Source organism: Streptomyces sp. NBC_00414 (assembly GCF_036038375.1).
Classification (GTDB): domain Bacteria; phylum Actinomycetota; class Actinomycetes; order Streptomycetales; family Streptomycetaceae; genus Streptomyces.
On the sequence record NZ_CP107935.1, the window covers coordinates 10,262,286 to 10,319,956 of the forward strand.

The window sequence follows — 57,671 nt, forward strand, 5'->3', positions numbered from 1 at the left end:
GCGAATCCGTTGTCGACCATGTACTTGCCGTTCGCCTCGCACGTCTCGCGGTTGAAGAAGGCAGTCCACCGAATCCACTCCGCCGCAGACACGGTGGACGTCAGTTCGGTGTCACGCACGGAATGCTCGGGCATCGAGGATCGATGGGCTGCGGCGGATGCATCCGTGGCGGGAAATACTGCGGCGACTGCGAGCAGAATGGTGGCCGCCGCCTGGCGCTTTCGCGTGCTGTTGAGCATAGGGGCCTCATCCCTTGCGGTGATTCCTGTTGATGTGGCGTGGGCTCATGAGATCCACACGGCCAGATGCCACGGAGCGGTACCACCAACCCAGTGGCAGTACGCATATCCTGACGGAAATGCGGCGCTGGCATTGATGCAGTCCTGGTAGTAGTAGTACGCCGCAACGTCTACCCAACCTGCCGCCGTCACGTTGCTACTGGTTGCGGAGACCTCCTTTTGTGCACCAAAGGAGTCGTTGGGAGAGAATTCGACGGCAGACGCAGGAGAAGCCGCCAAGATTCCGACTGTGGCAGTCGTAGCGAGCACCATCATCGCGCTGGCACGCACGATCCCTTTTCTGATGTCCAGTTCCCTCATTGTTGCCTCCCTGAGATTCAATCGGTCGAATGGAAGGCTGCCGCAGAAAATGATGATCTGGTATAGGAAGCTTTTCCTATACCAGACGTACAAGTTGAGGAAGTGACGACGTAGAGAGTCGCGCAGGTGCTGATGTTGAGATGTGCGGGTCACGGCCGGCTGGAAAGGAGACGCCTGCTTCGGCAGCCGATGGCGGCTTGGCCTCAAGCGGTGACAGGGTTAGGTGGCGGTGTCCCCCTGTGGAGTGGCGGGGGTGTGGTCGCGGGGGTCCGCAGGCGTGCCGTCGAAGCACTCCAAGCATGAGCCGAGACGCCGGAGCGGAAGGCACCGGTGGTAGCGGCGACGGCACTTCGGGCACTTCGGGCACGTCTGGCGTCGAGCCATAGCCTTGTCGAGGGCGGCTTCCTGCGCCAGCGTCGGCACCCGCTCGGGAACGGCGAGGTCGATCCGATACAGGAGGGGTGACCCGCTTGCCGCCGCGGCATTCAATCTGGGCGACGGGATCGTTGCCACGGCCGCGGCTCAGACCCATCGCACGCAACTGGCGACGGGTGGCCAGCTGTTCGGGGGCACGGCGCCACGTGCAGGTGGGGGTCGAACCGGAGCGGGTGGTGTGCACGTCGGCGTCCCGGACGACCGGCTCTTTCGCCCACCTGTGGTGCAACAGGACCCAGCCCGGACACGATTCGCAAAAGGCGTGACACGGAGTCGCTGGTAGGCGATTCGGTGGCGTCTGCGGTCGGGTACCAGCCGGTGACCCAGAAACCGGTCTCCTGGCCGGCTGCAAGCAGAGCCAGATCACGATCACAGGGTGGCTACCGATCGGCCATACACCTGGCTCCACCCCGCATCGGACAAAGGGCCGCGCCGTCGATCAACCTTGTCGGGGGAGGAGGAACCAGCCGGCCCGGTGCTCCCAAACCTACGACGACACCACGCCCACCCACACGACGACGAGCCCATCCACGTGGAGCCGAAACAAGCTGGAATGCCGACTACCCCCGGCGGGACCGTCCGGGTGGCCAGCTCGGGCATGAGCAGGTGGGCCGGCATTCCGGTGGCGTGAAGCGGTTGTACAAACGCGAATTCCTCGGCCCCGCCGATGTCTCCGGCGGTCCCGAAAACGCCGCCGACCGGCCGACCGTGGTCCTCGGTTGACCGCTAGCGCAGTTCCTGTCCTGCTGCCCAGCCCGGAGCGTCGAGGTTGATGGGCGAGTTGCCGACGAACTGGGCGAGCTGCGTTTCCAGCTCGGCGAGTTCGGCGGCGCCCAGACGCACTTCCCAGCGGGCCCGCACCTCGTCGAAGATCGCCGTGCCCGTGGTGATCAGCCCGATCCCGTGATCGGTGATCCGGATGTTCTTGCGGCGGCTGTCGGCGGGGTCGGTCTCGGTGGTGACGTACCCGCGTTCTACGAGCGCGGCGATTGTCTTCGCCGCGGCCTGTTTGGTGATGGCGAGTCTGCGGGCCAAGTCCGAGGCGCTGTCGGCGCCGGCTCGGATGGCCCGGATCGCGTACTCGTGCGACGGCCGGGCGTCGGGGTACCCCCGGGTCGCCAGCTCCCGGACCACCTCGTCCACCAAATTGCGATAGCTGCCCAGGAGCAGCAGGGCGAGATCGGCGCCGGATCGTGAGGACATGACCACAGTCTAGATCGTCCTTGACCTGGACAACCAGGTTGACCACCACTACAGTCAACCTGATTGTCTATCTTGGGAGTCACCGCATGACCAGCTCTTTCGTGACCGCCTCGCCCGCCGTGGCGGGCGTCACGCACCACACCGCCGAGGTCGACGGCACCACGTTGCACTACGTCTCGGCGGGCGACACCGGCTCCCCGATCCTGCTGGTGCACGGCTGGCCGGAGACCTGGTGGGCCTTCCGCGACGTCATCCCGCTGCTCGCCGCCACCCACCGGGTGTTCGCCGTCGACCTGCGAGGCTTCGGCGACTCCGGCATCGCCGACGGCGACCACGACTTGGCCACCATGGCGGAGGACCTGCACCGGCTGGTCGCCCACCTCGGCGTCGGGCCCGTGCACGTGACCTGCCAGGACGTCAGCGGCGGGCCGGTCTTCGCGTTCGCGGCCACGCACCCCGGCGACGTCCTCAGCTTCACCGGCGTCGAGACCACCCTTCCGGGGTACGGCTGGGAGATGCTGGCCGACGTGAGGAACGGCGGCTCCTGGCACGTGGGATTCCTGGCCGCCCCGGGAATTCCGGAGCTGTTGCTGGCCGGCCGTGAGCGAGTGATGCTCGACTGGGCCGTCTCGGTGATGACGATGGTGCCGGGCGGGGTCACCGAGGCCGACCTCGACGAGTTCGCCCGCACCTACGCGCGGCCGGGCGGCTGGCGCGGCACCGAGGGGCTCTACCGTTCCTCCCTGACCGGCGGCGACCGGATGCGGGTACTGGCCGAGTCGCGGCCGCTGACCGTTCCCGTGCTCGCCGTCGACGGCATCAACGCCCCCTTCACCGGGCGGACGATGCGCCAGGTCGCCGGCGACGTCACCGCGGTCACGATCCCGGACGTCGGGCATTTCGTCGCGCAGGAGGCGCCCGCCGCCTTCGCCACCGCGGTCGGCGACTTCGTCGACCGCGTCGACCGGAGCCGCTGAACGGCCGAACCCTGCACGGCCACCCTCCATGCCCTCTCCAGCCTGCCGCTGACGCGGCCTCGAAGCCGGGGCAGCACCGTTGCCTCCCGGATTCGTGCTGCCGAGGTGGGCAACTCCCGTGCAGGCAACGCGTGTTTCACCGGCACTGCGTGTTTCACCCGCGGACACGCCGTCCGCTCGATCGACGCCACGAAACCACCATCCGACCAACCAGTCGGACAAAGGCCCCCGCTATTGGGGGTGGCGTCCGCTGACAGCGCCGCCCGGGTCGTCCAGCAGGGCGATGCGGACGGTGACGCGTTTGCCGACCGGTTCCTGCTGCACCTCGAAGCCCTGCGCGACGGCCATCACGATCTACAGGCCGTGCTGGCCGACTCTGCCCGCATCCGCGGCGCGGGCCACCGGCAGGACGGGGTCGCTGTCCCACACCGCTACTTCCACCGCGTCCCCGGCGATGCGCAGTTCCATCAGGGCCGGGCCGGGGGCGTACTTGCGGGCATTGGTGACCAGCTCGCTGACCACCAGCCGCGTCAGATCCACCGCACGGGCGGACACCGGCAGCCCGTACTCGGACTGCACCCGGGTGAGGAAGTCGGCCGCACGCCGGCGCGCTTCGGCGATGACGGAGCCGTCCCCGTCCAGGGCAACCGTTTCCTCGATCACCAGGGCGTTCTGCACCACGCCGCCCTCCGAACAACCATGGGCAGAGGGCAGAGGGCAGAGGGCAGAGGGCAGAGGGCAGAGGGCAGAGGGCGGGGAGAAGGAAGCCGGCCCGCCCGTTCCGCCGAGCGGCAGAATTCAGTCGCAGGTGGCTGCTCTGGGCCCCTGAGCAGCCTGCGTGGGCGCTTCCGGGACGGCCGCCCGGCGCGCTGATGCAAGAGACGTCGTGTCCCTGCCGGCCAGCTCATCCTTCAGGCCGATGTTGGGATCGCCCTCGTCCAGGACCTGGCGGGCCTGCGCCGCGTTGTGCGCCCGGCCTTCCAGTTCGCCAGCGCCGATCTTGCCGTTGTCGTAGGGGACGGTGGATCCTTCGCCCAGCCCGCGCCATTGACCTCCCTGGGCCCCGAGCAGGAGTCCTCTTCCCAGATGACGGCGATGACGTAACCGTGGCCCGCCTGGATGCGAGGGCTGTGAGCCTTGATCACCTTGGTGCGGGTGGCAGTTTCACCGCCGGTGAACTGCCGCCCCATGGAGGGGCGTTCCCAGACGGATGCACGACCAAAGCACCGTTGAGATCATGTGGCAGTGGGTCGCATCGTCGGCAATAGTGGTCGTTTCGGTTGCCCGGCAGCGTCCTGTCCGACCACAACGGCCAGGCGAGTGCCGGCATCGATGACGACCTGGTGATTGGTGGAGTACCGATCGTTCTACGACTGCTCGGCCACCGTGCGATCGTGGACGGCACGTTGGTGCCCTCCCGCAATCATACGGTGGATGTGAATGGGTGCGGTGGTGGCACTGGGTGAGTCTCAGCCGGGAGGGGCGTTTGCAGCTCGGTCCGGGCGGCCGTAGTGATCATGGCTGTCGTGGAGTGACCAAGCTGCTGCCGTCAGCTGCCAATCGGGAGGATGATCGGCTGCCAGGGGCGTACCTCTTCACGCAAAGGCCTCAAGCAGGCGCTCGTACGCCAGCTTCGGCCGCAGGGCCGCGTCCCACGGCAGGGAATCGGCCGTGCGCGGAGGATAGATCTTGGTGTCGGCGGTGGAACCGTACCGGTCGGTGAATCCCCATGTGGAGAAAGATGTGCAGTTCGGCTCCTCCAGGCAGACCCGCAGCTTGCCCGCCATCTCATCAGCCTGGGTCTGCCGCCCGTCCTCCTCGTCCTCACCTATGGGGACGTCCATCTCCGACACCCGCGCCTGAACCCCGAGCTCCGCCAGATCCCGCACATGGCTGCGGAATGTCTCCGGGTCGATGCGGTCGCCGGGTGCGTACTCATGGTTCTGGAAACCCACGCCGTCGATCGGTACGCCGCGTTCCTTGAGCCGCGTGACCAGATCGTAAAGGGCGTCCCACCGCTCGCCTTCCTCCTCGACCCCGTACTCGTTGAGGAACAGCCGTGCCTTCGGATCGGCCCGGTGGGCGGCCCTGAACGCCTCGTCTATGTACTCCTCGCCCATGGCCTCGAACCACGGGCTCTGCTCGGAGCGCAGACCGAGATCCCCGTTGGTGTAGCTCTCCTCGTCGTCGGACATGGGCTCGTTGACCACATCCCATTCCGCGACCTTTCCCTTGAAGTGCCCGGCGACCATGGCGATGTGCCGGAGCATGGTCCGGCGCACCTCCTCGGGGTCGTCGTTCTCCCGCATCCAGTTGGGCAGAGCCTCGTGCCAGACGAGGGTGTGCGCGTGCACCTTCATGTCGTTCGCGCGGGCGAAGCGTACGAGCAGGTCCGCGTCGCGGAAGTCGTAGGCGCCCCGGCGTGGGTGGAGGAACTGTGGCTTGAACGCGTTCTCGGGAGTGAGCATGGAGAACTGGCTCCCCGCGAGCGCCCGGTAGCGTGAGTCGGTGAGCAGAGGGTTCTCGGCCAGGGCGGTGCCGACGTCGAACGGCCGCCCCACGTCTGCGGCCCGCGCACGCAGCGAGTCGTCGGACTGCTCCTGGCGTAGCTGCGGCGCCTTGATCACGCGGAGCGAGTCACCGCTCTCTGCCCGCGCGATCAGCTGCGTCAGACGCCATCCCTCGCGGTGCTCGTCGTCGCCCGCGTCCGCCTCCAGACCGAACCAGACAGTGCCCTCGGCGAACACCCCCGGGTCCTGCACGGTTCCCAGCTGCCGCCCGTCGGCCTTCACGCGGAAGGTGTCACCGATGCTCGACACGGCGAGCGTCACCGTCCCGGAGCAGCCGCAGTCGAAATCCTTGGAGGTGGCCGGCTCATCGCCCTCGCCGTCCCATATCTGTACGCTCACTTGTCCGTCGGCGGTCACGCCGACGCGAAGTGAGGGCCGCTCCTGCCGCCACTCGTCGTAGATGACCGGCACCCGCCCGTACAGCCGCAGCCATGAGTCGCCGCCATCGTCACCCACACCGGACATGCGCGCGGTGACGGTGAAGTCGCCACCGGACCTGAGATGCGGGCCGGCCAGGTTCAGCGGGGGATTGGGCTGCCCGCCGGAGGAGTCCTGCTCCACGATGCGCCGATCCGATGCGCTGACCCGCAGGATGTCGTTCCGCGCGGTGGTGCCCGGCATCTGCGTCCAGTCGTGGTTCCGCAGCAGGTCTTCGTCGTTTCCGCCGCCCGCGCCTTCGCCCTGCCCCGTACACCCGGCCGCCACCGCCATGACGAGCACCACGGCGGTCAGTCGCCGCCACGTCCCCCCACCAAGGTCCATGGTCCCTCCCACTCTCTTGTTCGAGACGAGATCAACGTCTCGAAACCGGGCCACAGTTCATCACACATGAGGTACGGCGGCCTTGTGTGGCACGTCCCGGCTCGTGTGGTGGAGCGGGCCCGGATCGTTGTGTTGCGGCCTGCGCGGAAGGCGCGTCAAACACGCGTGTGCCAGCGGACTTCAGAGTATCCACGGACACGGTACGCAAGTAGCGCTCACGGTTCGCTGGCCGGCGGACGGTGGGACTGGCGGACGAGCCGCGGCCGGGCCGACACAAGTCAGAACCGGTACTCAGCGAGGCTGAGCATACGGAGGTGACGCGCTGGGCGTAACAGGCGATGACGACCGGGCCGGGATCGGCGCTGGGGCTGTTGGTGTCGACATAGGTGGTCGCGTCTGTCGACGGTGCCAGTGCGAGCTGCATGGTGGCGCGTTGTCCTCCTGGTTGCGGCCCGCACGGCACTGTCAGTGGCGGATGGCAGCATCGGACGCATGACCATCCCCATAACGTTCAACTGGCGTCCCTTTCTGCTCAGATGGAGCGGAGAGTGGGCGGATTCCGTGCCGATCGGCAAGACGCTGAGCGCGGGCGACGAAGCCGCTCGGCAGGGACGGTGGCTGGGATTCCCGCCCGCGTCCGAGGAGCTCATCGCGGCCATGGAGGAGCGTCTCGGACGGCGGATGCCCCCTTCGTACCGGGAGTTCCTCAAGGTGAGTGACGGGTGGCGGCATGCCGGCGGCTTCGTGTCCCTACTGGCGGGGACGACGGCGGCGCACTGGCACGACAACGAGTCGGGCCTCGCCGACATGTTCGAGGAATACCAGGACGAGGATGCCGGCCCCGAGGAACGGCAGGAGGCCGACATCTGGCGGCGCGGGCTGCAACTCGACGTTGCATCCGACATCACGTACGTCCTTCTGGACCCCGGGGACGTGGGGGAGGACGGTGAGTGGGCCGTGTATACGTGGGCGAGCTGGCGAGCGGAGGCGCCCGAGCGGTACACGAGCTTCTACGAGTTCATGCGGGACATGTTCCGGGAGTTCCACAGCCTGCACGCGCGGCCCGCCGACGGGGCCCCGCTGTTCGCCAATGAAACCACGCGAGAGATGGACGCCGTCGTGGAGCAGGCCCGTCTCGATGCGCTGCGCGGCGACTGGGAACGGGCCGTGAAAGCACTGGATGAGGCCAGGGCGTACGGCAGACCCCGGGCCACCGGTCTGGGGGATCAGATACGCCGACTCCTCGGGCAGACCTACACGGTGTACTTCCAGGATTTGGTGACGGATCCGCAGTACGCGCCCGAGTTGCTTCCGGTGCTGGTCGCCGAACATGCGGAGCACCGGTATCGGGACGACTCCACGCTGATGTTCCATCTGCAGGGGGCCGCCGAGGATCTGGTGTCACTTGCGTACGCGACGCTGGAACAGGTGCGGGACGGTACGTACCGGTACACGGCGGCCGGGCCGTTCGGGCAGGCGGTCGAGCGGGCACGGGAACAGGCGCGACGGGCGGACACCGACGCGGCATGGAACACGCTGCGGGACGCGCTGCCCCTGTGGGAGCCGCTGGGGCCGGATCATCTCGCGCCGCTGGGCTGGGTGGCCGATCCCCTCCTCCGTCCGCTGCTGACACCTGAGCGGGGCCGCGAACTGCTGTCGATTCCACGCGGCCGGGAAAACGGGTGAAGCCCCGAACCTGTGCGGCAAGGCCCGGCTGGGCGTAGGCGTGCGCCTGGACGACGCAGTCGACCGCCCACCGCTGCGCGGGAGTGTGCCCGGCGCTGAGCAGGCCCAGGAGCCAGGCGCGGGCACGTCAGTCACCAGCAGGGGGTCGGCCGGGTCGCCGGCTTCGATGAACTCGCCGACGACGGCCGCCGCGTGCTCCACCGGCAAGGGGGCGCCTCGACGCGATCCCCCAGCCGGGCGGTGACACAGGGGAGAGATCTCGCGGCGGCGTGACTTCGGCACCCGTCCCCACGGCGCGCGCCTGTACGTCCTGGACTTCGCCGGGCCCGCTCCTCGCGTGAAGATCGGCCGAGCCCGCAGCACCGCCCACCTGAGCAAGCGCGTGCAAGGACGCCTGGGGGAGAGCTCATGGTGTAGCCACATCGGCTGCGCCCACCGCCTCTCGACGCACCAGGAGCAAAGGGCTCCAAGGGTGGGTAAGAGGAAGCATCACCGGTGTGAGTGAGCACGGACGGCCTGGGTGCTGGGACGCTCGGGAGAATACCCAGCAGGGGCCACGGCAGCCACACCCGCATGGTCAGTTCACCGTGTGCATCCTGCTGTTCCTTCTGTCACGCAGCCTGACGATCGAGTCCAGCCGTCCGCCGGGTTCGCGCTTTACAGGCTCACGCACTGTCCATGGCGTCCTGGAGACGCTCTGCACCCGGTTGCCTGGCCCTGCGTCGGGTGTTGTCGAATCGGGTCCCGGGTTTCACTGCCCCAGCGCTGCACGTACCGGACAGACGAGCACGGGAGTGCTCTCTGCCGCCTTCTTGCAGCTTGTTCTGGGTTCCACACGGTGTGTCGGCTGCGGGACGGTGAGCGGGTGACGGGGCGTCGAAAGGGATCGCATCGTTTTCTGGATGCGCCGCACGCAGCGCGATGCTCCGTTCGCGCATCTTTCTGTCGGCGGTTCGGGATGCGCGGCGGATGAGTGGAGCGGCTGGTGTCAGCAGTTTCGAGGTCGACTTCCGGCTTGAAGGCGGAGACCCTCAAGGGTCAGGTCCAGAGCGGCGATGAACTGGTCTCGGTCGTCGTGCTCCGCGAACTCGTCGGCGATCTGGTGCACGAACGGGAAGTTCGTGGCGTCGAGTGAGCGCCATGTCTCGGCGAAGCGGCCGAGGAACGCGTCGCGGTCCACGGAACCGTCGAGCAGCTCCTGCGGCACTTCCACGCCCAGGTCCGCAGCCGTGCCGACCACGACGCCCGTGATCGCCGAGACGGCGTGGAACCGCTGCCGGGGTGTGAGGTCCAGGCGCAGGGTCTGCTCACCGAGCTTCTCGTACAACCGCAACGAGTTGCCCTGGATGTCGGTGTTACGCATGAAGTAGGCCGACAGCCACGGCCGATCCACGATCGCGTCGAACAGGGTGATGGCCATAGCGCGCAGGTCAGCGATCGGATCCTCGCTGTCGGGCTGCTCCTCGACGACAGTCAGGACCCCGCCGATCGCGTGGTCGGTGGCGCGGTCGAGGAGCTCGTCCTTGTTCGAGACGTACCAGTAGATGGTGCCGACGCCCGTGCCGAGCCGGGTGGCGAGGGCGCGGAACGTCAGAGCCGATCCGCCTGCCTCGTCGAGCAGGGCCACGGCCGCGGTGAGGACGGCCTCCATCGAGTGCGAAGCGCGCCTGCGTCCTCGGGGAGGTCCTTCGGCGGAGCGTGTTCGCGGGGGTGTCATAGCTCTCATCCAATCACAGCTTGCATGACATCGAACGGCGTTCTACCGTAGAACCACGTTCTATCATCGAACAACGTTCGTTCATCGAATCGCGTTCCACATCGGGCGTCGCCCGATGTGCGGCGACGCTCTGGAAGGAGGCCGGCCATGACCGCGACCACCGAGCCCGTTGTCTCCCGTACCTATCCGTCGCTCCGCGCGGCATGGATCCCGCTGGCCGCACTCTGCCTGGCCTTCTTCGTCGAAATGGTCGACAACACGCTGCTGTCGATCGCGTTGCCCACGATCGGCCGTGATCTGGGCAGTGGCACCACCGCCCTGCAATGGGTCACCGGCGCCTATTCGCTGACGTTCGGCGGCCTCCTGCTGACGGCGGGATCCATAGCCGATCGCTTCGGACGCCGACGCGTGCTGCTGATCGGCCTCGCCGTGTTCGGCCTGCTGAGCCTGTGCGTCGTCGCCGTCGACTCCGCCGGGCAGCTCATCGCCCTGAGGGCCGGACTCGGCATGGCCGCCGCGGCCATGGCGCCCATCACCAACTCGCTCGTCTTCAGGTTGTTCGAGGACCAGGCGCTGCGCATGCGTGCGATGACCTTGATGATCATCGTCGGCATGTCCGGGTTCGTCCTCGGGCCTCTGCTGGGGGGTACCGCACTCGCCCACGCCGGCTGGCAGTGGCTCCTGCTCGTCAACGCGCCGATCGCGCTGATCGCGGCCATCGGCGTGCGACTCGGCGTCGCCGCCGACCGGCCCGACGACCTGACCAAGGACCGGCTCGACCTGCCCGCCGCCGTCCTGAGCGTGCTCACCATCGGCCTGGCCTGTTACACGCTGACCAGCGGCGTCGAGCACGGATGGCTCTCCACCACCACGACCGTGTCAATCCTCGGCGCCGTGGCCGCGGGTATCGCGTTCGTCCGGCACGAGCGCCGCAGCAAAGCACCCATGCTGGACCTCACGATCTTTTCCAGTGGAACTGTCCGCGGCGCGGCCATCGCTCAGATCGGCACGTCCATCGCGATGGCCGGCGTGATGTTCGGGCTCATCCTCCATTTCCAGTACGCCTACGGGTGGAGCCCCGTGCGGGCAGGGCTGGCGAACCTGCCGATCATCGTGACCATGATCGCCGCGACACCTCTGTCGGAATGGCTCGCGAAGAGGTTCGGTCACCGCATCGCCTGCATGGTCGGCGCCGCCTGCCTGGCCGGCGCGCTGGCCGGCCTCGCCTGGGGCGTCGACCACGGGTACGCAGCCATCGCTGTGTGCATGGTCGTGATGACCATCGGGCTGCGCACCGTCATGACGATCTGCGCCATCGCCCTGGTCGAGTCGATGCCGGAAAACCGCACCTCGATCGGCACGGCGCTCAACGACACCGCCCAGGAAGTCGGAACCAGTGTCGGCACGGCCATGGTCGGCACCCTGATCGCCGCCCTGGTCACCACCCGGCTCCCCGCAGGCGTGTGGAGCAGCAGCCTCGTGCACTCGTTCTTCCACGGCGAGCGGATCACCTACGCCGTACTGGCAGTGATCGTCGGCCTGGTCGCGGCGGGAGGCGCCGCCACCCTCACCGACTCGCACTCCGTCGAAGAGCCCGCCTGAGCAACCCTCGGCGAAACCTCTCAGCGCGGCAGAATTGGACAGCCCCGACCAGCGGACGCGGCGCGCGGACGGCGCGCGCCGCCTGACGGTGATTCCACGCACCTTGCCGGAGCGGTGGGCCTGGTCACTGGAGCCTCAGCCGGCATCTGCGCCGCGACAGCCCGGGCGACGGCGCGCGGGTGTCCGAGTCGTCCGGCCGCTCACCGTGGAGTGAGGATCAAGGAGGCGGCCGCGGAACTCTCGGGCGCGATCGCGGTGCATTGCGCCGTCACAGGCCGCGATCAGGTTGCTCGAGCCGTCCGGCTCTGCCTCGGAGTACACGATCGGATCGACGTACTGGTCAACCACGCCGGCCGCCGCGTCCTCGCGCTGGACGGCCCCCGCACCGTCCGCCAGGAGCGCCGCCACCAACGCCTGGCCCGGACAGCTTTCCGCAGTTGCGGATGGGGTTCCCCTGCGCCGTCACGGTCACTGTCGCCGTGGCCTGCTGGAGCTCTCGGCCGTGTCCTTCATGGACTCGTCCGGCATGAACATCATCTGTGGCCGTGGGACGGGTCGACAACACCGCCGACATGTCATCCGTCAGATGACAAATATGTTGTCATCTACACGATGGCAGCCCGGGGGAGGAGCCTGTGACCGCGGCCGGCCGACCATCCGTGTCCAGCGAGAACGGGTACCAGTCCGGCGTCTTTCCTCTCCGCCGCAGCGGCCCTGCATGCCATGGACGACGCTCTACTCGGCGCCCAGCGGGAGTCTCGGGACACCGAGAATGCCCTCGGCCCGAGCCCGAGCCCGAGCCCGAGCAGGCGCTGGCCTTCCTGATGCTGCAGCGGCAGGTGCGCGAGCAACTCGCCGGGCGGGACACCGGCTTGAGTAAAACCGCCCGTGATGCGGACGCCGGCTGGCCCGACCTCGCGCGCCCCTTTGGCGTCGTCGGCCGTCAGGCTGTCGAACACCGTTGTGTACGGGGCCGTCCTGGCCTGGACAGCCCTGTCCTCGAACAGCCCGTGATGGTCACCCCCCGGACCCGAGCCGCCGAACGCTCCACCACCTGGGCCCGCTTCAACGTCGCCGACCTGCGCCGCCTCGCCGGACATCTCGCCGGGCGCACCCGACTGCGCCCGAAGCCCTCCCGGCCAGGACCGCCCTGCACGCCGCCCTGTACGCCACCGACGCTGCCGAGCTCATCGGCACCTCGCGGGCCTCCGCCCCTACCTCGATGACCGCCACACCGTCCCGATCCCGTCCCGGTCCCGCCCTGGTCACCCTCGACGACCTGCTCACGGCGCCAGTGACGGACGATGCCTGACCCCCATCACCGAGAGCCAGGGGCACGGACGCAGCAGGGCCGGTCTGTGAGCCACGCCACCGACGCGCTGTGATCCGTCCCGGCCCAGTCCCGTATTTTCATGAGGTTCCCGTTGATTCCCAAGGAGAGGTTCCCGCATGGACAGCAGTGTCGAGACACTGGAATTCCAGGCCGAGACACGCCAGTTGCTCCGACTGGTCATTCATTCGATCTACTCGAACAAGGACATCTTCCTGCGCGAGCTGATCTCGAACGCCTCGGACGCACTGGACAAGCTGAGGCTGGAATCGCTGACCGACTCCAGCCTCACCGAGGCCGGCCCCGCCGACCTGCACATCTCGCTGGAGGCCGACAAGGACGCCCGCACACTTACCGTCCGTGACAACGGGATCGGCATGAGCCGGGACGATCTCGTGGAGCTGATCGGCACGATCGCCAAGTCCGGCACCGCCGGCCTGATGGAGAAGATCAAGCAGTCCAAGGACGCAGCCACCGCCGAGAGCCTGATCGGGCAGTTCGGTGTCGGCTTCTACTCCGCCTTCATGGTCGCCGACAAGGTCACCCTGCTCACCCGGCGGGCAGGCGACGATACCGGCACCCGGTGGGAGTCCGACGGCGAGGGCGCCTACACGATCCAGAGCGTCGACGGCCTTCCCGTGGGCACCGCCGTCACTGTGCACCTCAAGCCCGCCGACAGCGAGGACGACCTGGCCGACTATCTGTCCGAGTCGAAGATCCGCCAGATCGTCAAGCGGTATTCGGACTTCATCCGCTGGCCGATCCGGATGGCCGGCGAGCGCACTGACACCGACGGATCCGCCGACCCCGGTGTCGACACCCTCAATTCGATGAAGGCCCTGTGGGCGCGACCGCGCGCCGAGGTCACCCAGGAGGAGTACAACGAGTTCTACAAGCAGATCAGCCAGGACTGGCTCGACCCTGCCGAAACCATCCACATGCGCGCCGAAGGAACATTCGAGTACGAGGCGCTCCTGTTCCTCCCCTCCCAAGCACCGTTCGACCTGTTCTCCCAGGAGACCAAGCGCGGGGTGCAGCTGTACGTCAAACGTGTCTTCATCATGGACGACTGTGAAGCGCTGATGCCGAACTACCTGCGCTTCGTCAAGGGCGTCGTGGACGCCCACGACCTGTCGTTGAACATCTCCCGCGAGATCCTGCAGCAGGACCGCCAGATCCGCGGCGTACGTCGACGCCTGGTCAAGAAAGTCCTCGGCGCGATCAAAACCATGCAGGCGAACGACGGCGAGCGCTACACGAAACTCTGGGCGCAGTTCGGACGGGTGCTGAAGGAAGGACTGATCGAGGACACGGACAACACCGAGGCGCTGCTGGAACTGGTGTCGGCCGCCTCCACGGACGATCCGCAGAAGACCACCACCCTGCGCGAATACGTCGAGCGCATGAAGGACGGCCAGGAGGCGATCTACTACCTGACGGGCGAAACCCGCGCGACGGTGGAGAACTCCCCCCACATGGAAGCTCTCGCCGCCAAGGGCTACGAGGTCCTGATCCTCACCGACCCCGTCGACGAGGTCTGGGCCGACCGGGTCCCGGCCTTCGACGGACACCCTCTCCAGTCCATCGCCAAGGGCCAGGTCGACCTCGACGAGCCGGCCGAAGGCGATCGGTCCGCCGAACAGGCTCAGCGCGAGCAGGACTACGCCGCCCTGCTGCGCTGGCTGACCACCACGCTGTCCGAGCACGTCAAGCAGGTGCGCCTGTCGTTGCGTCTGACCACCTCGGCGGCATGCATCGTCGGGGACGCCCACGACATGACCCCGACGCTGGAGAAGATGTACCGCGCGATGGGACAGCAGATGCCTACCGTCAAGCGGACCCTGGAACTCAACGCCGTACATCCGCTGATCACCGCTCTGCGCACGGCGCACGAGGCCAACGCCGACGATCCCGCTTTGGCGGAGATCGCTGAGGTCATCTACGGCAGCGCACTGCTCGCCGAAGGCGGCGACCTGCCCGACCCGGCCCGCTTCACCCGCCTGTTGAACGATCGACTGACCCACGCTCTGTAGCCCGAGGACACGGCCGGGCGCAGCTCGCCGCCCGCTGCCTGCCTGTCGGCCCAGCACCCCGGCGCGGGGTGCTGGGCCGCGCAACGCTGTTACGACCCTGCTTGGAAGTGTCCGCTGGTCGGGGCGCAGTCCTCAGCGCATCACACCCGATATTCCTTTTGGCAAAGGAGTGTTCTGGGCGGACGAGTGGGGGACGCTGTGCTGAACCGGCTGTCGCGACATCATGCAGACCGGCAGGGCCGGATCGTCCCCGCGTACGGGGCCGTCAGCGCAGTCGACGTGCCCGGAGCACCACGTCGTCGGTGTGGTGAGCGCCGGCGCCACCGTCAGGTGCCGTCCGTGGCCGCTGTTCGTCCACCTCCACCTTCCAGTCGTCGTCGAGCAGGGCGGCGACCATCGAGGGCCAGACGTAGTCGGCCGGGTCGAACTCGCTGTTGTCCGCCTGCGGGGTATCCATTCCCGCGTGATGCACGAGCAGCAGCACGCCGCCTGGGGCGACAGCCGCGAGCAGGGCTCGCTCGGCTGCGGCGTCGGGGGTGCGCAACAAGGCCGGGTACTGCGCGGAGACCAGGTCGAAGGAGGCCGACGGGAGTGCCGCTTCCGCCAGTGCGCCATGGACCCAGCGAACGGTGAGGCCCGCGTCCCGTGCATGCCCCGCTGCCCGCTCCAGCGCCACTCCCGAGACTTCGAGCGCGGTGACGTCCCAGCCGTGGCGTGCCAGCCAGACGGCGTCCGCGCCCTCGCCGCAACCTACGTCGAGCACACGTCCGGGCGCGAGTGAGGCCACCTCAGCCACGAGTGCGCCGTTGGGCCGGCCGCTCCACAGCTGCCGGCGGTCGGCGTACCGCTTGTCCCACTCCGCCCGTACCGCAGGATCTCCGGCGTATCCGTCGGAGGAGAAGGGAGTGTCGGACGCGGGCGATCGAGGGGTGTTGTCAGCCATGGCCCCACCGTTGTCCATCGCGTTCCGCTCACGCCACTGTTGTTGCCGTTCCGGCAAAGTGCTGTCCACGAGGCCGGCCTCAGGTCGGCCTTGTCTCTCCCTGGCCTGTCGGCCCGAGGCGGGGCGAAGAGGTGCTCGATCCCCTCCGGGGGGGGCTGCTGTTGGGGTACCTCCACCGCAGCCGTCGAGAATGCCGCGGCCGACGCGGACCGGGCGAAAGCGAGTTCCCGGCCGCTAGCCCTGCGACCGCATTCGTTCGCCGGGTTGACGAACTGTGACGTCAGGGGCCGGGCTCCTAGAGTGATGTGTCGCAGCTCAGCAATGGGAGGGGGAGGGCGTATGGCGGGGGTTGAGGGTTCCTGGGCCTGAGTTGGACTGGGACGCGCCGGAGTACCGGGGCGGCAAGCGAAACCCGGCCTTCCAGGCCAGCATGTGGGAGTGCACGGCGAGGTCCTTCTGCCTGGTTGACGGGCCATCACCGTCCTTGGACGTTCTGGCCGCGCGGCTGCGGTTCAGCATCGAACGCGGTGGGGAGGACCCGGGCCCGGTGGATGCGGCGATCTTCCGCATCCAGAAGATCGACTTCGCGCTCAGTCGACTGGAGGGTGGCTCCCGTCGGGATGTCTTCGTCTGGGTCAGTCGCGCGCAGGCTGATGTCGACGCGGCGCTCGGTGTCCTGCTCGATGCTCTCGGCATTGGCGAGGAGGCCCTCACATTCCGAGGCGACATCGAAACGGAGAATCTGTGACCACCACCGAACACGCCGGCCGGTTCCACGGCAGGACCGTCATCGTCACCGGGGCAGGATCCGGCATCGGACGAGCCACAGCCGCACGCATCGTCCGGGAGGGCGGCAAGGTCGTCGCCACCGACATCGATCCCACAGCCCTTGAGACCCTGACCTCAGATCTCAGCGGCACCGAACTCGTCACCGTCGCCGGAGACATCACCCACGACACGGTGATCGACCAAACGCTCGAAGCAGCCGACCGCCGGGTCGACGGTCTGGCAAACGTCGCCGGCATCATGGACGGCTTCCTGCCCCCGGCAGAGGTGGACGACGCGACCTGGGACCGCGTGATGAACGTCAACCTCACCGCCCCCATGCGCCTCACCCGCGCGGTACTCCCCGCCATGATCGCCGCCGGCCGCGGCGCGATCGTCAACGTCGCTTCCGAAGCGGCCTTCCGCGCCTCCGCCTCGGGCGCCGCCTACACCGCTTCGAAGCACGCCCTGGTCGGGTACACCAAGAGCGTTGCTTTCTACTACGGCCCTCAGGGCATCCGAGCGAACGCTGTGGCACCAGGCCCCGTCATCACCAACATCCAAGCCACAATGCAATCGGAGTTCGCCGCCGGCCGAGTAGGTCCAATCATGAAATCGACCCTTCCGACGCCCGTCCAGCCTGAGCAACTGGCCTCTGCCATCACGTGGCTCCTGAGCACCGAGTCCGCGAACATCAACGGCGCGATTCTGCCCAGCGACGGAGGATGGTCCACCGCCTGAGCAGCGCGACCGCCCAACCGATGACCAGCCGAGAGGGCTACTTCGCTCCCGACGCTCCAGAGAGTGGCCACAGCTGCACGAGGCACTCGCACGGCGGCCGGTCATCGACCTGGCCCGCGGCGTCGTTGTGACCGTCTAAGGTCCTGCACCGCGGACGACGCGTGGGAGCTCCTGGTGTACGTGTCACAGCACACCAACACCAAGCTGTACGACGTCGCCGAAGCCGACCTCGCATCCGTCCACGGCGATCCTCTGTCCACACCCCTACAGAACCATCGCCTTGGGCGAGGAGCCTCGCGATGGCGACCTGGGCGGGCGTGGCGCCGACGTGGGTGGCGATGGCCTGGACTTCGTCGGCGAGGGTGAGGTTGCGCTGGAAGTTCTCGCCGGTGAAGCGGGGGTTGCCGCGGCGGAAGTCGCCTTCTTCGAAGTCGTTCTCGTTGCGTACGGTGCCGGTGAGGAAACCGTGCCCGAGCGGGGAGAACGGCACCAGGCCGATGCCCAGTTCGCGCAGGACCGGCAGGACGCGGTCCTCGATGCCGCGGGTCCACAGCGAGTACTCGGACTGCACGGCGGTGACGGGGTGGACGGCGTGTGCGCGGCGGATGGTGTCGGGGCCGGCTTCGGAGAGTCCGAAGTGGCGGACCTTGCCCTCGGCGAACAGCTCGGCGACAGCGCCGGCGGTCTCCTCGATGGGGGTGTGCGGGTCGACGCGGTGCTGGTAGTACAGGTCGATGTCGTCGGTGCCCAGCCGCTTCAGGAATCCCTCGACCGAGGTGCGGATGTTGGCGGGGCTGGAATTCAGGTTCCAGATGCCGGCGCCGCCGTGGTCGGTCATGCCGAACTTGGTGGCCAGCACGACCTGGTCGCGGCGGCCCTTCAGGGCTTGTCCGACGAGGTCTTCGTTGATGTAGGGGCCGTAGATCTCGGCGCCGTCCTGATCTGCCGGAGCAACGCGCATGTGTTGGAGATGTGCTGGTAAATGATCTCGTGCGGCTGCATGCCCCGTACCCGTCAGGTGGAGGGTACGGGGCATCCCCGCGCGAAGCCGGCTGAGGCAGTAGCCGACCAGGGTGCGCAGCGTTCCTCCCCCGGCTCCTGACCTTCCGGAGGGGGGTAGGGAGGGTCAGGAGCCGGGGTCCGGGGCCCTGAACCGGCCCCCATTTCTGCGAGGGGCCGTCCCTGTCCGTGTCTTCCGGTACCGGCTGCGGGCCGGATGCGGCCGTAGGCGCCATCTACGCCTGCCGCAGGGCCACCTGATACGTCGACGAGCAGAACCGGCCCGGAGCGTTCTGCCGGGCAGCACTGCTGCTCGGCCGCGGCCAGTTCCGCGATCCGCGAGGTCCGCTCGACGGGCAACGTCAGCCGCAGCCCGTCCGGCACCGCGGCCCGCACGGCACCGTCGACCGCCTCGCGCCACTGCGCGGTCCGTTCGGCCAGGCCCTCGCCGGTCAGGGAACAGGCCACCGGCGCCGTGCGCCAAGCCTCGGACTCGGCAGCCTGACGACTGGGAGAGAGCGCTACATCCACCCGTGGACGGCTGCTGCCGGACGCCACGGGCGAGAGGAAGCCGCATTGCGGATCACAGGGGCTCGCGCGGTCGGGCAGTGCGTCCAAGCGTTTCAGGGCCGTGTGCAGTGAGGCGGTGAACGCGGCCAGCTCGGCGGCACGGGCCTCGGCGTCGGTCAGACGTGCACGGAGACGCGGTCGCAGATCGGCCTTCACCTCACTGCAGGTACCGGCCTCCCATACCGCGAGCAGCTCGACGATCTCCTCCAGCCGCAGCCCCAGGTGCTTGGCCGCACCGATGAACCCCAGCCGCTCGACCGCCGCCTCGCCGTACACCCGGTAGCCGGCCGGAGTCCGATCTGCAGACAGCGGACCGGCGCCCTCGTAGTAGCGAAGCGTCGTCGCTGGTACACCGGAGCGCTCGGCCAGCTGCGAGATGCGGTAGGTCGCCATACGGCCGACGGTAAACCTTCGACCCGACTGGAAGGGCCAGTCGCCCAGCGCCTGCTGTCGAGCTTGTGCACAGTCGCGACGGATGACGCGCCGGATCGTCGGCGAAAGGGTCTGCGAGGCGCGGCACCCGTCGCCGAGGCTGCAGGTACTGCCGGGGTGGCGGGTGAGGAGAGTCAGGCCACCTGGGCGGACGCAGGCGTCGGCGTCAGCAGATGCCCCATGGCGGCCAGCACCGACGGCTCGACCCGGTAGTAGACCCACGTTCCGCGCCGCTCGGAGGTCAGCAGGCCTGCCTCCTTGAGCTTCTTCAGGTGGTGGGAGACGGTCGGCTGTGAAACGCCGACGTCGGCGATGTCGCAGACGCAGGCCTCACTGTCCGGGTGCGAAGCCACCTTCGAGAACAGGCGCAGCCGCACCGGGTCGCCCAGGGCTTTGAACATGGCGGCGGTGAGTTCGGCCTCTTCCGCCGTGAGTTCCCTCTCGGTCAGGGCTGGGCAGCACCGCTCGGCCGGGAGCGCGGCCACCTTCTCCTGAAGCTTCGACATGCGTCTATGTTGACACTCGTTCAACAGGATGCCAAGATCACCTGTTTAGATAACCGTCAAATCAAGGGCGTGGGGGACCGTTTGATGGCAGAGCCCACTCAGTCGCGTACGGCTGTGATCACCGGAGCAAGCAGCGGCATCGGCGCGGCCACCGCGCGGGAACTGGCCCGCCAGGGCTACACCGTGGTGCTCACGGCACGCAGAGCGGACCGGCTGGAAGCCGTTGCCAAGCAGGTGCACTCCGACGGCGGGACGGCGAAGGTCCATCCGCTCGACGTGACCGACCGCGAGGCCGTGACCGCGTTCGCCGGACAGCTCGAATCCTGTGACGTGCTGGTCAACATCGCGGGCGGCGCGTACGGGACCGAGGAGATCGCCCAGGCCGATCCGGCCGACTGGCAGCGCATGTACGACGTGAACGTCGTGGGCGCGCTCCACATGACCCAGTCGCTGCTGCCCCTGCTGGTCGCCAGCGGCGACGGCGTGGTCGTCGTACTGACCTCCACCGCCTCCTTCACCAATTACGAGGGCGGCGGCGGTTACAGCGCCGCCAAGCACGGAGCCCACGTGCTGGCGGAGACACTGCGCCTGGAGGCGTGCGGTCAGCCGTTGCGGGTCATCGAGATCGCACCCGGCATGGTGCACACCGAGGAGTTCTCCCTCAACCGCTACCGCGGCAGCAGCGAGAAGGCCGATGCAGTCTATGCGGGGGTGCCCTTCCCGCTGGTCGCCGGGGACGTCGCCGATGTGGTGGCCTTTGCGGTGACCCGGCCCTCGCACGTCAACATCGACCTGCTGGTGGTGCGCCCGCGGGCGCAGGCGGCCCAGCACAAGGTGCACCGCGTCTCCTGACGGGTCGCGTCTCCTGGCGAACGGCCACGGGGCCGTCTGTTCCTTCGCGCTTCTTCGCGTGAGGGAGCAGACGGCCCCGTGGCGTGCTGTCAGCAGCCGGTGGCGCCGGGCGCGTCGAACTGGTCGGCGGCGTAGGCCGCCAGCTGGAGTGCCGCGGTGTGGTCGATGCCGAGTTCGGTGGCCGCGGACAGGACCGCGTCCGCCGCGGTGGCCGAGGTGCCCAGGTACTTGGCGGTGACGTGCAGGAGCTGCTCGTGCTCTTCCTTACTCAGGCCCAGCCGCAGGGCGATCGCCTCGCCGCCGGCCGTCACCGAGCACACCCCGGTCTCCGGCAGCTGCAGTTCCACCGACTGGGCGGACTCCAGGTCTCCCGCCAGCGCCGCGGCGATGGAACGCACCTGCTCGTAGCCGGTGAGCATGAGGAAGGTGGGGGCGCGGCCGTAGCTCTTCATGCCGACGATGTAGTAGCCCGGCTCGGGGTGGGCCAGTTCGCGGTAGCCGTGCGGGGTGACGGTGCCGCAGGAGTGCTGGTTGGGGTCGATCAGCGGGGCCAGCGCACGGGGCGCGGACATGATCGGGTCCAGTTCCAGGCGCAGTTCGTCGCTGATGCCGTAGTCCGGGCGGAAACCGGTGGCCGCCACGATCCGGTCGGCCGTGATGCTCTGTTCGCCGCCCTGGGTGGAGACCAGCTCGACCTGGTTGTCGCCCGCGCGGCGGATGCTGTGGGTTCGGAAGTTCGCCGCCAGGGTGACGCGGCCGGTGTCCACCAGCATCTTCAGTCCCGAACCGAGCGCGCCGCGCGCGGGCAGCTCGTCGTCGCTGCCGCCGCCGAACGAGGCGGACGGATCGGCGCTGCGGATGGCCCAGGTGATGGAGGTACCCGGCGCCGCGTCCGCCAACTCGGCCAGAGCCAGCAGGGTGTTGGCCGCCGAGTGCCCGGCGCCGACGACGACGGTGTGGTGCCCGGCGTGCTGATCGCGGTCCGCGCCGAACACGTCGGGCAGTCCGTGGGTGATCCAGGCAGCCGCGTCCTGCTCGCCGTGGGCGGGCAGTCCGTTGGCGCCGACGGCGTTGGGCTGGCGCCAGGTGCCGGAGGCGTCGATGACCGTACGGGCCAGCAGTTCCTCGCCGTCGGCGAGGCGGACGACGAAGGGAGCCTGCTCGCGGCCGGCGGTGCGCAGCCGGTCGGTGCCCAGCCGGCTCAGAGCCGTGACGGTCGAGCCGTAGTGGATGTGCGGGGCCAGGGCGGGCAGTTCGGCCAGTGGCTGCAGGTACTGCTTGACCAGGTCTCCGCCGGTAGGCAGCTCCGAGGCGTCCGGCTCCTGCCAGCCGGCCTCGGCCAGCAGGCGCCGGGCGGCCGGGTCGGTGTTGTATTCCCAGGGGCTGAACAGCTGGACGTGGGACCAGGACCGTACTGCTGCCGCCGCGGTGTCTCCGGCTTCCAGCACTACGAAGGGGACGTTGCGTTCGGCCAGGTGCGCGGCGGCGGCCAGGCCGATCGGGCCCGCTCCGATCACGGCGACGGGGAACTGGTCGAGGCTGTGGTCAACCACGGTGTCGTGTCCTTTCAGACGCGGGGACTAAGGCGGTCGGCGGCATCACGCGGCGCCGGAGGGTGCGGGAGACGGTGTGGTGCCGTCCGCGCCGGAAGCGGTCTGCTCGGCGCGGAGTGCTGCGGCCTGTTCGGCTCGCCGACGCAGATCGGCGATGCCCGCACAGCAGGCGCCGCCGGTCTCGGCCCCGGCGTTCTGACCGGTCTGGCCCGGGCCCGAGCTGGTGGTCTGTTCGCTCAACGAGATCGACTCCTGTCGAGGGTCTGTGCGTGGCGTTGGCGGCGGCCCGTTCGCCGCTGTCGCGGCCGGTTGATCACCGATGCCTATATAGACAAATGACGAATCAAGACTCCAGGATCTTTCCTGATTCGACGGATGTCAACCTGAACCCAGAGATCTACGGCGTGTGACGAGCGTCACCGAGTCGCGCGTTGCGAAGTATGCTTTCACAAGCCAATCTCGATACATGTCGAAACAACGGGGGCGTTCGGCAACGGGCAACTGCCCTGTGCCGCAACAACGTTGGAAGACCGGCGGCTTCGCCGACAAGCCGCCACGGCTCATCGACCGCACGACGCACTCGCCATGCGCCGTGCCACCGTCCTCGTAGACGGAGCCGACTCTCCCACCACCTTCGAACACCATTCGCGTGCACGCCCGCCACCGAGCCGGCACTGCCGTCCGCTCGCCGCGTGCACGCAATGGGTCCCACACGTGCTGCGTTCCAGTGAACGGCTTCGCCATGCCCGGAAGGACACCCATGCCGCACGACCCCACACCTGCCGCAGACCCTGTCTGCGAACCGATCGCCATCATCGGCATGGCCGGCCGGTTCGCCGACGCCACCAGCCCTCAGGAACTGTGGAAGATGCTCCTGGAGGGCCGCGACGCCATCACCGAAATACCCTCCGAGCGCTACGACATCGACGCGGTCTACGACCCCGCTCCCCGTACGCCCGGGCGCACGGTCAGCCGGTGGGGCGGCCTGCTGCGCGACATCGACGCCTTCGACGCGGAGTTCTTCGGAGTCTCTCCCCGCGAGGCCGACCGCATGGATCCCCAGCAGCGGCTGCTGCTGGAAACCGCCTACGAGGCACTCGAAGACGCCGGACAGTCCGCCGCCCGCCTCGCCGGCTCCGACGCGGGCGTCTTCGTCGGTCAACTCGGCGGCGACTACTGGCACTTGCAGTACGACCGGCGTGACCAGCTCGACCTGTACGCGATGACCGGCGCCGCCTCCCGCGCCATCACCTCCGGACGCCTGTCCTACGCCTTCGACCTGCGCGGGCCCAGCTTCACCGTCGACACCGCCTGCTCCTCCGCACTGGTCGCCGTACACAACGCGGTACAGGCCCTGCGGCTGGGCGAATGCCACCTGGCTATCGCAGGCGGCGTGAACATCGTCCTGCTGCCCGAAGAAGGCGTCGTCTACTCAGGCGCGGGGATGCTCGCCAGTGACGGACGCTGCAAGTTCGGCGACGCCTCCGGTGACGGATTCGTCCGCAGCGACGGCATCGGTGCCGTCATCCTCAAGCCGCTGAAGGCCGCCCTCGCCGACGGCGACCGCATCCGCGCCGTCATCCGCGGCTCCGCCATCGGCAACGACGGGCAGAGCTCCGGCTACCTTGTCACCCCCGCCGTCGAAGGCCAGCGCGATGTTCTTGTACGCGCCTACACCAACGCCGGCATCGACCCTGCCGATGTCGACTACATCGAGGCCCACGGCACCGGCACCAGCGTCGGCGACCCCGTAGAGCTGCAGGCCCTCGCCGACGTGATCGGCCCCCGCGCCAGCGACGAGCGCTGCCTGGTCGGCTCCATCAAGACCAACATCGGTCACGCCGAGGCCGCCGCAGGCATCGCCGGACTCATCAAGGCAGTCCTGTGCCTGGAGAACGGCACCGTGCCGCCCAACCTGCATCTGAACAACCCCAACCCGGCCGTGGCCTGGGACGAACTGCCGCTGCAGATCCCGACGCAGGCCACCGCGCTGCCCGACCGAGGCCGCCCGTACGTCGCCGCGGTCAGCAGCTTCGGCTTCTCCGGAACCAACGCCCACCTGGTCCTCGAAGCAGCCCCCGCACCCCAGGCCGAAGCCCCGCAGGACCAGGAACCGGCTCGCACCGAGCTGCTGACCCTGTCCGCACTGAGCCCCGAGGCACTCGTCGACGCCGCGCGCCGCATGGCGGACCACCTGACCGGCGACGGAGCCGCCCAGAGCCTGCGCGACATCAGCCACTCCGCAGCACTGCGCCGCACCCTGCACGACGCGCGCCTGGCCGTCCCCGTCGACAACCACAGCGAAGCAGCCGACGCCCTGCGCGCCTTCGCCGACGGGCAGGACGAACCCGGCCTGTCCTACAGCGACTACACCGACCCCACCAGCCCGCCCAGGATCGCGTTCGTCTTCCCCGGGCAGGGCTCGCAGTGGGTCGGCATGGGACGCCAACTCCTCAACACCGAGCCCGTGTTCCACGACGTCATGCGGGAGTGCGACGCCGCCATCCGCACCGAGACCGGCTGGTCGGTCATCGACCTCCTGCGCTTCGGCGACGAGGACCGCTTCAAGGAACTCGACGTCATCCAGCCCACCCTGTGGGCCATGGAGATCGCCCTCGCCCAGCTGTGGCGTTCCTGGGGCGTCGAGCCCGACGTGGTCATCGGCCACAGCATGGGCGAGTCCGCCGCGGCCTACATCGCCGGATCCCTCAGCCTCACCGATGCCGCCGCCGTCATCTGCCGCCGCAGCCGCCTCGCCAAGAGGCTCTCCGGGCGCGGCACCATGGCCTGGGTCGGACTGCCCGCCGAGGAAGCCGCCCGCGCGCTGGCCGGGTACGAGGACAAGGTCGCCGTCGCGGCGATCAACAGTCCCACCTCCACCCTGCTGTCCGGTGACGGAGACGCACTCGCCAAGGTGCTGGCCGACCTCGACACCCGTGAGGTCGCCAACCGCCGGGTCAACGTGGACTTCGCCTCCCACTGCCCGCAGATGGACGCCCTGCGCGACGACCTCCTGGCCGAACTGGCACACCTGAACCCCGGACCGGGCACCATCCCGCTGCACTCCACCCTGCTCAACGAAGTCATCGACGGGTCGGCCATGAACGCCGACTACTGGGTACGCAACATCCGCCAGCCCGTCGACTTCGTCGGCGCCATCCGCGGGCAACTCGCCCTCGGCGACACCGTATTCATCGAAGTCAGTCCGCACCCCCTGCTGGTCAACGGCATCCGAGAGACCGGACGCGCGGACGGCCAGGAAGTGACGGCCGTCGGCAGCCTGCGCCGCCAGGACGACGAACGCGGGTGCCTGCTCACCTTCGCCGCCTCCCTGCACACCGCGGGCGTGCCGCTCGACTTCGAAGCTCTGATCGGCCCCGGCTCGTACGTGGCTCTGCCGACCTACCCGTGGCAGCGCACCCGGCACTGGCTCGACCCCGCCCCCAAGGCTGCCGAACCGTCCGCTCCTACCCTGGCTGACGCGGCGACTCCGCGCCCTTCGACCGCTGCCGCCGCATCGCATCCGCTGCTGGGCACGGAGCTCGCAGGCGAGGGCACCACCCGGATCTGGCAGGGTCCCCTGGACCTGACGCGCAACGCCTATCTGCGGGACCACCGCATCCAGGACACGATCATCCTGCCCGGCACCGCCCACCTCGAACTCGTCGGCACAGCCTCGCGCATCGTGCTCGGCGACGGCGCGCTGTCACTGGCCGACGTGCACTACCACCGTGCCCTGTTCCTGGAAGAGTCCGCACCGCCGCCCCAGGTACGGGTCGTCGCCACCCCCGCCGCCGACGGCAGCCTGCACTGCTCCATCCACAGCCGGGACACCGACACCGACAGCGTCGACTGGACGCTGCACACGGAGGCCACCGCCCGCCCCCTCACCGCGCAGGCCGCGGCCGGAGCCGAACCCCTGGACGCCATCCGCGGCCGGTGCGGCGAGCACCAGGACGCTGCCGACTTCTACCCCTGGAACGCCGAACGCGGCAACCAGTGGAACGGCGCCTTCCAGGGTGTGGCCGAACTGTGGCGTACCGACGGGGAAGTCCTCGCCCACCTGATCTGCCCCGCCGAGCTGCGCGAGGGCCTGGAGCAGCACCACTTCCACCCCGCCCTTCTCGACGCCAGCGGTCACTCCATGGCCGCCGCCCGGCCGCTGACCGCCCCCGGCGAGGAAGGCGTCTTCGTCCTCGGGGGCATCGACGAAGTCCGCTTCTTCGGCCGGCCGACCGCCTCCATGCACAGCCACGCCCGCCTGCTGCCCGCCCCTCGCGAAGACTCTTTCAGCGCCGATATCGACATCCGCGACGACGACGGCCGGCTGCTGGCCCAGATGCGCGGCCTGCGCCTGCAATACCTGGCCGGCCACGTCCCCGCACCGCTGACACCGCACCACGAGGACACCACAGTGACCGCCACCGAAGCCGTCCCGCCCGTACCCGCCTCCGGCGGACAGGAGTCCTGGCTGCACACCCTCGCCTGGGAAGCCGCCCCGCATCAGGGTTCGGCCATCGCCCGGCAGCCGGACGGCTTCTGGCTGGTGCTGACCGACAGCGGCCCCACCGGCCGTGCCCTCATCCGTGAACTGACCTGGCGCGGCGAGCGCGTCATCGCCATCACCGCAGCGGCCGGCCGTATGGCCGGAGCGGGCGAGCGCTACCGCCTCGACCCCGCCAACCCCGACCACTACGTCGACACCCTGGCCGACATCGCCCGTGAGGGCACCTGCCGCGGCGTCATCCATCTGTGGGCGCTCGACGCGCAGGTCGGCCTCGACGCCACCGCCACTGAGATCGGCCGCACCCAACTCCTCACCGGCCACAGCGTCCTGCACCTGATGAGGGCCCTGGACAAGCACTCCCTCGGCCACCCGCCGCTCTGGCTGATCACCCAGCTCGCCCAGTCCACCAGCCCCGCCGACACGGTCCGCAACCCCTTCCAGGCACCCCTGTGGGGCCTGGGCCGCACCCTCGCCGCCGAGACCCCGGCTCTCAGCCCCCGCCTGGTCGACCTCGACCGGTCCCCTGACAGCATCCCCGCCCTGGCCGACCTGCTGCAGAATCCCGACACGGAAGACCAGACGGCACTGCGCGACGGCCAGCGTCTCGCCGCCCGCCTGCGCCCGGCCCCCGCCGCCGACGACGGACCGCGGAACCTGTCACTGCCCACCCCCGGCGTCCTGGACGACCTTGGTCTTCAGCCCGCCGCGCACCAGCCCCTCGGACCCGACGACGTCCGCATCCAGGTCGCCCACGCCGGAGTCAACTACCGCGACGTCCTGCTGACCCTGGGCATGTACCCCGGACAGGACGACCAGCCGCCGACCCTCGGCTGGGAGTGCGCGGGCACCGTCACCGAGACCGGCAGCCGCGTCACCGACGTCGCCGTCGGCGACGAGGTCATCGCCTTCGCCGACGGCTCCCTGGCCAGCGAAGTCGTCACGCGTGCCTGCCTGACCGCTCCCAAGCCGGCCCGCCTCACCTCAGCGCAGGCCGCGACGCTGCCCGCCTCCTACCTGACCGCCTACCACGCGCTGCACGACCTCGCCCGTATCGACCGCGGCGACAAGATCCTCATCCACTCCGCCACCGGCGGCACCGGCCTGGCCGCCCTGAACGTCGCCCGCTGGAAGGGCGCCCGCATCTACGCCACCGCCGGAAGCGACGCCAAGCGCCAACTCCTCGCCAAGCTCGGCGTCGACCGCGTCGCCGACTCCCGCAGCCTGGACTTCGCCGACACCTTCCGCCCAGCCGCCGGCGAGAACGGCTTCGACGTCATCCTCAACACCCTGGCGGGCGAGGCCATCCCGACCAACCTCTCCCTGATGGCGCCCTACGGGCACTACCTCGAACTGAGCAAGCGCGACATCCTCGACGACAACCCGCTGCCGCTGGGCGCGTTCGCCCGCAACCTGTCCTTCCACGCCGTCGACGTCGTCCACATGATCCAGAACGCGCCGGAGCGTGCCGGACGCATCCTGCGCGCCGCAGCCGCCCTGGTCGAACGCGGCGACCTGCAGCCCCTGCCGCACACGGAATTCCCCGCCGACCAGGCCGCTGACGCGTTCCGGCTCATGGCCCAGTCCCGCCACACCGGCAAGATCGTCCTGTCGTTCAGCCACCACACCGCCGCCAACGCGCCGTCGGCAGCCCGTACACCGGCCGTCGCCATCCACGGCGAAGGCACCTACCTGGTGACCGGGGGAGCAGGCGGTATCGGCGGCCGGCTCGCCCTGTGGCTCGCCGACCAGGGCGCCCGCCACCTCCTGCTCACCGGCCGCAGCCCCCTGCCCGCCAGCGGAACCCCGCTGCCCCCCGACCACCCGCACGCTGCTGCGCTCGCCGTCCTCGACGAACTCGCCGAGCGCGGCGTCAGCGTGCAGTACGAGGCCGCCGACGTCGCCGACCACCACGCCATGCAGGGGTTGCTGACCGGCCGCCACCGCCAGGGCCTGCCGCCCGTCCGCGGCGTCTTCCACGCGGCAGGCGTCATCGACTACGCGCCGCTCAGCGACATGACCCCCGCCGACCTCGACACGGTCCTGGCGGCCAAGGTCTCCGGAGCCTGGAACCTGCACCGCCTCCTGCAAGACAAGGAAGTCGACGCGTTCGTACTCTTCTCCTCCGGCTCAGCGATCCTCAGCTCGCCCATGCTCGGCGGCTACGCGGCCGGCAACGCCTTCCTCGACGCCCTGGCTCACCACCGCAACGCACACGGCCGACCGGCCACCGTCATCAACTGGGGCTTCTGGGACAGCGTGGGCATGGTGGCCCGCAAGGAACAGCAGGAAGACCGCACCCTCCTGCCCCAGGGCATGTCCTCCTTCAGCCCCGACGACGGCTTCGCCGTCCTGGGCGGCATCCTCGCCGAAGGGCGCCTGCACACCGCCGTCCTGCGCGCCGACTGGCCCGCCTGGGCACGCGCCTACCCGACGGCGGCCACCGCGCCGCTGCTGCAGCACCTCACCGCCACGAGCCGCCCGGCCGCGTCCGGCCCGGCCGACCCGGCACCGGTCATCGCAGCCCCGGCCCCGGCGGTGCCCGCACCCGTCGCGGTAGAGACACCCGCCCCGAGCAAGCCCGCGTCGAAGCCCACACCCGCCGCGACGCCGAAGAAGGCCCGCATCCCCGCCCCCCGGTCGGCCGACGCCGCGCAGACACCCGAAGCCGTCGCGTCGAGCACGGAACTGCTGGAGTCGGTCAAGCGGGAAGTGGCCGTGGTGATGGGTCTGAAGCCCGAGCGACTCAACGTCAGCCGACCGTTGAACCGGCTCGGTATGGATTCGCTGATGGCGGTGGAGCTGCGCAACCGCATCCAGCGCGAATATCAGGTGAAGCTGCCGATGGTGCAGCTGTTGAAGGACGGCACGATCACCACGGTCGTCCAGGCCCTGGCCGCCGAACTCAACTCCGCCAACCCCTCGGCCTCCCAGCCCGAGACAGCGCCTGCCCCGGCAACCCCCGCAGCGGCGGCCCCGGCAGCTCCCCGTGTGCCCGCACCGGCAGCCGTATCCCCGGTCCCGGTCCAGCCCGAGAAGACCGCCGCTCCGCAGCCGAAGCCGGAACTGCAGGCGCAGCCGGTCGAGGACGACGCGGCACCGGTCAACGGCACCGACGACACGGTGCTGGCCTTCGTAAAGGAAGCGGTGGCGGTCGTGATGGGGCTGCGAGCGGAGCGACTCAACGTCAGCCGGCCGTTGAACCGGCTCGGTATGGATTCGCTGATGGCGGTGGAGCTGCGCAACCGCATCGAGCGGGAGTACCAGGTGAAGCTGCCGATGGTGCAGCTCTTGAAGGACGGCACGATCACCACGGTCGTCCAGGCGCTGACCGCCGAACTCAACTCAGCCAACGCCTCGGCCTGACCGAGCGACAGACGAGGATCGAGCCACCCGTGAAGACCACAGACATCCGCATAGCCGGTCTCGGCACCTACATCCCCGAGATCGTCGACGCCCGAAAGGCCGTCGCACTCGGCCTGTACGACGCCGACGACTACGAGTGGTACGGCTGGACCGGCGCGGCCGTCGCCGACGACATGCCCGCACCCGACATGGCCGTCGCCGCAGCCCGCCAGGCCATGGAACGCTCCCAGACCCACCCGCACGACATCGACATGCACATCCACGCCTGCGGGCACGAGCAGGGCCCCGAGGGCTGGTCACCGCAGCACTACATCCTGCGCCACATCACCGACCGCGACGTGCCGTCCTTCCGCGTCTGGCAGGCCTGCAGCGGCCTGATCGGCTCGCTGGAACTGGCCGCCTGCTACCTCCAGGCCGTCCCCGAGCGCAGCACCGCCCTGCTCACCGGCGCCGACAACGTCGGCACCCCGAACTTCAACCGGTGGGCCTTCGGCATCCAGAACGGCGTACTGGGCGACGCCGGCAGCGCCGTCCTTCTGTCCAAGGCCGACGGCTTCGCCAGCCTGCTGTCCATCAACACCGGCTCCACCGCCGAGGTCGAGGAGCAGTACCGGGGCGCCGAGCCGCTCTTCCCCCCGTCGTTGACGGTGGGACGCAGCATGGACTTCAAGGAACGTCTGGCCGCCGCCGGCGGACTGGAGGAGACCGTCGCAGAGGTCGTACGCCGCCAGGGCGAACTGCGGACCGAGATAGCCCTGCGCACCCTGGCCGAAGCCGGCCTCGAACCGGCGGACGTCGCCCGCGTCGCCCACGTCTTCACCGGTCAGGAGAGCTACCTCAAGGTCATCCTCGATCCGATGGGCCTCTCGACCGACCTGGGACTGCTCGAATTCGGCCGCAACCTCGGCCACCTGACGGTCAACGACCAGATCGTCGGCCTCGACCATCTCGTCGCCACCAGCCAGGTCGGGCCGGGCGACCACGTCCTCATCGTCGCCCACGGCGGCGGAGTCTCCATCACCTGCGCCGTCGTACGCATCGACCACCGACCCCACTGGGCCCAGTAGCCCGCGCTTCCGGGAGCCGGCCCCCATACGGGCCGGCTCCCGGATCTTCCATTTCCCGCCTCACCACCCAGGGACCTCCGGCCATGCTGAACCTCGCTGCCTCACCCTTACTCGATGCCGAACAACTCATCTCCACCTTCGGCCTGCTGGGCATCATGGCCACCGTCTTCGCGGAGTCGGGCCTGATCGTCTGCTTCTTCCTGCCCGGCGACTCGCTGCTGTTCACCGCAGGCCTGCTGGTCGCCAACGACCAGATCCTTCACCAGCCCCTATGGGTGGTCATGCTCGCCATCGCCGTCGCCGCCGTCCTGGGCGACCAGTTCGGCTATGCCTTCGGCCGCAAGATAGGCCCCGCACTGTTCAGGCGGCCCAACTCCCGCTTCTTCAAGCAGGAGAACGCCGAACGCGCGCAGGAATTCATGCTCAAGCACGGCCCCAAAGCTCTGGTGATGGCCCGCTTCATCCCGGTGTTCCGCACCTTCATCCCCATCACCGCAGGCGTCGGCCGCATGACCTACCGGACGTTCTTCCTGTTCAACGTCATCGGTGCCGTCCTGTGGTCCGTCAGCCTCACCCTGGTCGGCTACTACCTCGGCCAGATCGCCTTCGTCCGCGACAACATCGAAGGCATGGTCATCGGCATCGTCCTGATCTCCGGTATCCCGATCATCATCGAGGGCATCAAGATGAGGCGCCGCAGCCGCCAGGCAGCGTCCACCGACGAACCGGCGGCCACACCCCAGACCGCCGCGACACCCGCCACGGAAACGGAGCTGCCCCGCCCATGATCTCCGCTGAAGACTTCTGCGACATCCTCGCCGACCGAGGCTTCACCACCGCCAGCGGTGTGCCCTGCTCCCACTTCGGCGGCCCCATCGCCCACCTCAGCACCCAGCCCGGCCGCTACGTCCCCGCCCCCAACGAGGGCAACGCCCTGGCGGTCGCGGCAGGAGCCGCCCTGGGCGGGCAGCGCGCTTACGTCATGCTGCAGAACTCCGGACTGGGCAACCTCATCAACCCGCTCACCTCACTGGTGATGACCTACCGACTGCCCATCCTCACCTTCGCCAGCCTGCGCGGCTGGCCCGACCCGGCCGGCGACGAGCCGCAGCACGCCGTGATGGGCCCGTCGACGCACGGCATCCTCGACAGCGTCGGCAGCCCGCACTACACGCTGCACGCCGCGGACGGCATCGAGCGGTTCACCGAGATCCTCGATGCCGCGGACAAGGACCTGGCCGACCGGCGGGCTCCGTTCGTCCTCGTCGAGCGCGGAGCCATCGGCAAGGCAGCTGCCCAGGAGACCGAGACGCCCACGGGCCTGGCCAGCAGCACCGCGATCCGCGTGGTGACCGACACCTGCCCCGACGCATCCGTCATCGCCACCACCGGCTTCACCGGCCGCGATGTCTTCGCCGTCGCCGACCGCCCCGGAAACTTCTACATGCAGGGCTCCATGGGCCACGCCTCGTCGCTCGGCCTGGGCGTCGCGCTGGCCCACCCCGAACGCACCGTCGTCGTCCTGGACGGCGACGGCGCCGCGCTGATGCACCTCGGCGCCCTGTCGATGATCGGACACGAGGCACCCGCCAACCTGATCCACGTGATCCTCGACAACCAGATCCACGAGTCCACCGGCGGCCAGTCGACCACCTCGGGCAGCACCTCGTTCCCGGCCGCGGCACTGGCAGCCGGCTACCGCACCGCGGAGGGCTGCGACAACGAAGACGCCCTGCGCAACGCGGTCCTGAGCGCCAAGGCCGCCTCCGGACCGCACCTGATCAGCGTGCGAACCCTGCCGCGCACGGGCGCGATCCCACCGCGGGCAACCAATGCCCTCACCCCGGAAGCCATCCGCGACCGCTTCCAGCAGGACCTGCAGGGCAGCTGATCGCTGCATCGAGCAGACAGGTTTTTGAGCCCCCGTCAGTGTGGTGACGGGGGCTCATAAACGTTCGAAGTCGGACTTTGACGCCTACACGGGGACCGTCACAGAGTAGGAAACCAGCAGGTTGGGGACGCTCGTTGAAGCGTCCCCTATCTGCGCTCGAAATCTTGGAGTAGACGCAAGTGCTGCCTTCCGATGTATGGCACTGGGTGAACGATCCGAAATTCCCTAGCTTCAGTCTGGTGTTTGCGCGGTCGAAATCCACAGAAAGCGTACTGGGGGCGTATGGGGCGGACGTAGAATCCGCTACGGTCATGACGTGCAGGGAATCATTGGCTCAGTTTCCCAGGCGAGAAGTGGAAGTGCTCCTCAGGGTAGGAGTCTTGGGCGACTGGACATTCTGCTACGAGGACAGGAAGCTGCTGGGAATTACAAAAGACGTACGAATTTCACTTTCCCGAGAAAGTGAAACCATTGGCCTGTTCAAGGGTGGTGACGGGATGAGGTCTTTCGAGCGCATGCAGGACTGCCGAAGGCTCTAACTTTTCGAACCACACCGTCCTTCAGAATTCCACGGTGAAGGTCCCTTCGTTTTTGCAGACCTGGTTCGCGGAAAGCTGTCCGGGGCAGGCCCAGACACATTGGGGATGTCGGCGCCTACGCTGGTGCTAGCTGAGCGGCTGGGTCTGATTCTTGACAGGGACGTCCTTGAAGGTCCCCTGCTGACCGCCCCGCTTCGGGAGACTGGACCGCCCCGTAGGCGACCGCGTTTTGCGTGACACACACCGGCCGACCAGTGCTCTACAAGCCTCCTCGCGGGCCCGCACCAAGTTGGAGCTGAGCATCAAATGCGAGGAAGGCGTCGGCCGGTAGTGGGCGACGGCCGTCGTCGGGCTCGCGCTTGACCGCGAACGCGGCCGCCCAAAAAGGGTCCTGCCTCCACCCGAAGGGCGGAGGCAGGACCCGGCGTGCAGGGGAAGGTCAGCCCTCTGAAGCGGCGGCCGGGGCTGAAGGCTCCAAACATGCCGCCACCGTCTCAGGATCCAGAGCCGCCAAGCTCGCGAACATACGCAGCGGCTCCGCCAGCGCCGAGCAGCACATCACGTACTGGTTGCTGCGCCCCTGCGGGATCGCCTCCACCAGCTCCTGCTCGCGCAGTGGCGCCAGGTGATGGCTGACCAGCGTCTGGCTCAGCCCGGTGGCCTCCTGCAACTCCTTCACCGTGCGCGGGCGTTGCGCGATCAGCAGAATCAGCGTCAACCGCGTCTCGTCCGCCAGAGCGCGCAGTTTCGGAGCCAGCAACTGTGCACGCTCACGCTCGCTGAGCCACTGCCCGGGATCGCTGACCGCGACCCTCAGCTTTGATGGCCGGGCCATCACCACCTCCTTGTCACCCCCGCGCCCGTCGCTCGGGCCGGCACCGGCGGCGCGGGTGCTGTTGGAGGCGGGGCGAACTGCGTGTTCGATCCTACGCATGGTGGCCGTGCCCGACTACGAGCCGGTCCGGGCGTCGGCCTCGGGCTCCGCGGGCACGTCCGCGACCGGAGCCCCGTCCTCTTCCACTGTCTGCCCGCGGGGCAGGATGAACGCGGAGGCGATCGCTCCGACGGCTGCGACCGCGACAGCGACCGTCAACGTGCCGGTGAAGCCGTGCACAAAGGACTCCTGAGCGGCGGACAGCACCCGCTCGCCGGCCGCCCCGCCGATCTCTTGCGCGACCGCGGAGGCACCGGCGAGAGATTCGCGTACGGCGTCGCCCGCCTCTCCCGGCACCTGCGCGGCCTTGGGGAGGTCGTCGCGGTAGAGGGTGGCGATGATGCTGCCGCTGACCGCGATGCCCAGGGCGCCGCCGACCTGCATGCCCACGTCGGCGACAGCGGATCCCGCGCCCGCCTGGCGGGCCGCGGAGACGGCCAGGATGGCGTCCACGGCGGCGGGGAGGGCGATACCCATGCCGAGGCCGAACACGGCAAGACCCCACAGGGCCTGTGCTTCGTCGTCGATCTGCAGTCCGGCGAGAACGCCGAGCCCGACCGCGCACAGCGCCAGGCCGATCACCACGGTGTTCCTGAGGCCTGTGCGTTCGACGAGCTTGGCGGAGAGCGGAGCGCCGATCATCATGGTGCCGATCGCCAGCATCCGCAGACCGGCGCCGAGCGGGTCCAGTTCAAGGACCGACTGCAGGTACTGGGTGAGCAGGTACAGGCCGCTGTAGAGGCCGAAGGACGTGCAGGCGATGGCCAAGGCGCCGCCGCCGTAGCGGGCGTTGAGGAACAGGCCGATGTCGAGCATGGGGTGCTCGGTGCGCTTCTCCCACAGGACGAAACCGACCATGAGTGCGACGCCGGCGAGGAGCGAGCCGAGGGTCACGATGTCGCCCCACCCGTTGTGGGGGGCTTCCACCAGGCCGTACACGATGGCGACGAGCCCGGCGACCGAGAGCAGCGCGCCGACGAGGTCCAGGCCGGGGTGGCCGTCGGCCTTGGACTCGGGGATCAGTTTGAAGCCGCCGATGAGCGCGATGGCCGCCAGCGGCACGTTGATGAGGAACATCGAGCCCCACCAGAAGTGCTCCAGCAGCAGGCCGCTGACGACCGGGCCGAGCGGTACGCCGACCGCGGCGGCGCCCGACCAGATGCCGATGGCCTTGCCCTGTTCCTCCGGCGGGAAGACGTCCTTGATGATGGCCAGGGTGGCGGGCATCATCAAGGCTGCCGAGATGCCCATCGTGGCGCGGAAAGTGATGAGCAGTTCGGGGCTGGAGGCGAACGCGGCACCGAGGCTGGTCACTGCGAAGGCGGCCAGTCCGATGGCGAGCAGCTTCTTGCGGCCGAAGCGGTCCGACAGTCCTCCCGCCATCAGCAGCAGTCCGCCGAAGGCCAGTGCGTAGGAGTCGACGGTCCACTGCAACTGGCTGCTGCTGGCGTCCAGGTCCTTCTGGATGCTGGGCAGGGCCAGATTCAGGATCAGGGTGTCAAGCCCGATCAGAACCAGACTCAGACACAGGATGGCCAGAATCTGCCATCGGCGGGGATGTCCGGCAGGGCGGTTCACAAAGATCTCCTCAAGGACGCAATCAGGCTGGGGGACGCCAACAGCGGCGGGCCCGGGGCGTGTTCGTGCGCGGGGCCGCTTGTGATGGGGTGCCGGAGGCCGGTCTCCACGGGGGATGAGGGCCGACCTCCGGCGGTCCACAGACTAACCAGCATCGAGTGGTATCAACAGTGAATGCTGTTGATAACGGCTTGCTTTGGACTCTCGTTTCAGCCATCTACCCGAGATCTCCACTCTGCGCCCGCATGTGGCTCGAAGTGGCATTGACCTGCGGAGACTTGAAGGAGGTCGGTCATGTCCGCGATGGCAACTCTTCGCGTCTGCGTGGCGCGCCGCTGGCTGTGCGGGGGCTTCGGTGTGTGCTGTTACCGGCGATTGCTCCCTGATGGCCTGCGGAAACGTGCCTCGGACTGGTGGTTCGTGAGCGGTGTTGAGCGGGGTTGGCGGAAAAAGACCGTCGGCTGAAAACCGGGTCTCGAATACTTTGACCGCCATCGATACATTGAGCGAGAAGCAGCACGGGGGCCTGTACGAGCGGGCCCGTCCTGGTGCCAGGGGGGCTGAAAGACGTTGCATGGACCCGACAGGCAGACGGTTGGCTCATTAATGTGCCCGGCCGTGCCGTAGGCGTATTGCGCGCTCCATTCACCCTTCAACCGCGCTGTGGCGGCACGGTTCCTGACACCACATCACATCCCCACCAGAACGCAGCGGTCGTGCGGTCGGCGCACTGCTCGCTGCGGTTTTACAGGGCTGGAACGGTCGCTGGCGACGGCTGTCCCACGCCTGGCCCGCAATCCTTGAAGGGAAAACGATGTCAGACTCTGCGCAGCCTCGCCTAGCCCTGGTGGGCGATCGTGGCAACCACGATGAGCCGTCTCACCCCAAGATCGACGCCATGCGCGAGCAGTGGGACGTAGTCACAGAGTGGGTTCCGACGGTCGACATCCACGATGCCTCCCGGCTCGACGGGTTCGACGGCATCTGGGTCGTCCCCGGGGCGCCGTACTTCGACCAGAAGGGCGTGCACCTCGCCGTCCGCCACGCCCGTGAGAACGCGCTGCCCTTCCTCGGTACCTGCGGCGGGTTCTTCAGCGCCCTCATCGAGCACGCGCAGAACGTGCTGCACCTTCCCGAAGCGGAAGGCGTGGACGAGGACCCGGAGAAGCTCCTGCCCCTGGTCACCCCCCTGACATGCTCATTCCGCGGCGAGAAGGCCCCCCTGACGGTCAAGGAGGACTCGCTGCTCGCCTCGATCTACGGCACGACCAACGTCGAGGAGGTTTTCCACTGCGAGTACGGGCTGACGGCCGACTTCATGGGCGCCGCCAGCCAGGGCTCCCTGCAGATCAGCGCCTGGGACAGCGACGGCGCGCCGCGCGCCCTGGAGATCACCGGACACCCGTTCTTCATGGGCAGCCTCTTCCAGCCCGAACTGTCCTCCGCCCCCGGCGATGAGCACGTCATTCTGAAGACCTTCCTCAACGCGGTGCGAGTGTCGGCGAGCACGCCGTCGCCCCAGCACGCCCTCTGACGCAGCTTCGTTCGCTGCCCCTCAATTTCTGACACGGCCGTGCGCCCGGGTGCGCACGGCCGCGGGCACCGCCATGCCCGCCTTGTCCCCACACCAGGCGGAAGGATCGCTCACGCGCATGAAGCACGACCAGCATGGGATCTCCCGAAGAGGATTCGTCCGGGGCAGCGTCGTCGGCAGTGCCGGCCTGGGCGCCCCTGTTCTGCTGCCGCTGGTGGCGGCCAGCGCTGCCGAGTCCGGCAGCCCCGACACCCCGGGCAGTGTTCCGGGCGCGAGTTTCACCGACCAGTCGGCGGCCCTGACCCCGGACCGGACGGTGGCCACGGCCTGCCAGTTCTGCAACTCCAACTGCCGCCTCAACGTCGACCTCAAGGCCGACCGGATCATCGCCGTCCGCGGCGAGGACGGCGACCCCGTCCAGAACGGCCAGGTCTGCGTCAAGGCCGAGATGATGCCGCAGCTGGTCTACAACAAGGAACGCCTCACCACCCCGTTACGTCGTGTCTCGGGCAAGAAGGGTGCGGCGAACTCCAAGTTCGAGGCCATCAGCTGGGACGAGGCCTACCGCACCATCGCCCGCAAGTTGCTGCACCTGCGCGACACCGGCCAGGTACACACGATCGCCAACCGCACCACCGGCCGGATGCCGCGCGGCACCGGCTCTCTGGTGGGCCGCCTGTTCGCGATGCTGGGCAGTCCGAACAACACCGACGTCGGCCCGGTCTGCAACGACGCCGGCGGCAACGCGCTCGCGGCCACCTTCGGCCTGGGCAACTTCACCAACGGCTACGGCATCGACGGCGCCACGGGCAAGGACGACCTCGGCTCCGCCCGGCACTACCTGTTCCTGGGCACCAACCAGGCCGAGACCCACCCGGTGACGTTCGACTACCTGCTGCGCGAACGCAAGAAGACCAAGGCCACGCTCACCGTCGTCGACCCCCGACTGACACCGACCGGAGCAGCCGCGGACCGGTGGGTGGCGCCCAAGCCCCACACCGACCTGGCCCTGCTGCTCGGCATGCTGCACCACATCGTCGAACAGCGCCTGTACGACCAGGCGTTCACCGACCGGTGGGTGACCGGCTTCGGTGAGCTGCGCGCCCATCTGGCCAAGCACCAGTACACGCCCGCCTGGGCCGCGAAGGTCACCGGCCTGCCCGCCGCCACCATCACGGCCATGGCCGAGGAGTACGCCGGCGCCGAACCTGCCGCGATCTTCTGCAACGCCGGTATCTCGCACCAGCTCGGCGCCTTCGACACCTACCGGGTGCTCACGTTCCTCGCCGCGATCACCGGCAACATAGGCAAGCCCGGCGGCGGCTGCAACTTCATGCACAACACCTGGCCCGGCGACCTGCACCTGCCGCCTCTGGAAGCCGAGACGCCCGAGCGCCGCGAAGCCCTGCCGGTCGGCCCGGACTACTTCGCCGAGTCCATCCTCACCGGCCAGCCCTACCAGCTGCGCGCCGTCATCACCCAGGGCAACCCGCTGGTGTCCTCCGCCAACACCACCAAGGTCCGCAAAGCCTTCGAACAGCTCGACTTCTACGTCTACACCGGCCTGTTCATGGAAGAGCCCGCCACCTACGCCGACATCATCCTGCCCGTCTGCAGCGGACTGGAGATGGAAGGCGTCTACATGCGCCGCGACGACCGCGCCATCCGCTGGCAGGACCAAGTCGTCGACCGCGTCGGCCAGTCCCGCCCCGACTACGAGATCTGGATCGGCCTCGCCCACGCGCTGGCCGACCTCGACACCCGCCGCCCGGCGAAGGAATGGCGCGAGGCGTTCCCCAAGCGGTGGATGGACTACAAGAACCTGTGGGCCGACTTCGTGAAGCACACGCCCGGCGCGGGCGGCATGACGCGCGAGCGCATGAGCAAGCGCACCGAGCCGCTGCGCTGGCCGTGCCCCACACCCGAGCACCCCGGGGTCAGCACCCTCTACCTCGACCACCCCAGCTGGTACGAGGCCGCGGAATCCCTGGACGCGGCGCATCGGGGAAAACGCTTCCTCACCCCCAGCGGCAAGGTCGAACTCACCACCCCCGCGCTGGAGAAGAGCCTGTCGACCGCCGGACACACCGCGCTGCCGATCTTCTACACCCACCCCGAGGTCACCGGCGCCCACCCCACCGTGGCCTACAGCAAGAAGCTGGTCACCAGCCCCATCAACCCGCAGGCCCTCACCCACCCGGTGCGACTGGGCGTGCCCGGCAACGGTGACGTGCACCGCACCTTCCCGCTGATGGGCATGACCGGACGACCCAGCGTCGTGCACTTCGCCGAGATGACCCACTGGACCCCCACCGGCAAACAGCTCAACGGCATCCGCTTCATCCAGATCCACCCGAAGACGGCCCAGCGCGCAGGCATCGCCGACGGCGACGACGTACGGGTGGAGAGCCCGCGGGGCGCCGTGAGCGGCACCGCACTCTTCTGGGACGGCATCCGGCCCGACACCGTGTTCGTTCCCAACACCTTCGGCCCCGCCCAGAAGGTCGGCGACCTCTTCGACGACCCGCGCTACGAACCCGCCAACACGCTGCCCGACGACCAGTACTACGACAACCTCTCCGGCCAGCAGGCCTACAAATGCTTCGCCTGCCGCGTCGTCAAAGCCTGACCAGCCCCAAGGCCCGCATCCGCGCAACCCCACGGAGGACCGTATGAACGCGACACCCGACCCGCGCCTGAAGGCCGAAGAGGTATCCGTGCTGCCCCTGGCGGCCTTCGACGAACGCGTCAACGTCCTCGGCTCCAAGAGCTACACCAACCGCTACCTGGCCATCGCCTCCCTCTCGGGCCGCGAGACCGTCATCAACGGCGCCCTGCTGTCCGACGACACCCTCTACTTCGCCCGCGCCATCGAGACGTTCGGCCACGTCACCTGCGCCGTCGACCACGCCACCGCCAGCATCCACGTCACTCCCACCGGCCGGCCCATGCGCGCCCCGAAGGACGACATCTTCGTCGGCGGCGCCGGCACCCCCCTGCGCTTCCTGATCTCCATGGCCGGCCACGCCCAGGGCACCACGATCATCACGGGCAACACCCGCATGCAGGAGCGGCCCATGGGCGACCTGCTGCAGGCGCTGCCGCCGCTCGGTGTGGACGCCACCGCGGTCCGCGGCAACGGCAGCCCGCCGATCCGCGTCGTGGGCGGCTCCTTCAAAGGCGGCGCCACCACCATCAACGGTGTCGTCTCCAGCCAGTTCACCTCCAGCCTGATCATCAACGCGCTGCGCGCCGAGAACGACACCCACATCACCATCGCGGACGAACTGGTCTCCAAGCCGTACGTCGAGATGACGCTGGCCGCCCTCAAGGAGATGGGCGTGCACGTCGGCCGCGACGGCTACCGCACGTTCACCGTCGCGGCCGGCCAGCAGGCCCGCGGCGGCGAGGTCACCGTCGAGCCCGACGCCTCGGGCATGTCCTACTTCCTGGCCGCCGCCGCCATCCTGGGCAGCCGCGTCGTCATCCCCGGCATCGGCTCCGGCTCACACCAGGGCGACGTCCACCTGGTCGACACCCTGGAGCGGATGGGCTGTCGTACCCAGGTCACCGACGACGAGATCACCCTGACCGGCGGCCCGCTGCGCGCCATCGACATCGACATGGAGGCCATGCCCGACGTCGTACCGTCCCTGGCCGCCGTCGCCGCCTACGCCGAAGGCACCACCCGCATCACCAACATCGCCTCGCTGCGCGTCAAGGAGTGCGACCGCATCGCCGCCGTCACCACCGAACTGCGCAAGATGGGCATCGAGGTCGAGGAACTCCCCGACGCGATGTACATCACCGGCGGCACCCCGCACGGCGCGACCATCGACACCTACGACGACCACCGCATCGCCATGACCTTCGCCATCGCCGGCCTGCGCACCGAAGGCGTCGTCATCAAGGACCCGGGCTGCGTCGCAAAGTCCTTCCCCACCTTCTGGCAGACCCTCGACACCCTCCACCCCACCCTGGAGAGCACCAAGTGACCGCGCCGGACACCACGCCCGGCGACCCGGGCATCCTGCTGGTACTGGACGGCTGGGGCCACGCCCCGCCGGCCGAGGACAACGCTGTCGACGCCGCATCCACACCTGTTCTGGACGAGCTGACCGGCCGCTACCCCTCCACGCTGGCCGACGCGTCCGGTGAGGCCGTGGGGCTGCTGCCGGGCACCGTCGGCAACTCCGAGATCGGCCACATGGTCATCGGAGCGGGACGGCCTCTGCCCTACGACAGCCTCCTGGTCCAGCAGCACATCGACTCCGGTGAGCTGCGGGAGAACCCGCGCCTGGTCTCCCTCCTGGACGCGCTCGCGGCCAGGGGAGGGGCGCTGCATCTGGTCGGCCTGTGCTCGGACGGGCAGATCCACGCGAACGTCGGGCATCTCAGCGAGCTGCTGGCCGCGGCCGCCGCCCGGCAGGTGCCCCGTGTGTGGATCCACGCGATCACCGACGGACGCGACGTGGCCGACGGCACCGCCGAGACCTACCTGACGCAGGTCACCGAACTGGCCGCAGCAGCCGGCACCGGAGCGATCGCCGGCGTCATCGGCCGCGGCTACGCCATGGACAAGGCCGGCAACCTCGACCTGACCGACAAGGCCGTCCATCTGGTGGCCGACGCGGAGGGCACCGAGGTGAACACCGCGGCCGAAGCCGCTAACGCCTCCGACCGCGGCGACGAGTGGGTGGACCCGAGCGTCCTGCGGGACGCACCGGGAGCGCGCATCGCCGACGGTGACGGCCTGGTGTGGTTCAACTTCCGCAGCGACCGCATCCAGCAGCTCGCCGACCGCCTGCTGGAGCACCTGGCGGCCACCGCGCGCACGGTGGACACCCTCAGCCTGGCCCAGTACGACACCCGCGCCGACATCCCCGCGCTGGTGCAGCGCGCGGACGCCTCCGGAGGGCTGGCCGACGAACTCACCGCCGCAGGCGTACGCAGCGTGCGCATCGCCGAGGCCGAGAAGTTCGAGCACGTCACCTACTACATCAACGGGCGTGACAGCACGGCACGCAGCGTCGAGGAACACGTCCGCATCACCGGCCCCGGCGCCCCCGACTACAAGGCCCGCCCGGAGATGAACCTCGACCAGGTCACGGACGCCGTCCTCGACGCCGCGGCCCGCCCCGAAGTCGACCTCGTCATCGCCAACCTCGCCAACATCGACGTCGTCGGCCACACCGGCGACTACGCGGCCACCGTCAAAGCCTGCGAACACACCGACGCCGCGGTGGCACGCATCGCGGCAGCCGCCGCCGAGTCGGGCCGGTGGCTGCTGCTCGTGGGAGACCACGGCAACGCCGAGAAGATGACCAAGCAGGCACCGGACGGAACCAGCCGCCCCTACGGCGGGCACACCACCCACCCGGTGCCCCTCGTCGTGGTGCCCGCGAACAAGGAAGCCACCGCCGCGCTGCCCCAGCGGGCAACGCTCGCCGACGTCGCCCCCACGATCCTGCACCTGCTGGGACACAAGACCGGATCCGCCATGACAGGAAGGCCACTTCTATGAGTCCCCCCACCCCGACCGCCGCCACGGTACGCACCGAGGACGCGGTCCCCGCACTGCTCGCGTCGCTGCAGGCCACCCTCCAAGGCCCCGCTGATCAGATGGGCTGTCCGCTGCCGCCCTCCATCGCGTCCGCCTTCGCGGACGACTCGACCGCGCGGCCGCTCGCCGCCGCGGGAGGCGTGTGGGCGGTTCTTCGGGAGTCGCCCGACCGCTCGTGCCAGGTGCTGTGCCTGCACAACCCCTCCAGCGACGCCGTCTCGGCGAGCCTGGACGCTCTCCTGCCCGAAACCGCAGGCCAGCAGGCCCACTTCGTCCGCGGCGCCCTGCACACCACGCAGGAGAGCGACGGACTCCACGTCCACCTGGCCGCGTTCGGCCACGTCTGGATCACCTTCACCCGCTGAGGAGGAGCACTCCGTCACCGCGGTGCCGACGGCCCTGAGCCGAAGGCACCACAGCCATGACGACGCACAGCGCCGTCCCTACTGCACCGCTACAGATCCGTCTGCAGCCTGCGCAGGCAGCCGCCCCCTGGGGCTCGTGCTGCCCGCGTAATCCCTTCAGGGCACCGCCATTCCCTAAGGATCTGACATGTTCATACGTACGTCCTTCGTGGTGCCGGCTCCAGCCGGTGCCCGCGTTCCGCTGCCCACACCCCGACTCCTGCACCGCCCGCCCGGCCGCCTCGCCTCGCTCCACACGAGCGAGATGAACACCAGCCACAGCGCGGACGGCACAGGTGTGCACCTGTCGTCGCAGAGCTACGTCAGGCCGGTTTCCCTCCAGCCGTCACCTCAGTGACCGCCGCAGAGGGGACCGAGAAATGTCGCACACCCATGCCCACATCCACGCCGCGGTATCCCATGAAGACAGAAAGGCCCCACTGGTGTTCAGCACGAAGCGCCGCCTCGCCCACCTCGCCTCAACCGCTCTGGTCCTCGCGTCCCTTGCCACGGCCTGCGCCGACGGAAAAGCGGGAGGATCAGGTGCACTGCAGGTCAGCGGCTCCACCACGGTAGCCCCCGTGGCCGCGGACGCCGCCGAGGCCCTCAAGGCCGACGGCCTCGACATCACCGTCGCCACCCAGGGCGGCTCCGCCGGCGGCATCTCCCAGCTCGCCGCAGGCCAGATCAAGATTGCGATGAGCTCGAAGCCCCTCGCGGACGAGGACAAGGCCGCCAGCCCCGACACCGACTTCCAATCCACCCAGATCGGTTCGGACGCCGTCGGCATCATCGTCACCAAGAAGGTCGCCGACGCCGGCGTCAAGAACCTCACCGTGGATCAGGTACGGGACCTGTTCGAAGGCAAGATCACCAACTGGTCCGAAGTCGGCGGACCCGATCTCAAGGTCTTCGTCTACGACAAGGAGCCAGGTCGCGGGACCCGCGAGGTGCTCGACAAGTACATCTACGGCGACAAGAAGGCCCCCGCGCCGCCGGAGTCGGACAACTTCGCGATCGTGGGCGGCAACCTCGAAACCCGCAACAAGCTGAAGTCGACCCCCGGCTCGGTGGCCCCGCTGTCCACCAGCTTCGTCGAGGGGCACAAGGACCTGGCCGTGGTCACCCTGGACGGCATCGCCGCGTCACCCGAGAACATCGCCTCCGGCAAGTACCCCATGTCCCGGCCGCTGTACTTCATCACGGACGGCAAGCCGGAGGGGACGGCCAAGAAGTTTATCGACTACGTCCTGACCACCAAGGGCCAGAAGCTGATGACCAAGCACGGCTATCTGACGCTCAAGGAAATCGGTAAGTAGTCGATGACCACCACACTGGCGCGCGATGCCGCGCCACCTGACGCAGAGATACGGCCACGCCCCTCGAAATGGGTCTGGAGCTGGACGGGCGCCGGGGTGTTCGCCGTGGCAGCCCTTCTTCTCGTGGTCGTGGGCTATCTCGTCGCGGGGATCAGCAGCGGCTCGGTCGACTGGCCGGCCCTGCTGACCGACGCTTCCTGGAGCCCTCCCAACGCTGCCTACGGCGGCCTCGCCATGATCTACGGCACGGCCGTCGTCTGCGCCCTCGCTCTGATCCTGGCCGTACCCGTCAGCTGGGGAGCGGCTCTTGCCCTGTCGGAGTACCTGCCGCCCCGCGTGGCCCGGCCGCTGCGCATGTGCGTGGAGCTGCTTGCCGCCGTACCGTCCATCGTCTACGGCCTGATCGGCATCATGGTCATCCGGCCCGTCGTCGCCTGGATCGGGGACGTACCGGGCGGGGACAGCCTCCTGGCCGCCGGGATCGTTCTCGCTGTCATGATCACGCCGACGATCGTGGCGGTGAGCGTCGACGCGCTCACCGCGGTGCCCGACCGCTACCGGGAGGCCGCCTTCTCGTTGGGCCTGACCCGCCGCGAGGTCATCCGCTCCGCGGTGCTGCCCCTCGCCCGGCCCGGCATGCGCTCCGCCGTCCTGCTCGGCCTGGCCCGCGCGCTCGGCGAAGCCATCGCCGTGTTCCTGGTGGTGGGCCGGGCCGATGGGCGACTGCCCACCAGTTTCGACGGGTTCCTCCACTCGCTGGTGCACCCGGGGCAGACACTGACGACGAAACTGGCCGGCCCCGAGCCGGTGCTGGCCGGCACATCCGGCCCGTACTTCGCCGCTCTGTGCGGACTGGGCCTCGTCCTCCTGGCGTTCGTGGCCGCGGCCACCATCTGGGGAACCCGAGGCCAAAGACGCGGTACGTCGGACAAGCGAGCCCCCGCCTTCCGCGGCGCGCCCCGGATGCGCGTTGAGCGTGACCGGCTCGCCATGGGACTGCGTCTGGGCGCACTGCTGCTGCCCACCGCTCTTCTCCTCGGCATGCTCGCCCTCCTGGTGACGCGGGGAAGCTCCGCGTTCAACCCGTCCTTCTGGTTCACCTCGGCCACGGGCGCCGCGGGCGGAGGCGTACGCGACCAGATCGTCGGCACCCTGCTGCTCATCGTCACCACGGGTCTGATCGCGCTCCCGCTCGGCTTCGGCGCGGGCATCCTGATCGGCGTCCACGCATCCGAACGGGTCGCACGGCTGCTGCAGACCCTGACGATCGTGCTGGGCGGAGCGCCGACCATCCTGTTGGGGCTGGCCGGGTTCGTCATCCTGTCCAGCACCATGGGATGGGGCAGATCCTGGCTGGCGGGAGCCATCGTGCTCGTGCCGGTCGTCATCCCGGTGATCGCCCTGGCCACCTCCGCGCGTGTGCGGAGCATGCCACCGGAACTGACCGAGAGCGCCCTGTCGTTGGGGCTGACGCGCGCTCAGTTCATCCGCTCGGTCGTCGTCCCCTATGCCTGGCCCGCCACGCTCACCGGCCTGCTCCTCGGCCTGGCCCGCGCAGCGGGAGAAACCGCGCCGCTGCTGTTCACGGCGACCGTCTTCTTCGGGGCTCCCGCCTTCCCGAGCGGCGTCGTGGAATCACCGGTCCAGGCGCTGCCCACGCACATCTTCACCCTCTCCCAGGACTCGGGCGACCCCCAGGCCGTCACCCAGGCCTGGGGGAGCGCCATGGTCCTCGTACTGATCACCGCAGTACTCCTCAGCGCGGCGGTCGCGCTGCGCAACCGCTTCGAAGGAGAGCGATGGACAACGTAATCGCCGTGCGTCAACTGCGCGTGCTCAGCCGTGACAAGACCCTGGTCGGGCCGGTCTCCTTCAGCCTGGAGCGTGGTTCCACCACCGGGCTGTGCGGGCCGTCGGGCGCCGGCAAATCCACCGTCCTGCGTGCTCTGGTGGACCTCCTCCCGACCGGCCTCACCAGGGACGGCGACCTGCAGGTGCTGGAGCGGCCGATCGCGCCCGGCAAGGGAGACGCCGACCTCAGGGCAAAGATCGTCCTCGTACCCCAGACACCGGTCGTCTTCGGGGGCAGCATCCTCGACAACGCCCTGTTCGGGCTGCGGCACGTCCTGCGGGCCCCGCGGGAAGTGCTGAAGGAGCGAGCGGAACAGGCCCTGCGCGAGGCCGGGTTGTGGAAGGAGGTCTCCGACCGGCTCGACTCGCCGGCACAGAACCTGTCCGCGGGACAGCGACAGCGCCTGTGCCTGGCCCGGGCTTTGGCCCTGGAACCGGAGTGCCTGCTTCTGGACGAGCCGACCAGCGCACTCGACGAACAGAGCCGAGACACGGTCGAGCAGTCCATCGCGGCATTGCGCGGCAGCCGGACGGTCCTTCTCGTCTCCCACGACCCGGCGCAGGTCGAGCGCTTGTGCGACACCACGGTCCACTTGGACCAGCCGGCGACCGTGTCCCCGGCCGCCGCCGCAGTCTCCTGACGGGCAGCGCTCACCATCGAGCCCTCGTAGGAGCAGCCGTACCGGACTGATCAGCGGGCCCTGAGCAGGCAAGGCTCAGGGCCCGCGACCGTTTCCGGCCCGGCGCCGCCGCTTCACCCTCAGGGCGGCAACGGGCTGGAGTCTTCCACCAGGGGCGCCCTGGCCGTCTCGGGCGCCGACGGCATCGTGGGTGCCTCGGCCTGGTCGCGCTGAAGGATCTGCATCAGCGCCGAACGGACCCCGGCGCCCATGCGGTAGTAGACGATGCGCCCTTCCCGCCTGTTCTCCACGAGCCCCATGCACCGCAGCCGCTTGAGGTGATGACTCACGGTGGACTGAGCCACTCCCACATCGCAGATGTCGTGCGCCGCGACCTCCGCTCCCTGCCGTGCCGCCAGATGGACCAGCAGTTGCAGGCGTACCGGATCGCCCAGTGTCTTGAAGACGCCGGCCCACCACACCGCATCCGCCGCGCTCAGCTGGAAGCACTCCGCGTTCTCGGCAGGCTCCGCGGCCTCACGGGACATCTTTTCTCCTCACCCCAGCGTCGTCCGGCTGGGAATGCGAGTGGACGGGCACGGCACGGTCCGGGGCGGCTCAGCCCTCAACCCACCGGAGTGTGTCGCCACTCGGCGACCGGCTCAGCTCACGCCGCCGCTGACAACAGACCCGCCATGCCGGCGAGTACGCCCGGGGCCACCCGGTAGTAGACCCAGCTGGCCCGCCGGTCGGAGACCAGAAGACCCGCTTCACGGAGTTTGCGCAGGTGGTGGCTGACTGTGGGCTGGGAGACGCCGACGTCCTGGATGTCACAGACGCACGCCTCGCCGCCGGGCTGCGCGGCGATCCGGGAGAACAGCCGCAGACGGACCGGGTCCGAAAGGGCCTTGAACATGCTCGCGATCCTCTCTGCGTCGGGCGCGGAGAGCTCTTCCTGCCCCAGCGGCTGGCAGCAAGCCAGAGACGTGGTGGTGTCCGGAGCACCGGAGACAGAGACTAACTTCGACATGCCTCTATGTTGACACTCATCTAATCACCTGCCAAGAGTCGAAGGGGAACGGATCTGCCCGAACGGGCGCGACTATTTCGATGAATCTCTATGTTGACGCACATCGAACCCGGGTGCATCCTGATGACCAGAGGACATCGACAAACATCGAAACCGAGGAGAGCCCGTCGTGACTGCGCCCGCTGCCCAGGATCTGCCCGTTGTCGTCATCGGAGCCGGCCCCATCGGCCTGGCCGCCGCCGCCCACCTGTTGGAGCGGCAGCTGACGCCCCTGGTCCTGGAAACAGGACCGGTGGCCGCCGGCGCAGTGCGGGACTGGTCCCACGTCCGGCTCTTCTCGACCTGGAGCGAGCTCACCGACCCCGCCGCCGAGAAGCTGCTCGCCCCCACCGGCTGGAGCCGGCCCGAGGCGACGACCTACCCCACCGGCGGCGACTGGGCCGAACGCTACCTCCAGCCCCTCGCCGACACCCTCGGCGACCGCATCCGCTACGGCGCCACCGTCACCGGCATCTCCCGCGCCGGACGCGACCGCATCGTCGACGCCGACCGAGACAGCCAGCCCCTCGTCGTCCACCTCACCACCGCCGACGGCGGCGAGGAGCGCCTTTTTGCCCGCGCGATCATCGACGCTTCCGGCACCTGGACCACCCCGAGCCCGGCCGGCGCCAGCGGCCTGCCCGCGCTCGGCGAGAACGCGGCGGCCGACCGCATCACCTACTGCGTCCCCGACCTCAACGACCCGTCCGTACGGTCGCGTTACGCAGGAAAGCGCACCGCGGTCATCGGCTCCGGAGCTTCCGCCTTCACCGCGCTCGCAACCCTTGCGGACCTCGCCCAGAACGAACCGGGCACGCACGCCGTCTGGATCCTGCGCCGTGGCATCAGCGGCTCCACCTTCGGCGGCGGCGAAGCCGACCAGCTCCCCGCCCGCGGAGCCCTCGGCCTGGCCGCCAAGGCAGCCGTCGACAACGGCCACGCCGACGCCGTCACCGGCTTTCGCACCGAGACCATCGAACGGGACGAAGACGGCCGCCTGATCCTCATCGCAGAGGACGGCCGACACCTCGACGCGGTCGACGAGGCCATCGTCCTCACCGGCTTCCGCCCCGACCTGACCTTCCTGTCCGAGATCCGCCTCGGCCTCGACGAACGCCTCCAGGCCCCGACCGCGCTGGCCCCGCTCATCGACCCCAACGTCCACTCCTGCGGCACGGTCTACCCGCACGGCGTCAACGAGCTCTCCCACCCGGAGAAGGACGTCTACCTCGTCGGCATGAAGTCCTACGGCCGCGCCCCCACCTTCCTCGCCATGACCGGATACGAGCAGGTCCGCTCCATCACCGCATCCCTCGCCGGAGACCAGGAAGCAGCCGAGCGCGTCGAACTGACCCTGCCCGAGACGGGAGTCTGCGGCGGCGCAGGACTCTTCGACGAGGCGGCTGCCGAGGAGAGCAGCGGCGGATGCTGCGCCCCCGCGCCCTCCCTGGTCCAGATCGGATCCGCCACGTCCGCCCTCCAGATCGGCAGGCCCGAGGCATCCGGCAGCTGCTGACCACCGGCTGTCGCCCGGCCTTGCACCATCGCGCCTCGGCCAAAGCCCGGCCGGACGCGTCCTTCCTACGCAGGAGGAAAGATCATGTCCCGTGTACAGCTCGCCCTGCGCGTCCCCGACCTCGAAGCCTCGATCGCCTTCTACAGCAAACTGTTCGGCACCGAGCCCGCCAAACTCCGCGACGGCTACGCCAACTTCGCCATCGCCGAGCCCCCGCTCAAGCTCGTCCTCATCGAAGGCACGGCGGGCGAGGACACCCGCATGGACCACCTCGGAGTCGAAGTCGACACCACCGAAGCCGTCCACGCCGCCACCACCCGCCTCAGCGCAGAAGGCCTGATCACCGACGAAGAGAACGACACCACCTGCTGCTATGCACTCCAGGACAAAGTCTGGGTCCACGGCCCCGGCCAGGAACCCTGGGAGATGTACGTCGTGAAAGCCGACGCAGACTCCCTCGCCAAGCAGCAAGGCAGCAGCTGCTGCACATCAGGCACAGCCACTTCCGACACGGATGCCAACGCGGGCGAACCTGTCGCCGCCGGTGGCGGCTGCTGCTGATCTGCTGATGACCCACCTGCACACCGACGAGGCCGCGACCGGCACGCCAACGAGCCGCTCGCGGCCCCGCGCCGCACTGCCCGCACTCTGCGCCACCCAGATCACCAGCTGGGGCATCGTCTACTACGCCTTCCCCGTCCTGCTCCCGCACCTGACAGCGGACACCGGATGGTCCACCAGCGCCGCCACCGCGGCGTTCTCTGCGGCCCTCCTGATCTCGGCCGTCACCGGCATCCCCATCGGCCGCATCCTCGACCGCCGCGGCCCCCGCACCGTCATGACCACCGGCTCCGTGCTCGCGGTCACGGCCGTTCTGACCATCGCCGCAGCCCCGAACTTCTATGTCTTCACAGCAGGATGGCTCCTGGCCGGTTTCGCCATGGCCGCCACCTTCTACCAGCCCGCCTTCGCCGCCGTCACCCGCTGGTGGGGACCCGACCGCGTACGCGCCCTGACCATCGTCACCCTCGCCGGCGGACTCGCCAGCACGATTTTCGCCCCGCTCACCGCCGTGCTCGCGGACCACCTCGGCTGGCGCGCCACCTACGTCGTGCTCGCGGTCATCCTCGCGGCCGTGACGATCCCCGCGCACGCCCTGGCCCTACGAGCCCTCTGGCCACCGGCCCCACCGTCCACACCGGCGCCCAACCGCACACCGATCGCCCGCAGCCGCCCGTTCCTGCTCCTGGTCCTGGCCTTCACCTCTTCCGGCTTCGCCATGTACGCCGTCGTCTTCGGCATGGTCCCGCTGATGATCGAACGAGGCGCCGGCCCCTCAACAGCCGCCTGGGCACTGGGCCTCGGAGGAGCCGGCCAAACGCTGGGCCGCACCCTCTACGCCACCCTGACCCGCACCACCAGCGTCACCACCCGCACCGCGGTCCTGTTCACCGCGGGCGGCGCCACCACGACGGCCCTTGCCCTCATCCCCGGCCCGATCCCGCTGCTGATCCTGCTCGCCGTCCTCGCAGGAGTCGTACGCGGCAACCTCACGCTCCTCCAGGCCACCGCCGTCAGCGACCGCTGGGGAACCACGAACTACGGCCGCCTGTCCGGACTTCTGATCGCTCCGGCAACGGTGGCCGCGGCGCTTGCGCCTTGGGCGGGAGCAGCTCTGGCGGGACAGCTGGGTGGCTACGACAGACTATTCCTCATCCTCGCCGTCGGCTCTGCTCTGGCGGCCGCGCTTGCACTCGCATCGGGGCGATCTACCTTCAGTGCGCAAGCGTGACTAACTGCTTCTAACAAAAGCTGTTGATCATGTGACTGTGGGTGTCCTCGCTCGTTGGTCTGGTTGTGGCGAAACGTCAGTCGCGGCCGTGGATTGTGTCGGATGAACTGTGGTCGCTCATCGAGCCGTTGTTGCCCGGACCGGTACCGAAGCTGATGCAGGGCAGACCGTGGGTGCCGCCCCAGCCACGCTGATCGGCTACGGCGCCCTCCTGCTGACGGGATGCCTCCTCGTCCTGCTCGTCACTGCACGCGTCGCGGCCCTGTGCGCACGAGGGCAACGCTCCCCGTTGAGTAAACGGTTCAGCGCCACCTGCATTGCGGTCAGCGCGCTCGCGCCCCGGCAGGAGTGGCGCTGCCCTGGCTGCTGAACTCCGACGTCCCAGGCCGATGGCTCGCTCACCTCATCGGGCTCTTGTAGGACCGAGGCGCCAGCTGCCGCGCGAAGGCATCATCACGGCCCGCTGATGATCACGGGCCGACCATCGGAGCGCGTACCCCGGTACCCCGCCTGCACCATGGGCCGGGCCGCCGACATGCTCGGCACCACCCCCGGCATCCTGCGCGCCATCGGAGACGCCCGCCTCATCACCCCGCTGCGCTCCGAGGGCGGCCACCGCCGCTACTCCCGCTACCAGCTGCGCATCGCCGCCCGCGCCCGGACGCTCGTCGACCGGGGCACCCCCGTCGAAGCGGCCTGCCGCATCGTCATCCTTGAGGACCAGCTCGAGGAAGCCCGCCGTGTCAACGCCGAACACCACCGTGCGGCACGCGAACCGCACACGGGGAAAGCGGCCTGAGACCTCAAGCCAGCGCCCGTTCCTTCTGCGCGGCCGCCCAGGTGATGGAGGCGTGCGACGCGTAAAGGGTGCGCTGGTCAACGCCGTTGTCGCGAGTTTCCCCCCTGGCCGACCCCGCGACCTTCACCCGCTCCTGGTCGGGGTGGGGTGATGCCCTCTTCGCCGAGCTGCTCCTCGACCTTACGGGGCGCTCGGCGGGAGCCCTGGACCCTCCCTTGTCCACCACCGAACCGCCGTCACGGTAAGGATACTTCCGACCTCCCGGCGCCGGCGGTCGCTACGATCTGCGGCGTGTGCGCAAACATAGTGGTCGCCGAAGACGACGCGAAGCAGGCCGAACTGGTGCGTCGTTACCTGGAGCACGAGGGTCACGCCGTCACGGTCGTCGAGGACGGCCGGACGGCCCTCGAGACGGTCCGGCACCTGGAACCCGACCTGGTCGTCCTCGATGTGATGATGCCCGGGGCCGACGGTCTCGACGTCGTACGGGTCCTGCGCGCCGAACGCCGAGAGGTGCCGGTGCTGATGCTGACGGCCCGCAGCGCCGAGGACGATCTGCTGCTCGGCCTCGACCTCGGCGCCGACGACTACATGACCAAGCCGTTCAGTCCGCGTGAACTCACCGCCCGGGTAAGGACTTTGCTTCGCCGCAACCGGCGTGGCCCCGACCCGGCTCCGGCGACCGTGCTCGCCCCCGCTCCCGCCTCGGAGCCCGAAGTGGGTCCGGACGATGAGGTGTTGACGGTCGGTGTGCTCAGGGTTGATCCCTTGCGGCACGAGGTGTCGGTCGCCGGGATGCCCGTCGAGTGCACGCCCGGTGAGTTCCGTCTCCTCGCGGCGATGGCGGCCGAGCCCGGCCGGGTCTTCACGAGGGCACGACTCCTGGGCGAGCTGCACGGTTTCGACAAGTACATCAGCGGCCGGACCGTCGACGTGCACGTCATGAACCTGCGCAAGAAGATCGAGCGTGTCCCACGACGGCCGGCACGCCTCATCACCGTCTTCGGCGTCGGCTACAAACTCACGGATCCCGCGAAGAACGTGCGCCATGCGGCGTCCTGACAAGGGAGGTGCGGTGGGGGCCGGCCGGCTGCCGCTGCGTAAGAGCCTGGCGGGGAGGCTGTTGACCGTGTCGGCGCTGGTGGCCTCGTGCTCGGTCGCCGCGACCGCCTGGCTGGCCGTGCAGACGACCTCCGTCGCGATCCGCCAGGAGCAGGGGCAGAACCTCAAGTCCGACGCGAAGATCTACAACACCCTCCTCGGCTACGCGGCCACCCACCCCGACTGGGACGGCGTCGATACCACCGTGCGAGATCTGGCCCTGGAGTCCGGGCGCCGGATCGTGCTCACCACGCCCGGCCGACGCCCGTTCGTGGACTCGGCCGACTCGCGCTCAGCGGACAGCGGTTCGTCCGACGATCTGCTCGCTCAGCAGGCCTCGGCGGTCGTGGATCCACGCTCCGTCGACACCGTGCTGGTGCCCGACGCGGCCAAGGCCGGCGCCGACCGTGTCGATCCAAGGGCCGTGGGGCCCTTCCGGCTGCCCGCGAAGGAACACGACGCACTGCGGAAGGCCGCCGCCGGGAGGGTGGAGTGCCTCAGCCGGATGGGTATCGCCGCCGACGTCGTCGAGAGCCCGGGCGGACGGCCCCGCGTCCAGTTCGTGAGTGACGAGACCGAGGGGGAGACCGACAACGTCACCGACCGTGACATGGAGGCCAAGTGCTTTGCGTCCTACCCCGTCGGTCCCACCGCGACCGAGCGGAAGGCCCTGAGTGCCCTCAACCAATTGGCTGACGCCTGTCTGAAACGACAGGGTCGCACCGCCGTGAAACTGAACCTGGACCTGTCCTGGGACCGGAGTTACGCATACGGGCGGTACGACGCGGTCTCCGGCGCCGAGGACGGCCTCAGCGAACGGGAGGCGAAGGCCCTGGCCGCCAAGAAGGCACAGGACGCCGCGACGGCCGAACGCAAAGCGGCTTCCGGCGGCGCACTCGACTACGCCCCCGCCGAGATCCGCGACAGTGCGTACGACCGGGCCGTGGCCAGCTGTGTCGAAAGCGCCCGCCGGGAACAGCTCACGGGATATGTCGCCGAGCCCGCACTCCTGTTCATCGACGGCCCCGGTGCCGCCGGCGTGCCCGGCTTCGACCTCTCCCGCGCCAACACCGCACGCATCGCCGGTGTCACCGCCCTGGTCCTCGCCCTCACCGTCGGCGCCTCGGTGCTCGCCGGAGCCAGGCTCGTACGCCCGTTGCACGCGCTCACCGGCGCCGCCCAGCGCATGCGGGAGGGCCTGGACGTGACGGCGGTGCCCGTGCCCGTCGTCTTTGACAATGAGATCGGACGGCTGACGGCGGCCTTCAACGACATGGCCACGCACCGGGCCCGCCTGGAGGAGCAGCGCAAGGTGATGGTCAGCGATGTCGCCCATGAGCTGCGAACACCGCTGAGCAACATCCGGGGCTGGCTGGAGGCCGCCCACGACGGACTCGCCGTGCCGGACCCCGCGTTCGTCTCCTCGCTCCTGGAGGAGGCGGTGCAGCTCCAGCACCTCATCAACGACCTCCAGGATCTGGGCGCGGCCGACGCGGGCGCCCTGCGGCTGCACCGCAAGCCGGTACGGATCGACGAGCTGATCGGCCAGGTCGCCGGCGCGCACCAGGGGCTGGCCGAGACGGCGGGCGTCACCCTCACGGTCCTGACACCGCCGCCGGGCACCCCGCACCCACCGCTCCTCGACGCCGACCCCGTACGGCTGCGGCAGACCGTCAGCAACCTGCTCTCCAACGCGGTGCGCCATACCCCGGCCGGTGGCACGGTGACCCTGCGCCGGTACGTCACCGACCCGGGGGACGAGCTCGTCGTGGAGGTGTCCGACACCGGCAGTGGCATTCCGGCGGGCGACCTCCCGTACGTGTTCGACCGTTTCTGGCGGGCGGAGAAGTCCCGTAATCGCAGCACCGGCGGCAGCGGCCTCGGCCTGGCGATCGTCCTCAAGCTCGCCGAGGCCCACGGCGGCACGGTGGACGTGGCGAGCACGGAGGGGGAGGGGGCCACCTTCACTCTGCGGCTGCCGACAGCCGAGTCACGGAAGCCGCAGGGCCCCGGTCGACCCTGACGGGATGACGACAGCACTCTGACAGTTTCCTCACAGGTGGCCGTCAGGGTGAAGCCATGCCCGGAACCTGGTGCGGATCGGCAAACCAGGAACGACCAAGCCGGGCTGGAACTGGAGCCCTTACATGTCCCGCCGTCTCACCCTGCGCCCGCTGCGTATCGCTGTCCTGACCGGCGTCGCGGCCGGCGCGCTGCTCGTCCCGGCCACCGCGGCCTTCGCCACCGATCCGACGCCGACACCGGGCGCGACCGACTCGACCTCGGCCGACAAGGAGGCCCTGGCGAAGAAGAAGGCCGAGGACGCCAGGACGCTCAAGGAGGCCGAGGCCCGGAAGGCCGCCGAAGCCCGGAAGGCCGGAGGCAAGGACTACCCGCGTGGCGGTGTCGCCGCGGGCGAGGCCCCCGCCCAGGACGACAACACCGGCGCGCTCATCGGTTCGGCCACCGGCGCGCTGCTGCTCGCGGGCGCCGGCACCTACGTACTGCGCCGCCGCACCGCCGCCCGCCGCGAAGGCTGACCCGGCAGCACGACCTCTCGTACGAAACGGTGGCGCCGCCCTTCACCAGGCGGCGCCCTGTGCGTTCCGGCGAACCCTCGCACCCTGTTCTGGAGCCCGAGTTGCCCCCTGCACACCGTCCGGCCCTGTCCCGGGCCCGCCTCGCGACCCTCACCCTGTTGACCCTCGTCACCCTGCTCACCGGCTGTTCGTCCGGCCCCGACCCGACGGCCCGGGTCGCCCCAACCGCCCCCGCCGCCGCGTCGGGCGCTCCGAAGTCTGAGCGGCCTGCGGCCGACGCTCCGGCGGCCCCTGCCGAGATGGCCGTTCCCTCCCTGGGGATCACCAGTTCGCTGATGGAGTTGGGCCTCAACACGGACCGGACGGTCCAGGTCCCGCCGGCCGAGGAGGGCATGACCGCGGGCTGGTACACGGGCGGTGCGGTGCCCGGTGAGATCGGCGCGGCCGTCATCATCGGCCACAACGACACCCGCTTCGGCGAGGCCGTCTTCCACGACCTGAAGAAGATCAAGGAGGGTGCGGACATCACCGTCACCGACAGGACGGGAAAGGTCGTCCACTTCACCGTCACGGCAATGGAGAGCGTCGCCAAGAACGCCTTCCCGACGGAGAAGGTCTACGGGCCGACCCAGGAACGTGCGCTACGGCTCGTCACGTGCGACGGCGACTTCGACGCGCAGGGGCACCCTGTCGACAACCTCATCGTGTACGCGACAGCGAGCTGAGGGCCGTAGGCGTGTCCGTTTCGCCCTCTCGTCACGAGTAACGTCCGCAGCTCGATCGTCAGCGGCCGGTTCCAGGAGCGCGCCGCTGAACGGTCGGTACGCGTCAGTCACGGCGCGGCGATGCGCCGCGACTGCCTGGATGGCCGTCACCGCTCTCGGCTACGGCGCCAGCGAGCACCGCCGGGCGATGTGGATGCGTGGCGACGCCGTCCTTCAGGAGGCCAGCACCGAGCGGATCGAGGCCGTTGCCATTTCAAGGAAAGGCCCAGCTCAGGATCGCGCACTCCTCATCCTGGCCGCCATCCTGGCCGCCGGGACGACCAGCCGAATCGTCTCGCTCACCCAAGAGCGGCACATGCATCGGATGCAACTCCGCTCGGACGGTGCGTGAGGCACTCTCATCATCTTCAGCGGGGGTCCGACCGGCAGCTACGCTTCGGAAGCCCGGTTGATGGCTGACTACGCGAAGTCGGTGCTTGGGTTCGACGGCATGGTGCTCCTCGAAGACCGGAGCGCGACGAACTGGGAGAACATCTCGAACGTCATCCCGCTGCTTGAGGATGTCGACCGCATCAAGATCACCTCCCAACCGGCTCACGCGCGCAAGGCCCGTGCGTACTTGCGGCGACAGCGCCCTGATCTTGCTGAGAGGCTCGTGCGAGCGGATGACTACCGTCCTGGCGA

45 protein-coding genes and 4 pseudogenes (2 of these 49 cut by a window edge) are annotated in these 57,671 nt (G+C 69.1%); 31 read left to right on the forward strand and 18 right to left on the reverse strand.

The window, feature by feature from the left end:
- The 3 genes from OHS59_RS43980 to OHS59_RS43990 form a co-directional block, all read right to left on the reverse strand.
- On the reverse strand, positions 1 to 239 hold the 5' portion of the coding sequence (locus OHS59_RS43980) for a hypothetical protein (protein WP_328498947.1). Its footprint begins 61 nt before the window's first position; only the first 239 of its 300 coding nucleotides appear in the window; its start codon is at positions 237 to 239; its stop codon lies beyond the left edge, outside the window.
- 45 nt (positions 240 to 284) lie between these two features.
- On the reverse strand, positions 285 to 752 hold the full coding sequence (locus OHS59_RS43985) for a hypothetical protein (RefSeq protein WP_328498948.1): 468 nt from the start codon (positions 750 to 752) through the stop codon (positions 285 to 287).
- A gap of 1,008 nt (positions 753 to 1,760) precedes the next feature.
- On the reverse strand, positions 1,761 to 2,237 hold the full coding sequence (locus OHS59_RS43990) for a MarR family winged helix-turn-helix transcriptional regulator (protein WP_328498949.1): 477 nt from the start codon (positions 2,235 to 2,237) through the stop codon (positions 1,761 to 1,763).
- Between the two features lie 86 nt (positions 2,238 to 2,323).
- Here OHS59_RS43990 and OHS59_RS43995 point away from each other — a divergent pair, with 86 nt between their 5' ends.
- The gene (locus OHS59_RS43995) at positions 2,324 to 3,214 is read left to right on the forward strand and encodes an alpha/beta fold hydrolase (RefSeq protein WP_328498950.1); all 891 of its coding nucleotides are present in this window, start codon (positions 2,324 to 2,326) and stop codon (positions 3,212 to 3,214) included.
- Between the two features lie 231 nt (positions 3,215 to 3,445).
- Here the strand turns inward: OHS59_RS43995 and OHS59_RS44000 are convergent.
- The 3 genes and pseudogenes from OHS59_RS44000 to OHS59_RS44010 all read right to left on the reverse strand — a co-directional run bounded on the left by OHS59_RS44000 (position 3,446) and on the right by OHS59_RS44010 (position 6,546).
- A pseudogene (locus OHS59_RS44000) lies at positions 3,446 to 3,892 on the reverse strand (ATP-binding protein).
- Between the two features lie 592 nt (positions 3,893 to 4,484).
- Positions 4,485 to 4,608: pseudogene (locus OHS59_RS44005) on the reverse strand (IS5/IS1182 family transposase); the annotation flags it as partial.
- A 201-nt stretch (positions 4,609 to 4,809) separates the two neighbouring features.
- Positions 4,810 to 6,546 carry an endo-1,4-beta-xylanase gene (locus OHS59_RS44010; protein ID WP_328498951.1) on the reverse strand — a complete coding sequence of 579 codons (1,737 nt, stop codon included), beginning with the start codon at positions 6,544 to 6,546 and terminating at the stop codon, positions 4,810 to 4,812.
- Between the two features lie 492 nt (positions 6,547 to 7,038).
- Here OHS59_RS44010 and OHS59_RS44015 point away from each other — a divergent pair.
- A pseudogene (locus tag OHS59_RS44015) lies at positions 7,039 to 8,229 on the forward strand (SMI1/KNR4 family protein); the annotation flags it as partial.
- A 991-nt stretch (positions 8,230 to 9,220) separates the two neighbouring features.
- Here the strand turns inward: OHS59_RS44015 and OHS59_RS44020 are convergent.
- Positions 9,221 to 9,883 carry a TetR/AcrR family transcriptional regulator gene (locus OHS59_RS44020; RefSeq protein ID WP_328498952.1) on the reverse strand — a complete coding sequence of 221 codons (663 nt, stop codon included), beginning with the start codon at positions 9,881 to 9,883 and terminating at the stop codon, positions 9,221 to 9,223.
- A gap of 213 nt (positions 9,884 to 10,096) precedes the next feature.
- On the opposite strand from OHS59_RS44020, the gene OHS59_RS44025 reads away from it, so the two are divergent.
- From OHS59_RS44025 to htpG, 3 genes are all read left to right on the forward strand, one after another.
- On the forward strand, positions 10,097 to 11,551 hold the full coding sequence (locus OHS59_RS44025; protein ID WP_328498953.1) for an MFS transporter: 1,455 nt from the start codon (positions 10,097 to 10,099) through the stop codon (positions 11,549 to 11,551).
- 114 nt (positions 11,552 to 11,665) lie between these two features.
- Positions 11,666 to 12,190 carry an SDR family NAD(P)-dependent oxidoreductase gene (locus OHS59_RS44030; protein WP_328498954.1) on the forward strand — a complete coding sequence of 175 codons (525 nt, stop codon included), beginning with the start codon at positions 11,666 to 11,668 and terminating at the stop codon, positions 12,188 to 12,190.
- A gap of 810 nt (positions 12,191 to 13,000) precedes the next feature.
- A complete protein-coding gene (htpG, locus tag OHS59_RS44035; protein ID WP_328498955.1) occupies positions 13,001 to 14,914 on the forward strand; it encodes a molecular chaperone HtpG in 1,914 nt (637 codons plus the stop codon).
- A 265-nt stretch (positions 14,915 to 15,179) separates the two neighbouring features.
- Here htpG and OHS59_RS44040 read toward each other — a convergent pair whose 3' ends face one another.
- Positions 15,180 to 15,857: a class I SAM-dependent methyltransferase gene (locus OHS59_RS44040; RefSeq protein WP_328498956.1), complete on the reverse strand. Its 678-nt coding sequence runs from the start codon at positions 15,855 to 15,857 to the stop codon at positions 15,180 to 15,182.
- Positions 15,858 to 16,341: 484 nt separating this feature from the next.
- Between OHS59_RS44040 and OHS59_RS44045 the strand changes: the two genes are divergently transcribed.
- Positions 16,342 to 16,605, forward strand: coding sequence for a hypothetical protein (locus OHS59_RS44045; protein ID WP_328498957.1), 264 nt, complete (start codon positions 16,342 to 16,344; stop codon positions 16,603 to 16,605).
- A complete protein-coding gene (locus OHS59_RS44050; protein ID WP_328498958.1) occupies positions 16,602 to 17,363 on the forward strand; it encodes an SDR family NAD(P)-dependent oxidoreductase in 762 nt (253 codons plus the stop codon). Before OHS59_RS44045 ends, OHS59_RS44050 begins: the two co-directional genes overlap by 4 nt.
- 37 nt (positions 17,364 to 17,400) lie before the next feature.
- Here OHS59_RS44050 and OHS59_RS44055 read toward each other — a convergent pair whose 3' ends face one another.
- The 3 genes from OHS59_RS44055 to OHS59_RS44065 all read right to left on the reverse strand — a co-directional run bounded on the left by OHS59_RS44055 (position 17,401) and on the right by OHS59_RS44065 (position 19,870).
- Entirely contained in the window at positions 17,401 to 18,399 is a 999-nt protein-coding gene (locus OHS59_RS44055; protein WP_443061604.1) for an aldo/keto reductase, read from the reverse strand.
- Positions 18,378 to 19,325 carry a MerR family transcriptional regulator gene (locus OHS59_RS44060; protein WP_328498960.1) on the reverse strand — a complete coding sequence of 316 codons (948 nt, stop codon included), beginning with the start codon at positions 19,323 to 19,325 and terminating at the stop codon, positions 18,378 to 18,380. The genes OHS59_RS44055 and OHS59_RS44060 overlap by 22 nt, the downstream gene beginning before the upstream one ends.
- Positions 19,326 to 19,498: 173 nt before the next feature.
- Positions 19,499 to 19,870 (reverse strand): ArsR/SmtB family transcription factor, encoded by a 372-nt coding sequence (locus tag OHS59_RS44065; protein ID WP_107019784.1) that lies wholly within the window; start codon positions 19,868 to 19,870, stop codon positions 19,499 to 19,501.
- 84 nt (positions 19,871 to 19,954) lie between these two features.
- On the opposite strand from OHS59_RS44065, the gene OHS59_RS44070 reads away from it, so the two are divergent.
- Entirely contained in the window at positions 19,955 to 20,722 is a 768-nt protein-coding gene (locus OHS59_RS44070) for an SDR family oxidoreductase (protein WP_328498961.1), read from the forward strand.
- Between the two features lie 89 nt (positions 20,723 to 20,811).
- Here the strand turns inward: OHS59_RS44070 and OHS59_RS44075 are convergent, their stop codons facing one another.
- The gene (locus OHS59_RS44075; RefSeq protein ID WP_328498962.1) at positions 20,812 to 22,275 is read right to left on the reverse strand and encodes an NAD(P)-binding domain-containing protein; all 1,464 of its coding nucleotides are present in this window, start codon (positions 22,273 to 22,275) and stop codon (positions 20,812 to 20,814) included.
- Positions 22,276 to 22,320: 45 nt separating this feature from the next.
- The gene (locus OHS59_RS44080; RefSeq protein WP_210884812.1) at positions 22,321 to 22,515 is read right to left on the reverse strand and encodes a hypothetical protein; all 195 of its coding nucleotides are present in this window, start codon (positions 22,513 to 22,515) and stop codon (positions 22,321 to 22,323) included.
- Positions 22,516 to 23,035: 520 nt separating this feature from the next.
- Between OHS59_RS44080 and OHS59_RS44085 the strand changes: the two genes are divergently transcribed.
- The 4 genes from OHS59_RS44085 to aepY all read left to right on the forward strand — a co-directional run bounded on the left by OHS59_RS44085 (position 23,036) and on the right by aepY (position 33,103).
- A complete protein-coding gene (locus OHS59_RS44085; RefSeq protein WP_328498963.1) occupies positions 23,036 to 30,145 on the forward strand; it encodes a type I polyketide synthase in 7,110 nt (2,369 codons plus the stop codon).
- A gap of 29 nt (positions 30,146 to 30,174) precedes the next feature.
- A complete protein-coding gene (locus tag OHS59_RS44090) occupies positions 30,175 to 31,212 on the forward strand; it encodes a ketoacyl-ACP synthase III family protein (protein WP_328498964.1) in 1,038 nt (345 codons plus the stop codon).
- A gap of 83 nt (positions 31,213 to 31,295) precedes the next feature.
- Positions 31,296 to 32,000: a DedA family protein gene (locus tag OHS59_RS44095; protein WP_328498965.1), complete on the forward strand. Its 705-nt coding sequence runs from the start codon at positions 31,296 to 31,298 to the stop codon at positions 31,998 to 32,000.
- Complete coding sequence (gene aepY / locus OHS59_RS44100) at positions 31,997 to 33,103, forward strand: phosphonopyruvate decarboxylase (protein ID WP_328498966.1); 1,107 nt, start codon at positions 31,997 to 31,999, stop codon at positions 33,101 to 33,103. Before OHS59_RS44095 ends, aepY begins: the two co-directional genes overlap by 4 nt.
- 978 nt (positions 33,104 to 34,081) lie before the next feature.
- Here the strand turns inward: aepY and OHS59_RS44105 are convergent.
- The gene (locus OHS59_RS44105) at positions 34,082 to 34,477 is read right to left on the reverse strand and encodes an ArsR/SmtB family transcription factor (protein ID WP_328498967.1); all 396 of its coding nucleotides are present in this window, start codon (positions 34,475 to 34,477) and stop codon (positions 34,082 to 34,084) included.
- 114 nt (positions 34,478 to 34,591) lie between these two features.
- Positions 34,592 to 36,154: an MFS transporter gene (locus tag OHS59_RS44110; protein ID WP_328498968.1), complete on the reverse strand. Its 1,563-nt coding sequence runs from the start codon at positions 36,152 to 36,154 to the stop codon at positions 34,592 to 34,594.
- 898 nt (positions 36,155 to 37,052) lie between these two features.
- Here OHS59_RS44110 and OHS59_RS44115 point away from each other — a divergent pair.
- The 9 genes from OHS59_RS44115 (at position 37,053) to OHS59_RS44155 (ending at position 47,466) form a co-directional block, all read left to right on the forward strand.
- Positions 37,053 to 37,688, forward strand: coding sequence for a glutamine amidotransferase-related protein (locus OHS59_RS44115; protein ID WP_443061605.1), 636 nt, complete (start codon positions 37,053 to 37,055; stop codon positions 37,686 to 37,688).
- A 118-nt stretch (positions 37,689 to 37,806) separates the two neighbouring features.
- Positions 37,807 to 40,317, forward strand: coding sequence for a molybdopterin-containing oxidoreductase family protein (locus OHS59_RS44120; protein ID WP_328498970.1), 2,511 nt, complete (start codon positions 37,807 to 37,809; stop codon positions 40,315 to 40,317).
- A gap of 43 nt (positions 40,318 to 40,360) precedes the next feature.
- A complete protein-coding gene (gene aroA / locus OHS59_RS44125; protein ID WP_328498971.1) occupies positions 40,361 to 41,683 on the forward strand; it encodes a 3-phosphoshikimate 1-carboxyvinyltransferase in 1,323 nt (440 codons plus the stop codon).
- Positions 41,680 to 43,212, forward strand: coding sequence for a 2,3-bisphosphoglycerate-independent phosphoglycerate mutase (gpmI, locus tag OHS59_RS44130; RefSeq protein ID WP_328498972.1), 1,533 nt, complete (start codon positions 41,680 to 41,682; stop codon positions 43,210 to 43,212). Before aroA ends, gpmI begins: the two co-directional genes overlap by 4 nt.
- Positions 43,209 to 43,616 (forward strand): hypothetical protein, encoded by a 408-nt coding sequence (locus OHS59_RS44135; RefSeq protein ID WP_328498973.1) that lies wholly within the window; start codon positions 43,209 to 43,211, stop codon positions 43,614 to 43,616. Before gpmI ends, OHS59_RS44135 begins: the two co-directional genes overlap by 4 nt.
- A 187-nt stretch (positions 43,617 to 43,803) precedes the next feature.
- The gene (locus OHS59_RS44140) at positions 43,804 to 44,013 is read left to right on the forward strand and encodes a hypothetical protein (RefSeq protein WP_328498974.1); all 210 of its coding nucleotides are present in this window, start codon (positions 43,804 to 43,806) and stop codon (positions 44,011 to 44,013) included.
- An 85-nt stretch (positions 44,014 to 44,098) separates the two neighbouring features.
- Positions 44,099 to 44,974, forward strand: a complete 876-nt coding sequence (locus OHS59_RS44145; RefSeq protein ID WP_107019767.1) for a phosphate ABC transporter substrate-binding protein — start codon at positions 44,099 to 44,101, stop codon at positions 44,972 to 44,974.
- A gap of 3 nt (positions 44,975 to 44,977) precedes the next feature.
- Positions 44,978 to 46,786: a phosphate ABC transporter permease subunit PstC gene (pstC, locus tag OHS59_RS44150; protein WP_328498975.1), complete on the forward strand. Its 1,809-nt coding sequence runs from the start codon at positions 44,978 to 44,980 to the stop codon at positions 46,784 to 46,786.
- Positions 46,774 to 47,466, forward strand: coding sequence for a phosphate ABC transporter ATP-binding protein (locus tag OHS59_RS44155; protein WP_328498976.1), 693 nt, complete (start codon positions 46,774 to 46,776; stop codon positions 47,464 to 47,466). Before pstC ends, OHS59_RS44155 begins: the two co-directional genes overlap by 13 nt.
- Positions 47,467 to 47,585: 119 nt before the next feature.
- Here OHS59_RS44155 and OHS59_RS44160 read toward each other — a convergent pair whose 3' ends face one another.
- Together OHS59_RS44160 and OHS59_RS44165 are read right to left on the reverse strand one after the other, a co-directional pair.
- Positions 47,586 to 47,993, reverse strand: a complete 408-nt coding sequence (locus OHS59_RS44160; RefSeq protein ID WP_328498977.1) for an ArsR/SmtB family transcription factor — start codon at positions 47,991 to 47,993, stop codon at positions 47,586 to 47,588.
- A 119-nt stretch (positions 47,994 to 48,112) separates the two neighbouring features.
- The gene (locus OHS59_RS44165) at positions 48,113 to 48,475 is read right to left on the reverse strand and encodes an ArsR/SmtB family transcription factor (RefSeq protein ID WP_328498978.1); all 363 of its coding nucleotides are present in this window, start codon (positions 48,473 to 48,475) and stop codon (positions 48,113 to 48,115) included.
- Between the two features lie 169 nt (positions 48,476 to 48,644).
- On the opposite strand from OHS59_RS44165, the gene OHS59_RS44170 reads away from it, so the two are divergent.
- The 3 genes from OHS59_RS44170 (at position 48,645) to OHS59_RS44180 (ending at position 51,822) form a co-directional block, all read left to right on the forward strand.
- Positions 48,645 to 50,030 (forward strand): NAD(P)-binding domain-containing protein, encoded by a 1,386-nt coding sequence (locus tag OHS59_RS44170; RefSeq protein WP_328498979.1) that lies wholly within the window; start codon positions 48,645 to 48,647, stop codon positions 50,028 to 50,030.
- An 84-nt stretch (positions 50,031 to 50,114) separates the two neighbouring features.
- Entirely contained in the window at positions 50,115 to 50,591 is a 477-nt protein-coding gene (locus tag OHS59_RS44175; RefSeq protein ID WP_328498980.1) for an ArsI/CadI family heavy metal resistance metalloenzyme, read from the forward strand.
- A gap of 7 nt (positions 50,592 to 50,598) precedes the next feature.
- On the forward strand, positions 50,599 to 51,822 hold the full coding sequence (locus OHS59_RS44180) for an MFS transporter (protein ID WP_328498981.1): 1,224 nt from the start codon (positions 50,599 to 50,601) through the stop codon (positions 51,820 to 51,822).
- Between the two features lie 76 nt (positions 51,823 to 51,898).
- On the opposite strand, the gene OHS59_RS44185 is transcribed toward OHS59_RS44180, so the two are convergent.
- Positions 51,899 to 52,102 (reverse strand): hypothetical protein, encoded by a 204-nt coding sequence (locus OHS59_RS44185; RefSeq protein WP_328498982.1) that lies wholly within the window; start codon positions 52,100 to 52,102, stop codon positions 51,899 to 51,901.
- Between the two features lie 186 nt (positions 52,103 to 52,288).
- Between OHS59_RS44185 and OHS59_RS44190 the strand changes: the two genes are divergently transcribed.
- The 7 genes and pseudogenes from OHS59_RS44190 to OHS59_RS44220 all read left to right on the forward strand — a co-directional run.
- Positions 52,289 to 52,621 carry a helix-turn-helix domain-containing protein gene (locus OHS59_RS44190; RefSeq protein ID WP_328498983.1) on the forward strand — a complete coding sequence of 111 codons (333 nt, stop codon included), beginning with the start codon at positions 52,289 to 52,291 and terminating at the stop codon, positions 52,619 to 52,621.
- 291 nt (positions 52,622 to 52,912) lie between these two features.
- Positions 52,913 to 53,683 carry a response regulator transcription factor gene (locus OHS59_RS44195; protein WP_328498984.1) on the forward strand — a complete coding sequence of 257 codons (771 nt, stop codon included), beginning with the start codon at positions 52,913 to 52,915 and terminating at the stop codon, positions 53,681 to 53,683.
- Complete coding sequence (locus OHS59_RS44200; protein ID WP_328498985.1) at positions 53,670 to 55,745, forward strand: sensor histidine kinase; 2,076 nt, start codon at positions 53,670 to 53,672, stop codon at positions 55,743 to 55,745. The genes OHS59_RS44195 and OHS59_RS44200 overlap by 14 nt, the downstream gene beginning before the upstream one ends.
- Positions 55,746 to 55,869: 124 nt before the next feature.
- The gene (locus tag OHS59_RS44205) at positions 55,870 to 56,262 is read left to right on the forward strand and encodes a hypothetical protein (protein ID WP_328498986.1); all 393 of its coding nucleotides are present in this window, start codon (positions 55,870 to 55,872) and stop codon (positions 56,260 to 56,262) included.
- A gap of 101 nt (positions 56,263 to 56,363) precedes the next feature.
- Positions 56,364 to 56,987: a class F sortase gene (locus OHS59_RS44210; protein ID WP_328498987.1), complete on the forward strand. Its 624-nt coding sequence runs from the start codon at positions 56,364 to 56,366 to the stop codon at positions 56,985 to 56,987.
- A gap of 139 nt (positions 56,988 to 57,126) precedes the next feature.
- Positions 57,127 to 57,378 (forward strand): hypothetical protein, encoded by a 252-nt coding sequence (locus tag OHS59_RS44215; protein WP_328499591.1) that lies wholly within the window; start codon positions 57,127 to 57,129, stop codon positions 57,376 to 57,378.
- A 3-nt stretch (positions 57,379 to 57,381) separates the two neighbouring features.
- Positions 57,382 to 57,671: pseudogene (locus tag OHS59_RS44220) on the forward strand (YdcF family protein) (its annotated part continues 85 nt past the right edge of the window); the annotation flags it as partial.

What these genes read in the sequence shown, in the direction of transcription:
- OHS59_RS43990 (WP_328498949.1), bottom strand. Translation starts at nt 2,237, where the DNA reads ATGTCCTCACGATCCGGCGCCGATCTCGCCCTGCTGCTCCTGGGCAGC.
- OHS59_RS43995 (WP_328498950.1), top strand. Translation starts at nt 2,324, where the DNA reads ATGACCAGCTCTTTCGTGACCGCCTCGCCCGCCGTGGCGGGCGTCACG.
- OHS59_RS44010 (WP_328498951.1), bottom strand. Translation starts at nt 6,546, where the DNA reads ATGGACCTTGGTGGGGGGACGTGGCGGCGACTGACCGCCGTGGTGCTC.
- OHS59_RS44020 (WP_328498952.1), bottom strand. Translation starts at nt 9,883, where the DNA reads ATGGAGGCCGTCCTCACCGCGGCCGTGGCCCTGCTCGACGAGGCAGGC.
- OHS59_RS44025 (WP_328498953.1), top strand. Translation starts at nt 10,097, where the DNA reads ATGACCGCGACCACCGAGCCCGTTGTCTCCCGTACCTATCCGTCGCTC.
- htpG (WP_328498955.1), top strand. Translation starts at nt 13,001, where the DNA reads ATGGACAGCAGTGTCGAGACACTGGAATTCCAGGCCGAGACACGCCAG.
- OHS59_RS44040 (WP_328498956.1), bottom strand. Translation starts at nt 15,857, where the DNA reads ATGGCTGACAACACCCCTCGATCGCCCGCGTCCGACACTCCCTTCTCC.
- OHS59_RS44055 (WP_443061604.1), bottom strand. Translation starts at nt 18,399, where the DNA reads ATGCCCCGTACCCTCCACCTGACGGGTACGGGGCATGCAGCCGCACGA.
- OHS59_RS44060 (WP_328498960.1), bottom strand. Translation starts at nt 19,325, where the DNA reads ATGGCGACCTACCGCATCTCGCAGCTGGCCGAGCGCTCCGGTGTACCA.
- OHS59_RS44065 (WP_107019784.1), bottom strand. Translation starts at nt 19,870, where the DNA reads ATGTCGAAGCTTCAGGAGAAGGTGGCCGCGCTCCCGGCCGAGCGGTGC.
- OHS59_RS44070 (WP_328498961.1), top strand. Translation starts at nt 19,955, where the DNA reads ATGGCAGAGCCCACTCAGTCGCGTACGGCTGTGATCACCGGAGCAAGC.
- OHS59_RS44085 (WP_328498963.1), top strand. Translation starts at nt 23,036, where the DNA reads ATGCCGCACGACCCCACACCTGCCGCAGACCCTGTCTGCGAACCGATC.
- OHS59_RS44095 (WP_328498965.1), top strand. Translation starts at nt 31,296, where the DNA reads ATGCTGAACCTCGCTGCCTCACCCTTACTCGATGCCGAACAACTCATC.
- aepY (WP_328498966.1), top strand. Translation starts at nt 31,997, where the DNA reads ATGATCTCCGCTGAAGACTTCTGCGACATCCTCGCCGACCGAGGCTTC.
- OHS59_RS44105 (WP_328498967.1), bottom strand. Translation starts at nt 34,477, where the DNA reads ATGGCCCGGCCATCAAAGCTGAGGGTCGCGGTCAGCGATCCCGGGCAG.
- OHS59_RS44115 (WP_443061605.1), top strand. Translation starts at nt 37,053, where the DNA reads ATGCGCGAGCAGTGGGACGTAGTCACAGAGTGGGTTCCGACGGTCGAC.
- OHS59_RS44120 (WP_328498970.1), top strand. Translation starts at nt 37,807, where the DNA reads ATGAAGCACGACCAGCATGGGATCTCCCGAAGAGGATTCGTCCGGGGC.
- aroA (WP_328498971.1), top strand. Translation starts at nt 40,361, where the DNA reads ATGAACGCGACACCCGACCCGCGCCTGAAGGCCGAAGAGGTATCCGTG.
- OHS59_RS44135 (WP_328498973.1), top strand. Translation starts at nt 43,209, where the DNA reads ATGAGTCCCCCCACCCCGACCGCCGCCACGGTACGCACCGAGGACGCG.
- OHS59_RS44140 (WP_328498974.1), top strand. Translation starts at nt 43,804, where the DNA reads ATGTTCATACGTACGTCCTTCGTGGTGCCGGCTCCAGCCGGTGCCCGC.
- pstC (WP_328498975.1), top strand. Translation starts at nt 44,978, where the DNA reads ATGACCACCACACTGGCGCGCGATGCCGCGCCACCTGACGCAGAGATA.
- OHS59_RS44155 (WP_328498976.1), top strand. Translation starts at nt 46,774, where the DNA reads ATGGACAACGTAATCGCCGTGCGTCAACTGCGCGTGCTCAGCCGTGAC.
- OHS59_RS44160 (WP_328498977.1), bottom strand. Translation starts at nt 47,993, where the DNA reads ATGTCCCGTGAGGCCGCGGAGCCTGCCGAGAACGCGGAGTGCTTCCAG.
- OHS59_RS44165 (WP_328498978.1), bottom strand. Translation starts at nt 48,475, where the DNA reads ATGTCGAAGTTAGTCTCTGTCTCCGGTGCTCCGGACACCACCACGTCT.
- OHS59_RS44175 (WP_328498980.1), top strand. Translation starts at nt 50,115, where the DNA reads ATGTCCCGTGTACAGCTCGCCCTGCGCGTCCCCGACCTCGAAGCCTCG.
- OHS59_RS44180 (WP_328498981.1), top strand. Translation starts at nt 50,599, where the DNA reads ATGACCCACCTGCACACCGACGAGGCCGCGACCGGCACGCCAACGAGC.
- OHS59_RS44190 (WP_328498983.1), top strand. Translation starts at nt 52,289, where the DNA reads ATGATCACGGGCCGACCATCGGAGCGCGTACCCCGGTACCCCGCCTGC.
- OHS59_RS44200 (WP_328498985.1), top strand. Translation starts at nt 53,670, where the DNA reads ATGCGGCGTCCTGACAAGGGAGGTGCGGTGGGGGCCGGCCGGCTGCCG.
- OHS59_RS44205 (WP_328498986.1), top strand. Translation starts at nt 55,870, where the DNA reads ATGTCCCGCCGTCTCACCCTGCGCCCGCTGCGTATCGCTGTCCTGACC.
- OHS59_RS44215 (WP_328499591.1), top strand. Translation starts at nt 57,127, where the DNA reads ATGGCCGTCACCGCTCTCGGCTACGGCGCCAGCGAGCACCGCCGGGCG.